Source organism: Mesobacillus subterraneus (assembly GCF_023715485.1).
GTDB classification, from domain to species: Bacteria; Bacillota; Bacilli; order Bacillales; family Cytobacillaceae; genus Mesobacillus; species Mesobacillus subterraneus_B.
Genome location: NZ_JAMBOF010000018.1, coordinates 1 through 57671, shown reverse-complemented (window position 1 = coordinate 57671; position 57671 = coordinate 1). Strand labels below are relative to the sequence as shown.

General features: G+C 42.6%; 63 protein-coding genes and 2 riboswitches (1 of these 65 running past the window's edge). Of the genes, 19 read left to right on the top strand and 44 right to left on the bottom strand.

Going from position 1 to position 57671, the window contains the following annotated elements; all coding sequences use genetic code 11:
• On the bottom strand, positions 1–273 hold the 5' portion of the coding sequence (locus tag M3204_RS20035; RefSeq protein ID WP_251486841.1) for an SRPBCC family protein. It extends 162 nt beyond the left edge of the window; only the first 273 of its 435 coding nucleotides appear in the window; the start codon lies at positions 271–273; its stop codon lies off the left edge, out of view.
• 158 nt (positions 274–431) lie between these two features.
• Between M3204_RS20035 and rluF the strand changes: the two genes are divergently transcribed.
• The 4 genes from rluF (at position 432) to M3204_RS20015 (ending at position 3830) form a co-directional block, all read left to right on the top strand.
• Entirely contained in the window at positions 432–1139 is a 708-nt protein-coding gene (gene rluF / locus M3204_RS20030) for a 23S rRNA pseudouridine(2604) synthase RluF (RefSeq protein ID WP_251486871.1), read from the top strand.
• A gap of 129 nt (positions 1140–1268) precedes the next feature.
• Positions 1269–2036, top strand: a complete 768-nt coding sequence (locus M3204_RS20025) for an RQC-minor-1 family DNA-binding protein (protein ID WP_251486840.1) — start codon at positions 1269–1271, stop codon at positions 2034–2036.
• Positions 2037–2162: 126 nt separating this feature from the next.
• Complete coding sequence (locus tag M3204_RS20020) at positions 2163–2609, top strand: MarR family winged helix-turn-helix transcriptional regulator (RefSeq protein WP_251486839.1); 447 nt, start codon at positions 2163–2165, stop codon at positions 2607–2609.
• 15 nt (positions 2610–2624) lie between these two features.
• A complete protein-coding gene (locus M3204_RS20015; protein ID WP_251486838.1) occupies positions 2625–3830 on the top strand; it encodes an MFS transporter in 1206 nt (401 codons plus the stop codon).
• A 42-nt stretch (positions 3831–3872) separates the two neighbouring features.
• Here M3204_RS20015 and M3204_RS23800 read toward each other — a convergent pair whose 3' ends face one another.
• The 5 genes from M3204_RS23800 to pxpB form a co-directional block, all read right to left on the bottom strand.
• A complete protein-coding gene (locus M3204_RS23800; RefSeq protein ID WP_285857075.1) occupies positions 3873–5051 on the bottom strand; it encodes a YecA family protein in 1179 nt (392 codons plus the stop codon).
• Positions 5052–5275: 224 nt separating this feature from the next.
• On the bottom strand, positions 5276–5791 hold the full coding sequence (locus M3204_RS20005) for a CBO0543 family protein (RefSeq protein WP_251486837.1): 516 nt from the start codon (positions 5789–5791) through the stop codon (positions 5276–5278).
• 123 nt (positions 5792–5914) lie between these two features.
• Positions 5915–6859: a biotin-dependent carboxyltransferase family protein gene (locus M3204_RS20000; RefSeq protein ID WP_251486836.1), complete on the bottom strand. Its 945-nt coding sequence runs from the start codon at positions 6857–6859 to the stop codon at positions 5915–5917.
• Positions 6856–7623, bottom strand: a complete 768-nt coding sequence (locus M3204_RS19995; RefSeq protein WP_251486835.1) for a LamB/YcsF family protein — start codon at positions 7621–7623, stop codon at positions 6856–6858. The genes M3204_RS20000 and M3204_RS19995 overlap by 4 nt, the downstream gene beginning before the upstream one ends.
• Before the next feature lie 5 nt (positions 7624–7628).
• Complete coding sequence (gene pxpB / locus M3204_RS19990; protein WP_251486832.1) at positions 7629–8345, bottom strand: 5-oxoprolinase subunit PxpB; 717 nt, start codon at positions 8343–8345, stop codon at positions 7629–7631.
• 67 nt (positions 8346–8412) lie between these two features.
• On the opposite strand from pxpB, the gene M3204_RS19985 reads away from it, so the two are divergent.
• Positions 8413–8709 carry a hypothetical protein gene (locus tag M3204_RS19985; RefSeq protein WP_251486831.1) on the top strand — a complete coding sequence of 99 codons (297 nt, stop codon included), beginning with the start codon at positions 8413–8415 and terminating at the stop codon, positions 8707–8709.
• On the opposite strand, the gene M3204_RS19980 is transcribed toward M3204_RS19985, so the two are convergent.
• Positions 8678–9304 carry a pyroglutamyl-peptidase I gene (locus tag M3204_RS19980; protein ID WP_251486829.1) on the bottom strand — a complete coding sequence of 209 codons (627 nt, stop codon included), beginning with the start codon at positions 9302–9304 and terminating at the stop codon, positions 8678–8680. The genes M3204_RS19985 and M3204_RS19980 overlap by 32 nt on opposite strands.
• A 150-nt stretch (positions 9305–9454) precedes the next feature.
• Between M3204_RS19980 and M3204_RS19975 the strand changes: the two genes are divergently transcribed.
• From M3204_RS19975 to M3204_RS19955, 5 genes are all read left to right on the top strand, one after another.
• Positions 9455–9901, top strand: coding sequence for a GNAT family N-acetyltransferase (locus tag M3204_RS19975; RefSeq protein WP_251486827.1), 447 nt, complete (start codon positions 9455–9457; stop codon positions 9899–9901).
• Between the two features lie 160 nt (positions 9902–10061).
• The gene (locus M3204_RS19970; protein ID WP_251486825.1) at positions 10062–10889 is read left to right on the top strand and encodes a glycerophosphodiester phosphodiesterase; all 828 of its coding nucleotides are present in this window, start codon (positions 10062–10064) and stop codon (positions 10887–10889) included.
• Positions 10890–11803: 914 nt separating this feature from the next.
• The gene (locus M3204_RS19965; RefSeq protein WP_251486821.1) at positions 11804–12169 is read left to right on the top strand and encodes a DUF2089 domain-containing protein; all 366 of its coding nucleotides are present in this window, start codon (positions 11804–11806) and stop codon (positions 12167–12169) included.
• 12 nt (positions 12170–12181) lie between these two features.
• A complete protein-coding gene (locus M3204_RS19960) occupies positions 12182–12565 on the top strand; it encodes an SHOCT-like domain-containing protein (protein WP_251486818.1) in 384 nt (127 codons plus the stop codon).
• Positions 12566–12571: 6 nt separating this feature from the next.
• Positions 12572–12862, top strand: a complete 291-nt coding sequence (locus M3204_RS19955) for a hypothetical protein (RefSeq protein ID WP_251486815.1) — start codon at positions 12572–12574, stop codon at positions 12860–12862.
• Positions 12863–12910: 48 nt separating this feature from the next.
• On the opposite strand, the gene M3204_RS19950 is transcribed toward M3204_RS19955, so the two are convergent.
• The 3 genes from M3204_RS19950 to M3204_RS19945 all read right to left on the bottom strand — a co-directional run bounded on the left by M3204_RS19950 (position 12911) and on the right by M3204_RS19945 (position 14312).
• Positions 12911–13429: a GNAT family N-acetyltransferase gene (locus M3204_RS19950; protein ID WP_251486813.1), complete on the bottom strand. Its 519-nt coding sequence runs from the start codon at positions 13427–13429 to the stop codon at positions 12911–12913.
• Between the two features lie 21 nt (positions 13430–13450).
• Positions 13451–13579 (bottom strand): hypothetical protein, encoded by a 129-nt coding sequence (locus tag M3204_RS23795; protein ID WP_285857074.1) that lies wholly within the window; start codon positions 13577–13579, stop codon positions 13451–13453.
• A gap of 109 nt (positions 13580–13688) precedes the next feature.
• Positions 13689–14312: a cell wall hydrolase gene (locus tag M3204_RS19945; RefSeq protein ID WP_251486810.1), complete on the bottom strand. Its 624-nt coding sequence runs from the start codon at positions 14310–14312 to the stop codon at positions 13689–13691.
• A gap of 299 nt (positions 14313–14611) precedes the next feature.
• Here M3204_RS19945 and M3204_RS19940 point away from each other — a divergent pair, with 299 nt between their 5' ends.
• A complete protein-coding gene (locus tag M3204_RS19940) occupies positions 14612–15817 on the top strand; it encodes an MFS transporter (protein ID WP_251486788.1) in 1206 nt (401 codons plus the stop codon).
• A gap of 110 nt (positions 15818–15927) precedes the next feature.
• Here M3204_RS19940 and nadR read toward each other — a convergent pair whose 3' ends face one another.
• Positions 15928–16959 (bottom strand): multifunctional transcriptional regulator/nicotinamide-nucleotide adenylyltransferase/ribosylnicotinamide kinase NadR, encoded by a 1032-nt coding sequence (nadR, locus tag M3204_RS19935; protein ID WP_251486784.1) that lies wholly within the window; start codon positions 16957–16959, stop codon positions 15928–15930.
• Positions 16956–17660, bottom strand: a complete 705-nt coding sequence (gene pnuC / locus M3204_RS19930) for a nicotinamide riboside transporter PnuC (RefSeq protein WP_251486780.1) — start codon at positions 17658–17660, stop codon at positions 16956–16958. The genes nadR and pnuC overlap by 4 nt, the downstream gene beginning before the upstream one ends.
• A 155-nt stretch (positions 17661–17815) precedes the next feature.
• On the opposite strand from pnuC, the gene M3204_RS19925 reads away from it, so the two are divergent.
• A complete protein-coding gene (locus tag M3204_RS19925) occupies positions 17816–18538 on the top strand; it encodes a DUF3784 domain-containing protein (RefSeq protein WP_251486777.1) in 723 nt (240 codons plus the stop codon).
• A gap of 32 nt (positions 18539–18570) precedes the next feature.
• On the opposite strand, the gene M3204_RS19920 is transcribed toward M3204_RS19925, so the two are convergent.
• Positions 18571–19131, bottom strand: a complete 561-nt coding sequence (locus M3204_RS19920) for a sugar O-acetyltransferase (RefSeq protein ID WP_251486774.1) — start codon at positions 19129–19131, stop codon at positions 18571–18573.
• Between the two features lie 24 nt (positions 19132–19155).
• Positions 19156–19506: a hypothetical protein gene (locus M3204_RS19915; protein ID WP_251486771.1), complete on the bottom strand. Its 351-nt coding sequence runs from the start codon at positions 19504–19506 to the stop codon at positions 19156–19158.
• 183 nt (positions 19507–19689) lie between these two features.
• Here M3204_RS19915 and M3204_RS19910 point away from each other — a divergent pair, with 183 nt between their 5' ends.
• A complete protein-coding gene (locus M3204_RS19910) occupies positions 19690–20316 on the top strand; it encodes a nitroreductase family protein (RefSeq protein WP_251486767.1) in 627 nt (208 codons plus the stop codon).
• Positions 20317–20500: 184 nt separating this feature from the next.
• On the opposite strand, the gene M3204_RS19905 is transcribed toward M3204_RS19910, so the two are convergent.
• The 11 genes from M3204_RS19905 to ggt all read right to left on the bottom strand — a co-directional run bounded on the left by M3204_RS19905 (position 20501) and on the right by ggt (position 30489).
• A complete protein-coding gene (locus M3204_RS19905; protein WP_251486765.1) occupies positions 20501–20953 on the bottom strand; it encodes a GNAT family N-acetyltransferase in 453 nt (150 codons plus the stop codon).
• Positions 20954–20955: 2 nt separating this feature from the next.
• Complete coding sequence (locus M3204_RS19900) at positions 20956–21462, bottom strand: DNA topology modulation protein FlaR (protein ID WP_435367739.1); 507 nt, start codon at positions 21460–21462, stop codon at positions 20956–20958.
• Between the two features lie 106 nt (positions 21463–21568).
• Positions 21569–22417 (bottom strand): STAS domain-containing protein, encoded by an 849-nt coding sequence (locus M3204_RS19895; RefSeq protein WP_251486759.1) that lies wholly within the window; start codon positions 22415–22417, stop codon positions 21569–21571.
• A 161-nt stretch (positions 22418–22578) separates the two neighbouring features.
• Entirely contained in the window at positions 22579–23412 is an 834-nt protein-coding gene (locus M3204_RS19890; RefSeq protein WP_251486756.1) for an SPL family radical SAM protein, read from the bottom strand.
• Between the two features lie 165 nt (positions 23413–23577).
• Positions 23578–24222, bottom strand: coding sequence for a protein kinase family protein (locus M3204_RS19885; RefSeq protein WP_251486719.1), 645 nt, complete (start codon positions 24220–24222; stop codon positions 23578–23580).
• Positions 24219–24614, bottom strand: coding sequence for a sporulation protein (locus M3204_RS19880; RefSeq protein WP_251486716.1), 396 nt, complete (start codon positions 24612–24614; stop codon positions 24219–24221). The genes M3204_RS19885 and M3204_RS19880 overlap by 4 nt, the downstream gene beginning before the upstream one ends.
• Before the next feature lie 23 nt (positions 24615–24637).
• Positions 24638–24766 carry an FbpB family small basic protein gene (locus M3204_RS19875; protein ID WP_251486713.1) on the bottom strand — a complete coding sequence of 43 codons (129 nt, stop codon included), beginning with the start codon at positions 24764–24766 and terminating at the stop codon, positions 24638–24640.
• A 347-nt stretch (positions 24767–25113) separates the two neighbouring features.
• Positions 25114–26271: a DUF5667 domain-containing protein gene (locus M3204_RS19870; protein WP_251486710.1), complete on the bottom strand. Its 1158-nt coding sequence runs from the start codon at positions 26269–26271 to the stop codon at positions 25114–25116.
• Between the two features lie 94 nt (positions 26272–26365).
• A riboswitch (cyclic di-GMP riboswitch) is annotated at positions 26366–26451 on the bottom strand.
• Positions 26452–26542: 91 nt separating this feature from the next.
• Positions 26543–27388 (bottom strand): pirin family protein, encoded by an 846-nt coding sequence (locus M3204_RS19865; protein ID WP_251486708.1) that lies wholly within the window; start codon positions 27386–27388, stop codon positions 26543–26545.
• Positions 27389–27584: 196 nt separating this feature from the next.
• Entirely contained in the window at positions 27585–28733 is a 1149-nt protein-coding gene (locus M3204_RS19860) for a M20 family metallopeptidase (RefSeq protein WP_285857073.1), read from the bottom strand.
• An 82-nt stretch (positions 28734–28815) separates the two neighbouring features.
• Positions 28816–30489: a gamma-glutamyltransferase gene (ggt, locus tag M3204_RS19855; protein WP_251486705.1), complete on the bottom strand. Its 1674-nt coding sequence runs from the start codon at positions 30487–30489 to the stop codon at positions 28816–28818.
• A gap of 352 nt (positions 30490–30841) precedes the next feature.
• Between ggt and M3204_RS19850 the strand changes: the two genes are divergently transcribed.
• Positions 30842–30994 carry a hypothetical protein gene (locus M3204_RS19850; RefSeq protein ID WP_251486702.1) on the top strand — a complete coding sequence of 51 codons (153 nt, stop codon included), beginning with the start codon at positions 30842–30844 and terminating at the stop codon, positions 30992–30994.
• A gap of 80 nt (positions 30995–31074) precedes the next feature.
• Here the strand turns inward: M3204_RS19850 and M3204_RS19845 are convergent, their stop codons facing one another.
• The gene (locus M3204_RS19845; protein ID WP_251486700.1) at positions 31075–31884 is read right to left on the bottom strand and encodes a class I SAM-dependent methyltransferase; all 810 of its coding nucleotides are present in this window, start codon (positions 31882–31884) and stop codon (positions 31075–31077) included.
• Positions 31885–31952: 68 nt separating this feature from the next.
• Positions 31953–32417 (bottom strand): GNAT family N-acetyltransferase, encoded by a 465-nt coding sequence (locus M3204_RS19840; RefSeq protein ID WP_251486697.1) that lies wholly within the window; start codon positions 32415–32417, stop codon positions 31953–31955.
• Positions 32418–32504: 87 nt separating this feature from the next.
• Positions 32505–32549: riboswitch (PreQ1 riboswitch) on the top strand.
• Positions 32550–32556: 7 nt separating this feature from the next.
• Between M3204_RS19840 and M3204_RS19835 the strand changes: the two genes are divergently transcribed.
• On the top strand, positions 32557–33042 hold the full coding sequence (locus tag M3204_RS19835; RefSeq protein ID WP_251486694.1) for a QueT transporter family protein: 486 nt from the start codon (positions 32557–32559) through the stop codon (positions 33040–33042).
• Positions 33043–33088: 46 nt separating this feature from the next.
• On the opposite strand, the gene M3204_RS19830 is transcribed toward M3204_RS19835, so the two are convergent.
• Genes M3204_RS19830 through M3204_RS19815 form a run of 4 tightly spaced genes read right to left on the bottom strand, consistent with a single transcriptional unit; the run spans position 33089 to position 35006 of the window.
• On the bottom strand, positions 33089–33499 hold the full coding sequence (locus M3204_RS19830; protein WP_251486691.1) for an NUDIX hydrolase: 411 nt from the start codon (positions 33497–33499) through the stop codon (positions 33089–33091).
• 22 nt (positions 33500–33521) lie between these two features.
• The gene (locus M3204_RS19825) at positions 33522–34118 is read right to left on the bottom strand and encodes a LysE family translocator (RefSeq protein WP_251486688.1); all 597 of its coding nucleotides are present in this window, start codon (positions 34116–34118) and stop codon (positions 33522–33524) included.
• Positions 34119–34136: 18 nt separating this feature from the next.
• A complete protein-coding gene (locus M3204_RS19820; protein WP_251486685.1) occupies positions 34137–34610 on the bottom strand; it encodes a DinB family protein in 474 nt (157 codons plus the stop codon).
• A gap of 12 nt (positions 34611–34622) precedes the next feature.
• Complete coding sequence (locus M3204_RS19815) at positions 34623–35006, bottom strand: MarR family transcriptional regulator (protein WP_251486682.1); 384 nt, start codon at positions 35004–35006, stop codon at positions 34623–34625.
• Between the two features lie 184 nt (positions 35007–35190).
• On the opposite strand from M3204_RS19815, the gene M3204_RS19810 reads away from it, so the two are divergent.
• Entirely contained in the window at positions 35191–36609 is a 1419-nt protein-coding gene (locus tag M3204_RS19810) for a LysM peptidoglycan-binding domain-containing protein (protein ID WP_251486679.1), read from the top strand.
• A gap of 127 nt (positions 36610–36736) precedes the next feature.
• Here M3204_RS19810 and M3204_RS19805 read toward each other — a convergent pair whose 3' ends face one another.
• From M3204_RS19805 to M3204_RS19795, 3 genes are all read right to left on the bottom strand, one after another.
• Positions 36737–37444: a GNAT family N-acetyltransferase gene (locus tag M3204_RS19805; protein ID WP_251486677.1), complete on the bottom strand. Its 708-nt coding sequence runs from the start codon at positions 37442–37444 to the stop codon at positions 36737–36739.
• A gap of 124 nt (positions 37445–37568) precedes the next feature.
• Complete coding sequence (locus M3204_RS19800) at positions 37569–38669, bottom strand: amidohydrolase (RefSeq protein ID WP_251486673.1); 1101 nt, start codon at positions 38667–38669, stop codon at positions 37569–37571.
• Between the two features lie 52 nt (positions 38670–38721).
• Positions 38722–39486, bottom strand: coding sequence for a 2-phosphosulfolactate phosphatase (locus tag M3204_RS19795; protein WP_251486656.1), 765 nt, complete (start codon positions 39484–39486; stop codon positions 38722–38724).
• Between the two features lie 332 nt (positions 39487–39818).
• Here M3204_RS19795 and M3204_RS19790 point away from each other — a divergent pair, with 332 nt between their 5' ends.
• Positions 39819–42878 (top strand): efflux RND transporter permease subunit, encoded by a 3060-nt coding sequence (locus M3204_RS19790; protein WP_251486653.1) that lies wholly within the window; start codon positions 39819–39821, stop codon positions 42876–42878.
• Between the two features lie 242 nt (positions 42879–43120).
• Here the strand turns inward: M3204_RS19790 and M3204_RS19785 are convergent, their stop codons facing one another.
• Together M3204_RS19785 and M3204_RS19780 are read right to left on the bottom strand one after the other, a co-directional pair.
• Complete coding sequence (locus M3204_RS19785) at positions 43121–45133, bottom strand: phospholipase D-like domain-containing protein (RefSeq protein WP_251486866.1); 2013 nt, start codon at positions 45131–45133, stop codon at positions 43121–43123.
• A 409-nt stretch (positions 45134–45542) separates the two neighbouring features.
• Positions 45543–46739: an MFS transporter gene (locus M3204_RS19780; protein WP_251486650.1), complete on the bottom strand. Its 1197-nt coding sequence runs from the start codon at positions 46737–46739 to the stop codon at positions 45543–45545.
• Positions 46740–47092: 353 nt separating this feature from the next.
• Between M3204_RS19780 and M3204_RS19775 the strand changes: the two genes are divergently transcribed.
• On the top strand, positions 47093–47449 hold the full coding sequence (locus tag M3204_RS19775; protein ID WP_102261477.1) for a winged helix-turn-helix transcriptional regulator: 357 nt from the start codon (positions 47093–47095) through the stop codon (positions 47447–47449).
• A gap of 57 nt (positions 47450–47506) precedes the next feature.
• Here M3204_RS19775 and M3204_RS19770 read toward each other — a convergent pair whose 3' ends face one another.
• The gene (locus M3204_RS19770) at positions 47507–48421 is read right to left on the bottom strand and encodes an MBL fold metallo-hydrolase (RefSeq protein ID WP_251486863.1); all 915 of its coding nucleotides are present in this window, start codon (positions 48419–48421) and stop codon (positions 47507–47509) included.
• 216 nt (positions 48422–48637) lie between these two features.
• Positions 48638–49300 (bottom strand): oxidoreductase, encoded by a 663-nt coding sequence (locus M3204_RS19765; protein WP_251486647.1) that lies wholly within the window; start codon positions 49298–49300, stop codon positions 48638–48640.
• Between the two features lie 126 nt (positions 49301–49426).
• Between M3204_RS19765 and M3204_RS19760 the strand changes: the two genes are divergently transcribed.
• On the top strand, positions 49427–49789 hold the full coding sequence (locus M3204_RS19760) for a VOC family protein (protein WP_251486644.1): 363 nt from the start codon (positions 49427–49429) through the stop codon (positions 49787–49789).
• A 78-nt stretch (positions 49790–49867) separates the two neighbouring features.
• Here the strand turns inward: M3204_RS19760 and M3204_RS19755 are convergent, their stop codons facing one another.
• From M3204_RS19755 to M3204_RS19730, 6 genes are all read right to left on the bottom strand, one after another.
• On the bottom strand, positions 49868–51475 hold the full coding sequence (locus M3204_RS19755; protein WP_251486641.1) for an FMN-binding glutamate synthase family protein: 1608 nt from the start codon (positions 51473–51475) through the stop codon (positions 49868–49870).
• 15 nt (positions 51476–51490) lie between these two features.
• The gene (locus M3204_RS19750) at positions 51491–52120 is read right to left on the bottom strand and encodes an NAD(P)H-binding protein (RefSeq protein WP_251486638.1); all 630 of its coding nucleotides are present in this window, start codon (positions 52118–52120) and stop codon (positions 51491–51493) included.
• Between the two features lie 78 nt (positions 52121–52198).
• On the bottom strand, positions 52199–54298 hold the full coding sequence (locus M3204_RS19745) for a catalase (RefSeq protein WP_251486859.1): 2100 nt from the start codon (positions 54296–54298) through the stop codon (positions 52199–52201).
• A 240-nt stretch (positions 54299–54538) separates the two neighbouring features.
• Complete coding sequence (locus tag M3204_RS19740; RefSeq protein ID WP_251486635.1) at positions 54539–55042, bottom strand: ferritin; 504 nt, start codon at positions 55040–55042, stop codon at positions 54539–54541.
• Between the two features lie 18 nt (positions 55043–55060).
• Positions 55061–56500: a 23S rRNA (uracil(1939)-C(5))-methyltransferase RlmD gene (gene rlmD, locus M3204_RS19735; RefSeq protein WP_251486632.1), complete on the bottom strand. Its 1440-nt coding sequence runs from the start codon at positions 56498–56500 to the stop codon at positions 55061–55063.
• A 15-nt stretch (positions 56501–56515) separates the two neighbouring features.
• Positions 56516–57376, bottom strand: a complete 861-nt coding sequence (locus M3204_RS19730; RefSeq protein ID WP_251486629.1) for a DNA-3-methyladenine glycosylase family protein — start codon at positions 57374–57376, stop codon at positions 56516–56518.
• Positions 57377–57671: the final 295 nt, after the last annotated feature.

The window sequence follows — 57671 nt, the reverse complement described above, 5'->3', positions numbered from 1 at the left end:
GGTAGTCTCCATCGGAAAAGGACCTTCAGAGGTTCTCATAACAAGCTTCTTTCCTGGGATATATTCAACAATCTCATATATATATGCAAGTTCCCTCCCCAGGAATTTTGCATTAAAAGCAATCCTGGAGCCGATTCTTAACGGCTTATCCGTTTTCCATTCAGCTGAATCGATATTCACATACCATTCAGGAGCATTGTCAGGATTCGCTGCATATTTAGATACCCTATCGATAGGGCAATTAATCTTAATCTCTGTAAAGACGTCAACCAAAATAATTCCCCCAAAAATAACTGTTTCGTTCATTATAATGTAAAAATAGTAAAACTCCATCTATTTTCAAAGAAGTAATTACTTGGGCAAAACCTTGAAAATAACCACCGAGTGGAATATCCTTAAGGATATAATTCAGATTTAAGGATGGGATTAATCTGCGTATCAATAAATTCATTAGCGAAACAGGAAAAACATCGAGGCGCGGCGCTGACAGACTGATTGAGGAAGGGCGCGTGACAATCAATGGAAGGGTTGCGAAAATCGGCAGCCAGGTTGAGCCCGGGGATGATGTAAGGCTAAACGGCGAGCAAATCAGGATGGCGCAAAACTATGTTTACATTGCCTTAAATAAACCAGTTGGCATTACCAGCACGACGGAAAAACACGTTAAAGGCAATATTGTTGACCTGGTCAATCATCCTTTGCGCATCTTCAATATCGGACGGCTTGATAAGGATTCAGAAGGACTGATTCTGCTTACGAATGACGGCGATATCGTTAACGAAATCCTCCGTGCCGAAAACCGTCATGAAAAGGAATATATCGTCTCAGTAGACAAGCCAATTACCCCGGAATTCGTCAAGGCCATGTCTGAAGGTGTGCGTATTCTCGGGACAAAGACACTGCCTGCTAAAGTAGTCCAGCTATCAAAGTATGAGTTCAACATTACCCTCACCCAGGGATTGAACAGGCAAATCCGCCGCATGTGTGAAGCGCTCGGATATGAAGTCTATCGGCTTCAGCGTATTCGCATCATGAATATTCACCTTGGAAATCTTCCAATCGGGCAATGGCGCGACCTGACTAAGAAGGAGAAAAAGCAGTTATTCAGTGAATTGAACTACGAGCCTAAGGAATGGTAGGATGAGCAACTTTTCAAGCTCATCCTCTTTTTTATTGGCGGAAGTTGTTTTTGAAATCATTGGCTTGGAGATCGAATTATGTTGTAATGATAGTAATAAGCTTCTCGATTAGAGATAGGAGTTTTTAATATGACTAATAACAATACGATAACCCCCTTATCAGAGGATGAAATTATAACAATCTTAATTGCTGCTAATGAGATCATCATGTACGGTGGAAAAGGCCTGCTTGGCAAGATTATTGCAGGTTCAAAGGATAAACGTATTTTCACTGCCAATCTTCATCATTCGCCGGCGTATGGCGCATTTGAGGGCATGAAACAAAAGGAAATCATGGAAAAGGTAGAATGGGTTCTTTCAAACGGCTATCTATCAACCGATGAGAAGCTCTCCCTGCTTGTTTTTACAGAAAAAGGCTGGGATACAGTCAAGGATGCACTTGCTGAAGATTTTTACACAGAGTTAGTCCTTGCCGCAGAATTTGAAAGGTATGAATATTTAGAAGTCATCAGAAGTCAAAGTCCTGACCTCCGTATGCTTATTCTCGATGTTATTGAAGAGCAGGGAGATACAGATTTAATTGAAATGCTGATGGCCTGGCTGGACATTGAGATTGACAAACCGTTACCTGAAAGGATTCATGAAGTCATTCAGAAGCTGGACAAACCGTATGCCCGATCAGGTGCGATAGATGATTCAGGTTCTATTGAGGCTAATAAAAAATGGCTTGCCCTTCCTGCTGATATACGCCAGATGTTCATTCGGAATGTATTTTGCGGCAAATGCCTGGATGCAGTCCAAATTGAAAAATATATTATTAAGAATCATCGCGACACGATTGTCCTTGAAGGCAGATGCAAGACTTGCGGCCATAAAGTGGCGAGAGTGATTGATTAAAAGGAAAATGCCTGGTTTTTAGAACCAGGTATTTTTTTATCTCTAAATACTTTGTATACAAATTATATTTACACATAATAAATTCAGCGTTATAATTTAATGAAAGGCACTAAGGGGGATTCATTCATGGATATTACTATGGACAAAGCAATCGGCTCGGCCTCGGTCCGGTTAAGCAAGAAGCTTACACGCATTATCAACATTTACTTAAAGCCTTATAACATTACTACAGAACAATGGAGTGTTCTTCGTACTTTGAGCGATTCCGATGAAATCTCCCAAAAAGAACTTTCCCAAAGATCGGATAAGGATCAGGCAACCTTGACAAAAATCCTTGATCTCCTAGTAAAGCATGAATTAGTAGAAAGACTGCCTAACCCAGCGGACCGGCGCTCCTTTTTGATAAAAATTACCGCCAAGGGCGGAAAAATAGTGCACGAAGTGACTCCCTACCTCGAGAAAATCTTTCTAAAAATCACTCGTGAAATTAGTGAAGAAAAACTATTGATGTACAGAGAGGTCCTGCTCTCTTTAGAAGCCAATATTGACGGACTTTTGGAGCAAAACAATTAGAAAGAAGGCTTTATCATGAAACAACCATCCAAGATTTGGACAGCACAGTTTACGGCCATTGTATTAATGGCTTTTTTATTTTTCCTTTGCCTTCAGATGCTTACGGCTGGCTTTCCCGCTTTTATTACAGACATTGAAAATGATCCTGCTCAGGGCGGCTTGATGACTACTATTTTCATGGTTGCAGCAATTGCAACTCGTCCATTTGTCCCGTCCCTTATGCAGAAAATGGATAATAAGAAATTAAGCCTGATTTCACTGGGGTTAGTCGCGATTTCTGTCAGCTTGAGTTTCGGCCAGGACTCCGTAGCACTATTATTGCTGTTGAGAGTTTTTCATGGCATTGGCTTTGGCATCATCACGACTGTTTTTTCGACGATGGCAACAAACATCATTCCAACACAACGTCTTGGTGAAGGGATTGGCTATTACGGTCTTGCAACTAGTGTAGGCACCAGCCTCGATCCGATGCTTGCTTTAGCATTGCTGCAAGTCTTTGCTTTCAATATTTTAATAGCCTTGTCTGTCGGATTAACTTTTTTAACTATGATCTTAAATATGTTCGTAAAAAGTACGCCTAAGGCTGGTTCACAAAAGGTGATTGTGCAGCAATCCAGCTTTAAAGAACAAGCATTTGACCGAAACGCCTTTACACCGGCAATCCTTACAGCGTTTTTCTTAATCACCCTGGGAGGTGTCGTCAGCTTCCTTCGAGAGTTAGGAAAAGAAGCGAATCTCGGCGGTTCGATATCGCTTTTCTTCCTTGTCCTGACGATCATCATGATTATCGTCCGGCCCGTATCAGGAAGAATGTATGATAAATATGGCCACAAAGTAATCATCTATCCTGCCACTATTTCCGGTATCATCGGACTGTCCCTTTTGGCGGTTACAGGGAACACAATAACACTTCTGGTGGCCGCTGGATTTTACGGAATTGCTTATGGAACTGTCACTCCCACTCTTCAAGCGCTGGCGGTCAGTGCAGTAACTAAGGAAAAACAAGGAACCGCTAATGCGATGTACTTCTCGTCCATGGATCTAGGAATGGCCGTCGGGTCTGCCGGCCTTGGAATTTTGGCTTCCCATACTAGCTACCATTTCATTTACGGATTTTCAATTGTATTCCTCGCCGGATTGCTGCTTGCTTACACTTTTATTTTTATTTTGAAAAAGCCAAAAGCAAATTATTCGGAAACACCAAATGAAGTTGGGATATAAAAAACACGGTGAAGCAGCTTCACCGTGTTTTTCACTTTTTATTTATTTACCACAGCACTTTTTATACTTTTTACCGCTTCCGCAAGGACATGGATCATTGCGTCCGACCTTTGGCTCTTTCTTAATGGTCTGTGTCTGAACCATTGGGAATTCTTGAGATTCCAATTCCATTTTCCGTTTAAAATAGTCTTCATCCCGCTGTATTGCAAGCCTTTTCCACTCATCCAGTTTCGGGTGGTCAATTCCCATTACTTTATAGTAACCATACAGGATCCGCTCACTTTCCAGGATCGAAGAGTAATATCCTGCGTTTATGGCATCTTCCACAATCGGCAGTGCTTTATCGGAAAGCTGATGACAAAGAGCTTCAACTATTAGTACTTTATTTTCTTCGTCATCTATTATTGGGTATAAACTCTTGAGCTTTTCTATTGAACTCTCTGTTTTTGTATTCCCCAGGACGGAAATAGGATAGATTGACATAGAAGAGTTATTAATAAAAGGAGCAACGTGCTCCACTACCTCATCTGATTGAAACGATGCCAAAGTATCAGAGACCTCTTCCAGCAACAAATCATCTTCTCTGCCAAAAAGACTTGCCAGCTGCGGAATATATTTCCGTTCATTCATCAGTCCTGCCATGTATACAGCTAATATCCCATTAAACTGAAAGAATTTTTTATCTTCCTGCTCCCTTAATGCATATTTAATTTCATAATCTGGTATCAAACCACGATTCACCATAATACGGGCGATTTCTTTTGATTTAAAATACAGCTCGTCATTAAATGATTCCTCTATTGAAAGATCAGCAAGAACTGAACCATACTCCTCCCAAACTGGTTCTTCTTCACCAGTAATCAGGAATTGATAGTAGTCAAAATCCTTCTTAGGCAAATATTCCTTAAGCTCAGTACGGTGCTCCATCTTTAGTTCCGGATTCAGATTGCGAATTAATCTTGCATACAAAAATGCACGATCAGGATCAGCTTCTCTTGTCGCCTGCAGCAGTACCTTTACTGCTTCACTATTAAATGGCAGCCTGTCTATATTCGCTAAAATTATCGTTTCCTTTTCTTTTTTAGCCATTGCTTCCTTCAACAGCTTAACAGTCCAGTCTTCCGGAACCTTTGGATATTCCATCAATGCATGCATGACAAATTCCTGGACGAGTATATCATCAGACAATAAGTGAGGTTCAATTTTTTCGAGAAAACTCATTTTGCACCCTCCTCTTTTTCATATTTTCTATTAAATCATTCTAACAGAAAAGGAAAAGCAGGCACATTTTCGGCCTGCTTCTCTCGTTTTATTCATTGTGACGGTTGCTCTTTACATCCTGCCTGCTGATATAAATCCACATTGCTATGTAGGTCAATAACAGCAGCACCAAAAACACCGGTGCCGAGAGTACATTTTGGATTAACATGAATGTGCCACCTCTTTTACTTTAGGCTGTCCAGCGGAAAAGGAAATATGAAATAAAAAATGATTGCAAGCGGGATAGAGATGACCCAGGCCCTTGCTGGATTTTTATAATGGATCCACAGGACAACAAATAAAATCAAGTTCAACCATATGTTATGCCAGCTGTTCCAGCCATTATCGTACACATACATTCCTCTGTGCGCGAATAAAGCCTCGATAATCGTATAGAATGCTACCCATATACCGACATAAATCAGCTGGTTCCTTCTTGATGAAGGGAAACGCTGCAGGTAAATGATTAAACCGACAGGACAAATGAAGAAGGTGAAAGCGATGTTGATAATCGAGTGGTTAAGCCAATCGGCCGTAATCCCTCGAAATGCCCATAAAGTATGATTATAGTAAAGTGTATTGTAAAGCAGGTTAATGACCATAAAAAACAAAATCGTCGAGTACTGTTTTTTCCATTGAGACCAATCAACAAATTTGTAGGCAAATAATATCCAGACTAGCATTACCAATAATAAATACATATACCGAACTCCCCCGTAAAAAACTGATTTTATCAGTTATTTCCAGACGGAAAGTTTTTATACCGCAGTGCGTTTTATAAAATACGACCTGAATCCGCAACAATTCAGCTCTTTTGTCCATATTTACAATCCGGTTCCAAGTGATAAGCATTTGAAAAGTCTTTTCCACTCAATATATAAATCCTGTGCTTCCTTTATTGAAACGTTCTTGAAGCGAATGACACTTCCGGGCTGAGCCTGAGCAAGTGCGGGAATATCAACAGAAATGACTGTAGTAATGCGTGCATATCCACCGGTCGTCTGCCGCTCTGCCATCAGAATGATCGGCTGGCCGTTGGCTGGCACCTGTATGCCTCCAAGCGGGATAGCATCGGAAATAATATCCGCTCCCCCTATATGGCTTAACTTCGGGCCATCCAAGCGATAGCCCATCCTGTTCGATTGAGCTGAAATTATATATTCACTTGATAGAAATTGCTCGATGGTGTCTTTAGTGAATTTCTCTATGTGTGGCCCGAGGATCACTCTTACTGCAAGCTGCTTTTTATATTCGGGTATTAAATCAGGGTGTAAAAACTTATTTTTCATAACCGCGGGATGTCCATACAGGATATCCCCTGCTTCCAAAGCCCGGCCGTTAAAACCGCCCAACTTGCCGTTTATGAAGGTGGACTTGCTGCCTAACACTGGAGGAACATCAATGCCGCCAGCAAAGCTGATATATGCTCTTGCCCCACTCTTCAGCTTACCGAAGGACAAAACCTCTCCTTTTTTTAAAATAGAGCTTTTCCACATCGGCATTTCCTGCCCATTCACCATAGGCTGTAAGTCGCCGCCGCAAATGGCGATGGAAACATCGTTTAACGCTTCGAGACTTGGGCCTGGCATAGCAGCTTCGAGAACTGCTTCACCAAGCGGATTTCCTGTCAGAAGATTTGCAAGCTGCATCGAATAGGAGTCCATTGCTCCTGAGGGACTGATACCATATTGCTGGTAGCCGAGTCTTCCTGAATCCTGAACGGTGGTCTGCAATCCCGGCTTCAAAACCTTAAAAAGGGGCATTGTCATTTTGCAACCCAGCTTTTACCGACTGCAATCCCCTCATATTCAAGGGCTTGCTTCAATTTCTTTACAAAATTTAAGGCGTGTGGTTCATCACCGTGAATACAGATCGTATCTGCCTTGATTTCAAGGTCTGTACCGTCCACTGCTTGAATTTTTCCTTCCCGGACCATTCGCAATAACCTTTCAGTGGCAATCTCTTCATCATGCACCATCGCATTGGCCGATGACCTTGGTGTCAACGTCCCATCCGGCTGATAATTCCTGTCGGCAAAAACTTCATGCGCCACCTTCAAGCCTTTTTCCTCTCCAGCCTTAACCAGCCAGCTTCCCGTGAGTCCGAATAAAACTAATTCGGAATCCATATCCATTACTGCCTCGGCAATGGCATCGGCGATCAACTTATCCTTGGCTGCCATATTATATAGAGCACCATGCGGCTTCACATGGACAAGCTTTGTGCCGCAAGCCTTCGCTACGGCTGATAAAGCGCCAATTTGATATACAGTAAGATTATAAATTTCCCTAGGACTCATATTTATTTCCCGCCTGCCGAATCCATGCAGATCCGGAAAGCCAGGATGCGCTCCGATTTTCACGCCATGTGACTTTGCCATTTTTACCGTTTCCATCATGACATTATGGTCACCAGCATGATAACCACAGGCAATGTTGGCGGATGAAATGTGCTTCAGCACTTCCTCATCATTGCCAATCTTATAGAGTCCATAGCTCTCACCCAAATCACAATTCAGATCAACTGATAACACGCTCATCACTCCCTTGCGTAAGTCTTCACCTGATAGGACTCACCCAGTTTCTTTATTTTTAAAAATTGCTCCTTGTCGATAGGCACGAATTTTATGTAATTCCCGGCACTTAACAGGAACGGTTCTTCTTTTATCGGCTCAAATAAACTGACGGGCGTTACACCAATTATTCTCCAGCCTGATGGAACGTCTGCAGGGTAAATGCCAGTCTGGTTCCCGCCAATCCCAACGGATCCGGGCAATACACTTTTTCTTGGATTCTCCAATCTAGGCACCGCTACTTTTTCGGGCAAGCCTCCGAGATATGGAAACCCCGGCATAAAACCCATCATATAGATTAGGTACTCACGATTAGCATGAAGCTTAATAATTTCCTGCTCACTCAATCCATGATACTCAGCTACATACGCTAAATCAGGGCCCATTTCTCCCCCATAACAGACGGGAATCTCAAAGACAACCGGCTTGTCTTGGTGAAATTGCACTGAGGAATGATGGATCTTTTCAAGTTCCTTACATAAAGCTGCATAACTGATGCGGTCTGGTTCATAATAAATTGCCAACGATGTATAGGCGGGTACCCATTCAATTACGCCACTTATTTTTGCCTTTTCAAGCTTGTTTATTAACTTGCGGATACAGCCATTCGTCCCTTCATCAATTTTATCTCCCAATGAAATGCGAACAGCCGAATCACCTAGCGGCACGATAACCAAATTCATAGCACGCTCCTTATAAGAAAAGCGCAAGCGCCTTGGTCAGCCCCGATACGCGCTCGAGGGGCTGCCAGTGAAGTCGTTCTTTGACTTCATTGGCAGGACCGAAATCGAAATGTGTAGCCGACTGCCCAGAAACGCAGAAACTGGAGACTCCGACAAAGAAGCGCTTTTTGCTTCTGCCGGCGGAGTTGAGGTTTCGGAGTTTCTAGGAGGCACAACTAGACAAGCGTCTCAAGGGGCTAGGCGCTGGAGCTGGACAATTCTTAAAGTAAATTTTATACGCTTATTTTATCAAAAAATGCCAGACTCTTTTAATCTGGCAACATCTTTTCATTTTAAAACTCTTTCCTGGCACAAGTTTGAATAATTACCTTTAATGCACTTGTCATCACTTCCTGCGGCAAGGACGGTAAGGCAGGATTGCGAGACGACATTTCTGTCGATGCAGGAAAATGGATAAAACCAGCTTTAATCGGCAGATTATTTTTCTGGATATAATTCAGTACAACATACAGCGTATTATTGCAGATGAACGTTCCAGCACTATTAGAAATTGCAGCTGGAATATGCTGAGCCTTTAGATTCTCTTCAATCAGTCTGTTTGGCAGTGTCGAGAATAAACCATCAGGACCATCCTTGTCGATCAATTCATCCGTGGGAATAATGCCCCTATTATCAGGATATGGATCTCCTGACCCAGTATCCTTAATATTGATGCCAATCCGCTCAGGAGTGATCGCCGTCCTGCCCGCCGCCAGCCCGCATGAAATCACTACATCAGGATTGACCTCCTCAATCTTCGCAATCAATTCCTCCGCGCACTCATCATAATTAACTGGCAGCAAAACCGTTGAAATCTCAACGTTCTCTATATCAAAACTTACCGCTTCCTTTAATAATTCCTCGGTAGGGTTGATACTCATCTTCCCAAACGGCTCAAAGCCGGAGATTAGGATTTTCATTTTGTTAGCCTCTTTTCTTAAGTAAAAATCAGAGTATTAAAAAAAAGTCTTTGTATAAAAATTGTACTATAGTTAAGGATAGATATATAGATTCTTAACTTTTAATGTTATATTTTTTTTTACTATTCTTATAAATGAGCAGGTGATTCTGTGGAAGTAGAATACGGCAAAGCAACGGAACATGAACTGGCTGAAATCTTCAGTCTTGCTGGCATCAACAGGGCTGAGGCGACTGGGATTAATGATGATAACAATAAGGAGAATATGATTGCGTCATATAAGGACTCTTTAGATCATGGAGCTTATTTTCTTGTTGCGCGCACTAATGATTCTTTGATTGGCTGGGTATTGGTGGATCGGAGCGTGGATTGGTTTACGCATAAGGAAATCGGCTGGATCAGTGATGTGTATGTAAAGCAGGAGTTCAGGAAGAATGGTGTTGCGAAGGCGTTGCTCGAGCAAAGCCTGGTGGAATTCAAACACATCGGATATGACGATGTCCGCCTGAATGTCTTTTCTTTTAACGAGAAAGCAATGCGCCTATATGAAAAACTGGGATTCAAGGATGTCAGCAAGTTTATGCGGATTGAGATTTAAATGCGGGATTTAAACCTCAATTATTGTAAAGAAAAGTAAGCAAAAATGACCAGTATTTTTTAATAATCTATAACTCTGGCTCAACATAAGTGAAATACGCGCTAAACATTTCTTCGTTAATCTAGCAGTGTTACATAAAACATGCAGAGGAGATGGAGAAATGAAAAAAACTTTAATCGGAACAGGACTTGCTTTAACTTTTTTGCTAAACCCTTTTCAACAAGCGTTTGCTGCGGAGCCTACTACTGGTGAATTAAGGCAGTTCGACACTGTTGCTCATCGCGGAGCAGCAGGGTATGCACCGGAAAACACCATTGCTGCATTTGACAAAGGACTTGAAATGAAAGCTGATTACATTGAAATTGACGTCCAGAGAAGCAAGGATGGCCAATTGGTCGTCATCCATGATACTACAGTCGATCGAACAACGGATGGCACAGGGAAGGTTGGTGACCTGACCTTAGAGCAGCTAAGAAGTCTTGATGCTGGAAGCTTCAAAGGTGAGCAGTTTGCTGGTGAAAAAATCCCTACTTTTGACGAAGTGCTCGACCGCTACCACGGAAAAATCGGTATTTTAATAGAATTAAAAGCTCCTGAGCTTTATCCAGGAATTGAGGAAGCTGTGGCAGAAGAACTGAAGGAACGGAATCTCGATAAGCCGCAAAATAATAAGATTATCCTTCAATCTTTTAACTTTGGATCGATGAAAAAGATGGACAGTCTTCTGCCTGAGGTTCCGATTGGCGTCCTGACTTCTTCTAAGCTTCATGTGACCGGTGCAGCATTGCAGGAATTCGCTGCGTATGCTGACTATTTCAATCCAAGCTACGGCCTTGTTTCCAAGGAATTAGTTGATAAAGTCCATAATCTAGGCATGGAAATTCAATCCTGGACTGTCCGCAGCCCTGAAGCAGCACAATTCCTGATCGACATGAAGGTAGACGGCATTATTACAGACTATCCGGATTACGTCGATCCACGTAACTAAAAACAACCCTTATTAAAGGGTTCCGTTTTGAGGTGCGTTTCTTAAATTACGTGCCAAAATGACAGTCGTATTGTCATCGTTATTGGTATATAAAAAAGTCAAACTCGCCATAGTAATTGGCGAGTTTCTTCATTAGGAGTACAAAAACCTTATTTATATTAAACCTCATTTCCTTGTGATACGGTTCACCGAAATGCAGAAAAATGAGGTTCTCTTGGATCTTTGAATATGAATTGAGTAACCAGTAAAAGAAAAAATTAGCGGAGATTTTCCGGTTAAATGCAGAAAGGAGCTCGTTTCAGGGGAAAATAAGGGGAGTTTTTCCGATTATGCAAAGCAAAATCGCCCATTTATGATTTTTTTAAAACAATAGGCGGAATATCTCCGTCTATTTAAGTCTTTTTTAAAAGTAATTACTATTTAAGCGGAATTTTTCCGTTTATTTATCAGATCGGGTGCTTAACCTAATTCCCAAACCGATAATCGCGGCCCTCTTGATCCTAGATGAGTGTATCAGCAGCTTTTTATCGACCAGCTTATAAAGATCAATAAACTAGTACTCAAAACGGGACCCTTTTTTTAAATTGTACAATGCTTATTGTCCTTTATAATAAGGATGTCAGTTGCTATGTCAGAGTTAATGAAATTCTGTAAGAACCTTAATAAAGAAAAAGACGTATGCCAATTCATACGTCCATCCCTTTGTGTTTTAATAAGAAAACATCCGAAAACAAAACCCTTTAAATCGATATATGACGAAGGACAGGTTTTTTTATCCCAAATACAAAGAAGTTAATATCAAAATTAAAAAAGTTAATACATAAGTTAATTTATTTAATATATTTTAAAATAAATATTTACTTTTTGATTCAATGCCCATAAAATGAATTTAAATAACACGAAAGGAGGCAGTTATGGCTTATCCTGTTATCACAAATTGTCCGGTATGCACTCGAACCTTGAAAATCACCAAACTAAAATGTAATCATTGTGAAACGACTATTGAAAATGAATTTGAGCTCTCAAAGCTCGCTTCATTAACGAAGGAACAGCTTCAGTTCGTAGAAATCTTCCTGGTATCCCGTGGAAATATTAAAGAAGTTGAAAAAGAGCTCGGAGTCTCCTATCCAACTGTTCGCGGAAAGCTGAACGATATTATCACTTCCCTTGGTTATGATACCCAAAAGAAAAATGAGCTAGATGAAAAGAGAATCGTTACCATGCTGGAAAAAGGAGAAATTTCTCCTGAAGACGCAATCAAACTTTTAAAAGGTGAATAAGGAGGAGTCAGAATGAAGGAAGAAATCACAAAAGTTTTAACGATGATCCAGGAAGGAAAAATCGATTCTGAAAAAGGAGCAGAGTTGCTTTCTGTTCTAAAAGAAAAGGGAGCTGACTTGGAGCCTAAAAAACTGAATAAATACTTAGATAAGACATTGAAAATCCGTGTAGTATCCAAGGAAAATGACAATGTAAACGTAAATGTGCCGATCAAGCTTGTGAAAGCAATCCTGAAAACTGGGCATAGCATCGCAGCAAGTATTCCTCAATCACAGCAATATGTTAAGGATCTTGATATTAATCTGCTGATTGATGCCATTGAAAATGAACTGGATGGCAATATTGTTGATATACAATCCGCAAACGGCGATACCGTTAAAGTTACAATCGAATAAATTGCCATGATAAAAGTAAAAGTTAAAACCTCAAAGAATATATCTTTTTACCTCCCTGTTCCTTACACAATCTTAAAAGCTGCTAGTTTAATTCTTACATCAAATAAATTCCACAGCCAGCTGCACAAATGGGCTAACCAGGACCTTAAGCATAAAACTGTTCCCGCAGAGCTTTTTAAGGTCGTTTTAAACAAGCAGCTAATGCACGAAATTATCCGTGATCTAGGCAATTACAAAGGAATGGTCCTTGTAGATGCTAAATTACATGATGGAACCGAAGTCATTGTAAAACTATAAACAAAGAAACCCTGGCTTCCAGATTAGATGACAGGGTTTCCGTTCAAATCAAAATAACTTCTCAAAACAAACGTATTTTTCATGTCCTACTGGCTTTCCTGACAACATCACTTCTCCTGTATTCTGATAATCTCTTTTCTCGTAAAATCTGACTGCTCCCTCATTTCCTGAGTATGTATCTAGGCGCAGGGCTGCATATCCATTATCCTTTGCAAAATCCTCGGCAAACTGGAGCATCTTGCTCCCATAGCCGCCTCCCTGAGCAGAGGGATCGACACAAAACGAATGGAGGATCAGCGGCTTTCCGTCAATCTCAGTCCAATTTGCACCTTCCCATTCTGGAGTCTGCCACTCATCGAGGACCATTGCTCCAAGAGTATCGACACCTTTTTTTAAGATAAACAATTCCTCACCCTTCATTGCATTTACAAAATATTCATGGTTAGGATATTTCTCGTCCCATTGTAAAATCCCTCGAGTTTCAAGATATTCCTTACACTCTCCAAACATCTCACCGATAACAGGCAAATCATTTTCTGTTGCCTGCACAATCTGTTCTTCAGCCATCTTCCTGCTCCTTTCCCACCGCTACTCACTATCCGGTGTTGTATTAAAAAAGTTAGCGCTTTTATCCTTTTTCTTCCCTTCATCTTTCTTTTCATCCATTTTCCCGTCAGACTCATAGCTTAGCTTGAAGTCCTTTTCATTCTTTTTCATGCCGCTCACCCCTTCTATTTCTCCCTCAATAATGTGGTTAGTTTGTCCTTATATTTCCTTTTAAATGTAAAAAGCACCGATCCCTTTAAGAATCGATGCCATACAAGGTTTAATATGCAAAATGATGATTGCCGATCTGTTTCGTGACTGTCCGTGTAAAAATCCACTGGTCAGTTGCAAGCTTAGGATTATAATAATAGACCGAGCCATAAGTAGGATCCCAGCCGAGCAAAGCGTCCTTTACGGCGTGAAAGGCGTTATAATCCGGTTTAAGATTATATTGGCCATCATTCACGGCTGTAAAAGCATTTCGCTGAAAGATAACATCATAAACTGTATCGGGAAAATCATTTGATTCAACCCGATTTAAAATTACAGCTGCGACGGCAACTTGTCCATGGTAAACTTCACCCCTGGATTCACCGTACACAACATGGGCCATCATCTCAATATCGTTTATCAATCTAGACGTCTTTGGCCCGATCTCTCCGGTCATTTCGAGCCCAAAATCCTGTTGAAACTGCTTAACTGTGTTACTTGTTACAGGTCCATAGTAACCAGTTGTTTCAGCAGGGAAATACCCTAGCTTCTTTAAAACCGATTGAATATATGTAACGTCTGAGCCAGTTGACCCCATTCTTACCATTTGTGCTGCCTGTGCTTCAGGCTGGGAAATACTCAGTGCAAGAAGCAGCATTGCTGCAGCTGCCAGGCTTTTTATGTACTTCTTCAAAAATCTTCACTCCTATTTTTTTATGAACGCTTGCTGGCATTTAATTTACTTCACCTCACTTTCAGCCATATCCACTTATAAATTCCCTGAAATCCAAAGTGAAAACTCGGCCAAAAGAATGGAAAATGTTATTTTAAGTGGTATAAATTTCATAAGCCGTATCTCTTTTCGTGAAAAAACAGTTATTAAATAAGAGGGTTATCCAGAAATATTTAGCTTTACGAAGTTTTATTATTATCCGATAATTGTAGTATGTAAGTTACACACACAAATTTATGAAACCGAGAGGCTTATATCGTATGTGGAGAAATAAGAATGTTTGGATTTTATTGACTGGGGAGTTTATTGCCGGTCTCGGGCTATGGTTGGGGATAATCGGCAACCTAGAATTTATGCAGGAAAAAATCCCGTCTGACTTTTTAAAATCGCTGCTGCTTGCAGCAGGATTGCTCGCCGGTATTGTGGTAGGGCCAATCGCAGGAAGGCTCACGGACCAGTATAGCAAAAAGGCGGTCATGCTTATTTCCGGTTTCGTCCGGGCAGTGAGCGTTATTTTCATGCTCATCGCCATACATACTGGATCGGTATGGTGGATGCTCGTCTTCCTCGTCCTCTTGCAGATATCTGCCGCTTTTTACTTCCCGGCGCTTCAGGCCGCGATTCCGCTTGTGGTCGAAGAGAATGATTTGCTTCAGCTTAATGGCGTCCATATGAATGTTTCTACACTTTCCCGGGTCATCGGCACCGCTGTAGCCGGGATTCTGCTAGTTGCTATCCCTTTAAACATGGTTTATGTATTATCACTTGCTGCCTATCTCATTTTGTTTGGCTTAACATGGTTTTTACAGTTTGACGAACAAAAGAAAGTTAAGCCAGCAAAAGCCGGTGTGCAAAAACAAGGGTTCAAGGACTTATTCCCTGTTATTATCAAGTTGCCTATCGTGATGATGACCTTAATCCTTGTATTAATTCCGCTCCTGTTTATAGGTGGATTTAATTTGGTGGTCATCAACATCAGTGAACTTCAGGATAGTTCCGCAATCAAGGGCTGGATTTACACAGCAGAGGGCATCGCGTTTATGAGCGGCGCATTTCTAATCAAACGCATCAGCTATAAATTTTCGCCTTATAAGATTTTGTTTTCTAGCTCGCTCCTGATTGGTTTGTCACAGCTCTTGCTATATTTTGCAAATGTACCAGCGTTAACGATTATTGCCTTCCTTGTCTTTGGATTTTCAGTTGGTTGCTTTTTTCCTACAGCGGCAACGATTTTCCAGACTAGAGTTCCCAAAGACTATCATGGACGGTTCTTTTCTTTCCGGAATATGATGGACAGGGTCTTCTTCCAGGTTGTCCTGCTCATGACCGGATTCTTGCTGGACGCAGTCGGCCTTCAGAATATGAGCGTCATGTTCGGAGCCTTATCAATCATGATGACTGCCATCTTCTTCATCAAGTCACGTAATTTACGCGCAATGGCTGATACTGAGCAAAATGCCAGCTAATAACACGAGAAGTAAGCTGCCTGCAAGAAACAGGCAGTTTTTTTAATTTTTCAAAATGAAATTGTCAGTTTTCAAAATCAGTAAGATTAGTATAGTAAATTAACATGTTCCTATGTTAACAGCTTATCCACAAGCACAATGGCCCTGCTCAACCGTTCTTCATAATCCCCTTTGATAATCTCATAAGCTATTCCTTGTTCCAGCAACAATCTTTTCAGAGCTGCATTGTTCGCTTCTCGTACAGATTGCTCTCCAAAGCTTCTGGTACCATCATCTACCCATTCGACATCTGGTTCGAGAAACAGCCATAAATCATAATCCTGTATCGAAGCGAGCTGGTCCAATACAGACTGGTGTTCATTTACATAAAGCATCGAGAAATATTGGGTGACCGTTGCCTCCGTATCAACAAACAACACTTTATTCGCCTTCTCTAACTGCTGCTTTTCACGGTATTTGTGTTCGATCGCGATTTCCGGAAAATCTGTTGGCAAAGTGATAGTTTCGCAGTCTCCCAGTCTTTCATAATAGATCCGCCCGATCTCTTCTACGTATGTCGTGTTGTAAAGGGCAGCAAGATTCTGGACAAGCGTGGATTTTCCACAGCTTTCTGTTCCGACAATGACGACTTTTTTTACAAAGAAGGGTTGGACAACCTTGGGCAGCATTTCCCAATGTTTGATGGCTCCTTCTGTCCTGATCGCTGTCGCTGAAATAGGATACTTCTCCCGGTCAGCGTCAATCACCACATGCTTTGCATTTGGATATAGCACGTTAAAATAATCACTGTATCGATTTTCAGAACTGAAGACTACATCAATTTCTTTGCTGATCGCTTTCTTAATAGCCTCAGCCCCCTTTTCCCAGTCAGAAAAGTGCCCAGTCTGTATTTCTTCTATCACATGAACATGTACATGTGGCAAATCCTTAGTCAACTGGGACCACCATCGAACGCGCATTTTGTATGGAATGTTAGGGACTTTCGAGTTTTTGAAAATTTCGTTTTTCTCATGCTCGGTATCATACGAAACGATTACGTGAAGCTCTTCGACCATGGTACTTGCTTTAATCATTGCGTACACATGACCCAAATGGACAGGGACGAATTTGCCCCCATACATTCCTACCTTTCCGATCGTCATGCAGCTGCCTCCAAATCTTGGCGTTTGGACATTCTGGTCCAGTTGATATAGCCGTAGATTGAATTCACCAGGAACGCGGACCACATGACTAGCATCGAGATGTCGTTTCCGCCCGTTGATACCAATGCGCCGATCCATAGAATAATTGACAGGACATTGACTGATATCCATAATGCCCATTGTTCAGCAAATCGTTTCAACATTAAAATTTGAGCTGAAATCGACAGCACATTCGTCGCCGAGTCAATCCAGACACTCTTGCCCCCCAGGAATTTCAAGAAGAAGCTGTATGCGACAATCGAGATTGCTACTATGACAAGCATTTTGACCCACCCCTCTTTGGTGAGGCGCTGAACAGGAATGTCTTCACCTTTGACACTTTCACTGCCCTTGATTTGATTCTTTCTCCACATGTAAATCCCGATGAACTGGACAGGAAAATAAAACAGTCCGTTCAGCATCGCCTCGCCATACAGACCATATGTGTAAGCAATATAGGCATATGTAGACGTTTGAATAATTCCAAAGTAGTAGTTTGATATTTTCCCTTTTGCAACGAGAACAACACAAAGCATCCCTGTAATTGAAGAAATTAGTCCTAAAAGAGAATCCTGCCAGGCAAAAAACAAATAGATATTGACCGCTGTGAAAAGAAGCAGCCAGCTCTTTTCAAATGCAGTCCAATCCCTTAAAAATTTCAATGAATCCACTCCTCGTTGTCATTTACTTTGTTTTCCATTTAAACATTCCACAGCCTTGGCTTTTTTTCCTTCCTAAGTGATTTTATGAAAAGTGAATCCTGTTTAGCAGATAATCCGTAGTAATTATAAGAGGGTTTATTTAAGGGAGTGATCTTATGGGATTCTTAATCGGGGTGCAATTATTTCTTATCTTCATGTTTCTTTTCTTCGGATGGGCCATAGTAAAAAAACAATGGTACTGGCTGATTTCCAATTTTAACGGCAGATCGAAGGAAGTACAGGAGAGATTGATCGAAAATGGATATCCGCAAAGAGTCGGAAAGCTGATGCTTGCGACTGCCGTGGGAATGGGGATCTTGCTGCCATTGAGCTTTACAGCTTTCGAATATTCCATCGATGTCCAGTTCGGGTTCATGATTGTCTTTTTGCTCGGCGGACTCATTTACTTGTCTAAATATGAGTTAAAGGAGAAAAGGAACCGAAGCTATATCATTAGCTCAATTATTGCAATTGGCACAGTCGGGTTTAGTGGCGTCCTGTTCTACCTTGGGTACCAGGACTTTGAATTAAAGGAACATCAGGACTCTTTTGAAATCACCGGTATGTATGGCGATGAATGGAATTATTCTGAGATTCAGACGGTTCAACTTTTGGAGGAAATGCCTGAGGTGGTTTTGAAACAAAACGGGTTCGGGCTTGCGACGATGTCGAAGGGCCAATTCAAGGTACAATCGTACGGAAGCAGCCTGCTGTTCATCCACAAAGGCTCGTCCCCTTATTTATATATAGAAGCGGACGGCAAAAAGATTTTTATCAACAGCAAGAACCCTGAGCAAACGAAGGAATGGTATGAGATTCTTGTAGAAAAAACTAAATAATAAGGGTGCCTCGATTCCCGGGCACCTTTCAGTTATAACTCTATTTCTTTTATGATTCTGGCTGGATTCCCGCCTACAACCACATTGTCACGCACATCCTTCGTAACGACCGCACCCGAAGCTACGACCACATTATTGCCGATCGTCACTCCTGGATTGATGACGGCCCTGCCGCCGATCCAGCAATTATCTCCTATTGTCACTGATTTTCCAAATTCCGGTCCTGCAATACGCTCCTGAGGATGGATTGGATGCGCAGCTGTGTAGATGTGGACGCCTGGCGCCATGAAGCAATTCTCCCCGATTCGCACCTCACATACATCCAAAATCACACAATCAAAATTAGCATAAAAGTTTTCGCCAATATGGATGTTGTAGCCGTAATCACACCTGAAGGCTGGCTCGATGAAAAACTGCTCACCTGTCGATCCAAAAAGCTCCTTTAAAATCCTTGTACGGTTTTCATATTCCGTTTCTGTTGTTTGATTGTATAGCCTCGTCAGCCTGCGGCCATTTTCCCGTTCCTTCACCAATTCCGGGTCAGCCGCATTATAAAGCTCTCCATCAAGCATTTTTTGTTTTTCCGACTTCATTCTTATTCCTCATTTCATGATGATTCATTCGTTCCACTTTTCCCATATCATCGAATTGTGTTTAATCCATTCATCTAACTGGACTCTATTAAAGAGTTTTTCCTCCTTAATTTCAATAAAGGGAATGAACCTATATGTATCAAAGCTTTCGAGCGGCTCCCTTTCTTTTTGCTGGACATTTATTAAGTCTACAAATTGCTGCTCATTAAGGCTTAAATATTTTGCTGTCTCTTCCATTGTCATAAGCCCTTTACCTGGTATCTCATTTTGTTCGGGAATTTTCTCTCCCACATGTTCTTTCCCCAACTGATACCCATTATACAAGAGTGCCAAGCTAAGGACGAAAATGGAAATGGCCAATAGGTTCTTGCTCATAATAACCCCCCTCAATCTTATTGTATATTTCATCTCCAAGGAATTTAAAGACATTACCCTCTCGTTTGGCCATATATTGGCACAGTCAGTGTAAGCCAACTTGGTTGACTTCCCCACTTACTAAGAGTAACCTATATAATGCTTACTAAAAGTAAGTTAACTATAGGTTTGGAGGAACAGAGAATGAATGCATCAGAGACAAGCTTATCTACGGTAATCCGTGAGCGCCGTTCTGTCAGAAAATATGATCCTGGCTTTACGATTTCACAGGAAGAAATTTTAGATATATTAAAAGAAGCCACTTTGGCCCCTTCTTCAAGCAACCTGCAGCCCTGGAAGTTCATCGTGATCCAGGATCCGGAAACGAAAAGGGAACTAAGGTCAATCGCAAACAATCAGGAGCAGGCAGAAACAGCATCCGCTGTAATTGCTGTGCTCGGCGACAAGGAAATGTATAAAAATGGGGAAAAGGTTTATCGCGGCTCATATGAAGCAGGCTACATGGACGAAGCAACCATGAAAATGATGATTGAGGGCACTAACAAACTTTATCCAGCTGCTCCAGTTGAAACGAGAGCCAATATCGCTTCCTTTGACGCCGGACTTGTCTCCATGCAGCTTATGCTGATTGCGAAAGCCAGAGGCTATGACACAGTCCCAATGGGCGGCTTCAACAAGCAGCAGTTCATTGAAAAATTCAATGTGGACGAGCGTTATATGCCAGTAGTACTGATTGCATTAGGCAAAGCAGCAGTTCCTGCTCATAAAACAACACGCCTTCCAATTGAGGATATAGTGAAGTTCATTTAATCAGCAAAGGACCAATAAACTTGGTCCTTTTTTGCTGTTAAATTCTTTTACATAGCATCTGTTGCAATTTTTTTACCTATAACTCACTTGGTCGAATCTAAATTCCAGAGAAACCGTATGTACTTCACATAAGCTTAATTATCAGTTTCCTATTCATATTTTCAAACTTAGAAAAAGATAAATGTTACTCGATTTCATACACAATCCACTCCGATTGCTTGCCGCCCATTTTATTATAGAGACCTTGAGCAACTAAATTATCGCGAGCCGTTTCCCATGTCATATAAGCAAAATCATTCTCTCTGATATATGAAAGGCATGTTTCAAACAACTGCTCGCCAACCTTATAACCTCTTGCCTCAGCAGCAACAAATAAGTCGTTCAAGATGGCTGCCTTTTTCACCTGCAGCGTGCTGAAAGTGAAATACAATGTGGCGAAGCCAACTAGCTCCCCTTCTTTTTCTGCCACAAATTGCAATCCTGTCTCGGTATGAGCAATCAGGTGCCGGATTAAATCTTTTAAATTCCCTTCATTAGGTTGTGGCTTTTGATAAAAGCCGACGATGTATTGGACCATCAGATCGTATAATTGAGGTATATCTGTTTCATTCGCTTTGCGTATTGATAGTTCAGCCATGACTATGCCCCCATTTTATAAATTTTTTCAATTTCAGTGTTATCGGTTATGATAATCACTTTATCACCAAACTCGCTAAGAAGAGTCATTATTTCCTGCCTGTTTTTATCCTCAAAGTCGCGGTTCCATACAAACATCTTCCGGAACATGGTGAATGTGGGTTTATAATTGGATTTTTCAATCCCAAGCTTTTGTAAAATGAACCTTTTAATGATCCTGAATGTCCTTATCCTATAGGGAGAATCCAAAAGAAGGATGACATCTGCATTTTCAAAGCTGGCTTGAACCCATTCATAATGGACACCCTCAATGATCCACGCATCAGAATTTATCAGACTCTGCAAAAATTGATCTCTTTCTTTTTCGCTTCGTCTGACATCACTAGTCTGACATCTCTTCCACACAACATTATCAAGCTCATAGTGAGGAAGCTTAAGATTGGCTGAAAGGTTCCTGGCTAATGTGGTCTTGCCGCTTCCTACCGACCCGATAATATGAATTTTTTTCATCATAGAAATCATCGCTTTGCTAATAGATTATTTATCAAATTCTCTTTCTGTGGTAAAACTCCTCTTTTAGAGCAAAAAAAATAGCTGCCGAAGCAGCTTTTGTGTTTTATGCATTTTGCAATGTCTGGATTTCTTTGAATGCTTGGTGCAGGTTTGATTTTACTGTAATACCTTCTAGATTCAGGCCAAGGGTAACCATTGTATGGGCAACCTCCGGACGGATTCCGGTCATTATTGTTTTAACGCCTACTAAAGATAGGGCGTTGATGACTTTGAAGAGCTGGTCTGCAACCATCGTATCGACGATCATTACACCTGATACATCAAAAATAAGGTGAGTAAGCTTTAGCCTTACAGATTGCTCAAGTGTTTCTTCCATCAGCAACTGGGCTCTTTCAGTGTCTACGTTGCCGACAAGCGGCAGTACACCGACGCCCGGCAGTAATGGAACAACCGGTACAGACAGTTCAAGTAAGGCTGTCTTTGCGTTTTCAAGACTCTTTTGATGAGAGTCTACAAATGTAAGACTGAAACTGTAGATTGCATGGTCCATTAACGGATCTATTACATTCAGAACTTCAAAGATAGTCGATGCTGACATATCCTTTGCTTCCTCTTTGATGGCATTCCAAATATGCTCACGATAAAAACTAGTATCTTTTAAGGCTTCATCCAAAGAAGCGCCTAGCTTATAAATGTATTCACCAGTTTCTTTTCCCCAATTTGTAATCTTTTCAAATGCCTTTTCTTGATCGTCATGCTCGATTAATGCCTCACCAAATAAACCAATAAAATTAGCGCGCACTTCTAGAATCTGCTGTTCTATTTTCTTTAATTCATGTTTTTGTGCTTCAGTTAAAATCGCTTCATCGTATCTGTCTTCATGGACAACTTTGGCAATTTGGTGTTTTCTTTTAACAATAGCTTCCCCTAAGGTTTGTAATGTATTGGTCATTTATATTCCTCCAAGCGTCCAATGACGACTTTCTTTTATCTATATTATTTGAAACGTATAATTCCAAAATTCACTGTTATAATCCATCATAACGCAGGAGAAGAAAACAGGACAAGTTTTTAATACTGTACAGGTAAAAATTCACTTAGCTGCTAGTAAATTCATGCACCTGGACCGAAACCTTTTTGAGACACCAGCACCTCAGTCTCGTCCCCAAATTCATCCTTCAGCATATTCAAAACTACCTTATGGGCTGTAGGGTTGTACCATTTTTCCATTCCTAGCTGATCAAAAATCCTGGAAATTCCTAATTTCTCAGTCCGTTTGCCGCCGCTTCCATCACCCATCCAAAAATCGTCAAGCGTAACTCTGCTCGCTAAGTTTTTAAGCTTTTTCGGAAATTCGCGTGAACATGGCAAAAGCGGGGAGATTGTCGCTTGGGTCAGAATGCCGGCTTCAGTTATTTCTCTCAGGGCGTTCATTCGTGCGGGAATAGGCGGGGAAGTTGGGGCAAAGGCTTTTCGAACCTCTTCCTTGTCAGTTTCGATTGTCATCGACACCCTTATTTTGTTCCCAAACTGTTGAAACAGCTCAAGATCACGGGTTACTAGCGGTGACCTTGTCTGCACGAACAGGAAGTCCGGCTGTTCCTCAAGCATCACCTCAAGGAGGCTTCTTGTAAGCATTGTTTTCGCCTCAATCGGCTGGTAAGGATCCGTAGCTGATGACATAAAAATTGTAACAGGACCTTTTCTCTTTGCTTTTATTAACTCTTTGCGCAGCAATTCAGCCGCGTTTGTCTTTATATCGACCCATGTTCCCCATTCTTCGTCCCGAAAAAGTGAAACCGGAAGCTGCCTGACATAGCAATAACTGCATCCAAAAACACATCCTGCATAGGGATTCAGCGAATGCGAGTATTCATTCAGCAAGCCCCTTCCAGGAGTCAGGATACTTTTCGAGAGGATATCATTAATGTTCAGCTTCACGTTCATCACTTTCTATCCTATATTCTCTAATCATTATACCGATAAATTTAAAAAGCAAATAAGACTGGAACCGAATTTACTATTGGTAATTTATGTATCAAAAAGCCTTGTCCATTTCGTAAGGCTGTTAAAAATAGTATGACTGCTTCCACCAAATGATTGTCTCCTTTCTCAATCAAATGATGGAAGCAGTCCTTTTTTATAAAAGAATGCAATTAAATTCATGACATGCACAGGCACTTTTTTAGGAAAGCGTTCGTGCCTGTAAAATTTCTCGAAAGCCATCTTAAGGTCCTCCCACTGGGAGCACTTCTTCGTCTGCCGGAAGCGAGCCACGTCAATCAGTCGTACTTTTCCTTCCGGAGTGATGATGATGTTCCTTAAATGGATATCGGACGGATTCAAGCCTTTTTCACGGGCAAGCTGCAGAGCGTCATCAACTTCCTTTATATGCCCTGCCGCGATTGGAATCCCTTTTACCAGGCAATTGAACAGCGTGGTGCCCTGGACATAATCTATGACAAGATAATTGCTGCCTGATTCATGCATAGACGGGAAAAAGGGATTGCCCTTTAGTTGTATATAGATTTCTGCTTCTTCAGCGGCTATCATTTCAAATTGTGGAAAGAAGACCTTCAATACTAAGTCGGTCCCGCGGATTCGGAATGCAAAGGCACTTCTGCCCTCTCCAATCAGCTGCAAATCGGCACCTTTCTCTGCCAATACCACTTTGGAACCTTTAGAAGTATAAACTACACTTTTGGCTAATTCGTCGTATTGATACAATGGGCTTCTCTCCTTTCTTTTAATCTTCAACCACTCACCACCTTGATCATGTCTTCGTCCCAGCTTTCTACACCTTTTTCAAAAGTAAGCTTCGTCTTAAAATGATAAGAGATTTTCTTGCTCGAAACTGGCACATCCACAGGCAGCTGGAAGGAAAAAGGAACTTTGTCGTCCCCTTCAGACTGAATCCTTGTTTGGATCGCGATTGTTACAGTATCTATAAACTTTTCCAAACCGGTCTTTTCATCAACCATCACAAGTGAGCATTCAATTTCCTGCAGTTGCTGGTCAATTGTGCCGCCCTTGATTAAAAATTGCCCATTCACTGATTCTCCCGGCTTTAATACGTCCTTCTCCAAAATGAGGTCAATCTGGGCCGATCCCACACCAAGCAATGACATATACTTCCTTAATAGCATCATGATCCTCCATTTATATTTAGTGATTACTTTTTTCGATTTGCGTATTTCTCGTCAATCCGTTTTTCGATCTTTTCGAGCAAACGCTGGTCCGTTAAAAGCTCTTCCCTGTTCTTTTTCACCAATTGATCAAAACTAAGTTGCTTTTTCTTCATTCCATTCACACTCCATTACTAAAATTTATGTTGCGCGAGTCAAAAATGCCTTATCCTGAATAAAAAAACCTTCACCAGCTGCGGTGAAGGTTTTGAAAACAAATAAAGACCTTCACCATGTATGGCAAAGGTCTTGCTAACAACGAATGTTGCCAACAAAGCCGGGAGAAATCTCCGTAATGACGACTCTGCTGTAAAAGCTACTCCCCTTTAGGAGAACTATTAAAATGTATACATTTATAATACATTAGAGCCTGAATTTAGTCAATTAAAAGGGTTCTGGTTTGGGTTTACAAACACCATTGAGGAGCCGTTCCCCCAATATAACAGGGTTAACTCACAAAATCTTACTTACCGTCTTTTTTGCCATTGCCTTCTTTTGAATCCTCTTCGCCGCCGTCCTCCTCATCATTATCGTCTTCTTGCTTTTCTTTATTTTGCTTTGCTTCTTCCTTTTTAGCTTCTTCTTTCTTCTCTTCAACCTTCTTAGCAGCTTCATGTTTTTGTTCTTCAGCTTTTTTAGCAGCCTCTGTTTGCTTTTCTTGAGCTTTTTTTATGGCTTCAGCTTTCTTTTCTTGCGCTTTCGTTACAGCCGGCTGAACGGTGGACTTTTTCTCTGCACTTTTAACTGTAGCGGTACCTGCTTGTTGTACAGTTGATTGTTCTGCTGAAGCCGATTCTGTCGTGTCATCTTCAGTATCAGTTTCTTCTGCTGGCACTGTATTAGTTTCACCATCATCCTCAGTACTTTCTGCTTCACCAGTATCTTCAACTGTCTCTGCTTCTTCTTCCTCTTCAGCAGCTTTCTTTTTGCCTGACGCAAGACCTTTCATTTGGGATGGGTGGACACCAAGTTGCTTAGCCGCCTGCCCAAATCCAACCTTTTCTTCAGTATATAATGCTGCGATTTCCTCAACCGTTTTTCCAGCTGCTTCAGCAAGCCAGAAAATCTGGGCAATCTGTCCGTAGCCTAGTTCCTGTTCACGAAGCTGGGAAACTATTTCGAGATCCAGGTCCTTTACTACATTGGCAACTATCTTCGCTTCTTCCGTTGCTTCTTCAACCTGTTCTTTTAACTCTTCATCCAGCTCCTCAGCAAGCTCCTCTTCAACTTCGGAAACTTTCTCAAGCTCCTCAGTTAATTCTTCCTCGCCATCTGAATCTGTATTTTCTTCAACAATAACTTCAGTGACTTTCTCCTGTGCTTCATCTAGAGCCTCTAAATAATCTTCAAAGGCTTTCTGTACGTACTCAGCTTTTTCATCAGCTGACATCGCGGTTGCTTCCGCAAGCCTCTCGCTTGCAAACTCAAGCAACAGCTGAGCTTCTTTCTCATCATCAAACGTTATTAAAAGCTTCAATTCCTCAAATAATTGATCAAAAGTAAATAAAAATTCGTCTGGCGTAGTACCTGGCTCTACAGTTTCTAGTACCTCATCTGCTGATGCTGCACTGCCAAAAGCAAGCACTCCCGTCAAAATTACTGAAGCTAACATTTTCTTCATTTCTATACCCCCGCTTTTTTTTTCGAATTAAAGTCGATAAAAGTAAAAAAAGTGCTGTCCGAAGAACAGCACACATGCATTCGCTATGTGAATCTTCGGCAACTGGCTGGCATTGTCAAAATGACTTTAGCCCCTTTAGCTTTGCGTCCCCAGGTTTCCCTGGGTTTGCCATTATCGGTTTTTAATTCTACTTTTATCTTACTTTTTCGACATGGAAAAAGAAATAGAAATTTTAAAAAAATAGTTAATCAGCAATGGAATTAGCAAACAATTACTTTGCTTCGTCTCCGAATTTCCCTTCCTGGTAATCTCGGTAGGCCTGGCGGATTTCTTCCATAGAATTCATCACGAACGGTCCGTAGGCGACCACTTCTTCTTTGATTGGTTTTCCGGAGTAAACCAGCACCCTTGAACGCTTATTAGCTTTCAGCGATAGTTCACTCGCACTAATTCCTGAATCATTATAGGTTAAGGTTGCCGCTGAGGATTTCTTCAGGCTTGTCTTGCTGCTGCCTGCCTCGAGTTCTCCTGAAAGTACATAGATGAATGCGTTATGGTCTTCCGGAAGTTCATATAAAAAAGCCGCTCCCTCTGACAGGCGAATTTCTGATAATGTAAAAGGCACTAATGGTTCTAATGGCCCTTTTGCTCCTGCCGTTTCACCGGAATATACCTTAAGGGATCCACCATCAAACTCGACAACCGGTGCTGTTTCCGAATAAACATTTTGATAAGACGTAGTCGTGCCCTTTAAATCTTTAGGCAGGTTCAGCCACAACTGCAGAGTATGTGCGATATCCTCATCGACAGCTTCTTCTGCATGCCTTGCTCCAGACCCGGCATTCATGTACTGGATGTCCCCTGCTTCAATGACACTATGGCCGCCATGATTATCGATATGTTCAAGCCGCCCATCTATGACATAAGTGATTGTCTGGAATCCGCGGTGAGGGTGATCAGAAAAAGTACCGCGCTTGAACCAGTCCTCTGCCATTAAAATAAAAGGATCCAATTCACTCCATTTTTGCGGGTTCAATACGAGCCCCACCTGGACATGTGGAAAATCCTTTTCTTCATATTGAACAGTCCAATGGTCTTTTATATCTCGTTGAAACATCTTTAACCCTCCTATTTTTCTGCCTGCCCCAATGTACCAATAAGGACAGGAAGCTCTTAAACTCTGTCACTTCACAAACAGATTACTTTTAGTAAGTATAACTCCTGAGTGTATGTATCCGCAAAAAAAGCGCACCTTTGCTATTCCGGGAAATTGCAAAGGTGCGCTTTAATAGAGTAATTGGACATCTATAACTTTAGATTCGACTTAGTCGTTCGATGGTTTTAGCCAGAAGAGCCGTACGCTTAGGAAACGTCTTTAAGTCTACATACTCATCTGTTTCACTATGAGAAAATTCACCTAATGGACCCATTCCGTCCACCGTAGGAACTCCTTCAATAGAGGTATAGGCAGCATCTGACCCCCCGCCAGTACTCACTTCTTGAATCGACATTCCAATTTCCTCTCCTGCAGCCCTGATCACATTCAATAATTTTTCTGTACCCTCGACTTTTTCCATAGGCGGCCTGCCAATCCGGCCGCTTAGTTCTGTTGTGGTACCCTTAACCTCTTCATCGTTTGCAATTTCTGTGATTTTACTTGTAATCTCATTCGCCTGATTCATGTTCTTGACCCTAACATCAACCTGGGCCTGTGCTTCAGGAGCTATCGTGTTAGAGGAAATACCTCCTTGAATCAGTCCTACATTCACAGATAAGCCTTGCTCGAGGTCATTTAGATTTTGGAGCTTTATGATCTTATGGGCAAGCTCTTCGATCGCGCTTTTCCCTCTTTCTGGTTCTACCCCTGCATGGGCACTCTTTCCTTTTACATCAAAAATAAATCTGCCAATACCCTTTCTTTCTGTAACAATCGCATCTCCGGGTCTGCCGGATTCAACAACAAGCGAAAACGCCTTACCCTCAGCAGCCTCTTTTATAATAGCTTTTGATGTGCGGGAACCGACTTCTTCATCACTGTTAAAAATCAGATGAACATTCTTCCATGCCTCCGACCCATTTTCCATTAAAGCCTTTATCGCATACAGTACAGACACATGGCTCGCTTTCTCATCGCTGACACCAGGTCCGTAGGCTTTATCCCCAATAATTTTATATGGTCTTTTTTCAGCCTCCCCGATAGGGAACACTGTATCCATATGTGCAATAATAATAATTTTCGGATCGCTTTCTTCCTGATATTTAATTTCAAGATGGTCCCCGAATTCCGTTTCACGATGGACCTTTACATACATGCCCATTTCTTCGAATTTTTCTCTGATAATCGTGCCAATCTTATCGACACCTTCTTTATAATAGGAACCGCTGTCGATATTAACGAGTTGTTCCAGCATGCTATTCATTTCAGGCATTTTCTTTTCGAGATAGCTTTCTATTGTATCCAAAGGAATCCCTCCAATCCTCTTCTATCTTCTCCTTTCCTCAACTTCAGGATGGTTAAACGTTTCTTGCCACACGACCAATTATTTACAGCCCAATAGCGGCTCCTGGTCTGCTTGAATCCGCAGCACCAAATAGTCTTCCTTGATCTTGATCTATGAGAATGGCCTGGACATTTCCTATTGGTTTCGCACGCTCAAGAAACTCAAAACCCATGTCTTCAAGTTTGATCTTCGCATCTTCTTTCATCCCTTCCTCCCACCAGATGAAAGGACCAGTACTGTTGTATATCCGGGGTTCTTCAATTGCATCTTTTAAGTCCATATGATAATCAATAATATTTATTAAAGTCTGTGCTACAGAGGCAATGATTGTCGGACCTCCTGGCGAGCCAAGCGTCATGAAAGGCTTTCCATCTCTATAAATAATCGTCGGGGTTTTTGTGCTGACCGGGAATTTATTCGCTTCGATGCTATTAATATGTCCCGGTTCAGGGTAAAAATCAGTCAAGTCATTATTCAGCAGGAATCCGCAGCCAGGGACCATGATCCCCGAGCCCATTACATGCTCGATAGAGGATGTACAAGCAGCTACATTCCCCCACTTGTCCACTGCTGTAAAGTGTGTTGTCTCTCCTCCTGTCTTGAAAGCCTTTACCTCTCCCTTACTTTTGGACTCACCCTGATATTCCCATGGATTGCCGCAGTCTATATCCGCGTTTCTGGAAATCCAATCGATCATCTTCTGCCTTTTCTTTATATACTCAGGGTCAAGCAGTCCTTTCTCGGGAATATCTTCGAAGGCAGGATCCGTCATGTAGGCAAGCTTATCAGAAAATGCCAGCCTCATCGTTTCAGCGAGCAAGTAATATTTTTCCCACGAAGAAATTTCATATTGTTCTAGTTTGAAGCCTTCGAGAATCTTAAGAATTTGAATCAAAGTAACACCACCAGCGCTTGGAGGTGGCGGAGCTGCTAGATCATAACCCTTATATGACCCTGTAACAGGGTTTTCGATTTTCACTTGATAATTACTCAAGTCTTCTTTTGTCATGATTCCACCCATTTTTTGCAGTGTATCCACAATGGCGTCGCCGATTTCCCCTTCATAAATTGCTCTTATGCCTTCCTTCTGCAGAATTCGGAGTGTTTTGGCAAGATCTTCATTTGTAACCCATTCGCCTTCAACCCTTGGTATGCCTTCAGGGATAAAAAAGGCTTTTGCTTCTTCACCCATACGGACTTTAAGGATTTCAATCGCTTGATCCCATTGCCAGTTAACACGGAATCCCTTCTCTGCTAGTTGGACAGCTGGTTCTATAAGCCTGTCCAGCGGCATTGTGCCAAACTCCTTCAATGCCGTATCCATCGCCTTCATAATACCGGGTACAGCAACTGCCGTTGGATGGGTTGACCTTTGAAAATAAGGCACCACACTGCCATCCTTTTGAATGAACATATCTTTTTTTACTGCGCTGGGTGCTTTGGAATGCCCGCTAATAATTTTCGTTTCTTTTTTGTTATTGTCATAATATATAATGAACCCATTCGCACCTATTCCTGTGTTAAAAATCTCAACTACACTTAATGCAAATTGGACAGCTACAAGTGCATCCATAGCGTTTCCGCCTTGTTTTAACACCTCTGCCCCCACTTCAGTTGCTTCACGGACAGCACTTGCCACCATGCCATTTTCTCCGAAGCCTCTTTGTTCTTCTTCATCATTTTTAGTGCTTTTTTGATTCTGGAAAATTCCCATCATTTCTTTCAGCTCCTTTATAAAAAATACTTTCTTTTTTATCTCTTGAAAAAATACACAATTAGTGTGCCTTGCTTATTCTCTATATATGAATATTGCCTTTGGTTCTCTGCGTTTTAACATTGCACTGGCAATTTTCTGCCTTGTTGCATCAAACCTTAGTGATTAATTATCTTTTGTTCTTGAATTTCAGCGGTCTTTTCATTTACCCGGTGAAATTCCAATAAAACAAGGAAGATTTCTTGCTTGCCAATGTAATCCAAAAATCATAAATATCTTTAAGTTTGTTTTAATAGATTCCTGGGTAGATATTCACTAAGCTACACAAATATCCTAACTAAGGGAGTTGACATTGATGGCAGATTGGAAGAAGAAACTAATGGCCGGCGGGATGGCTTTCAGTATGATTTTTGGTGGATTAACAGCATGCGGTGATGGTGTAGATCAAGATAACGGCCCTAGTGATGGGGAAGAGCAAGATGAATTAGATGAAGAAAATGAAGATTAATAAGTAAATAAATTAATATAAAGGAAGGAGCTAAAAATTTTAGCTCCTTCTTTTCGTTTAACCTCTTTGCTTTTATAAGGTTATCTTTTTCTGCCAATATAGAGCAGGTGTGAGGAGACTCCTAGAATAGATGGGTCAGCAGCTTTCTCCTTAATTAAATTCATGATTGCTTCAACCTCTTTTTCACCCTTTTCTCTCCAGTAAGTCCAGAGATCATTGCTCAAAATCGCGCCAACATTGGAACCTAATAACTCTATATTTTCAAAGCCATGCGCTTCCATTAATGGATTGATGTCTTCAATGTTAAAATAGTAAGCTCCCGTAAAACGTCCTTCATCTGCATGGTTAAAACAACCTGTTTTTGAAAATTGCAAAATAGCATCCATATTATCATTAGGCATCCAATTGCCAGGTGACATTAGCGATGCAAAAATATGTTTCATTCTTGGCATAAAGGCGACAAACACTATGCCGTCCGTTTTTGTCACTCTGTTTAATTCTTCAAGTGCCTTAGCACGGTCTTTCTCTTCCTGTAAATGATACATAGGGCCGAGCATTAATGCTCCATCAAAATGTCCATCTGGCAACATATTTAAATCTGTGGCATCAGCCGTATAAAACCCTTCAAATTGTTCTCCTAAATTAAGTTCAACCGCTTTTGCTTTGGCAATTTCCACTAACCTGGGTGTTAAATCCGTCAGGGTAACTTTGTATCCTTCTTTAGCAAGCTCCATTGAGTACTTTCCTGGCCCTGCACCATTATCGAGCAAGTGCCCTGTATTCGGAAGATATTTTTTTATATAATGCCAGTTGACTTGAAATTCTATCGGTTCTCTGTCCAGGCGGCCCCATTCATCGAACCTATTGTAGTAATTTATAACGCTTTGCACACACTCAACTCCAAACTATAAATTTACTAATAGTTCAACAAATAGGGATATAATTCCTTCTCAGCCTTTTACAATAACTCCTTCTTCATCCGAAAATTAATAAACTCACACTCTCTTACAATCTTGACTTGCTTTGCTTCCACTTGATATCCTATCGACTCAAAAAATGGCCGGGCTGTGATGCTGACTTCTGTCGTTAGCTCTGAGAATCCATCCGATTTCGCATCGGTTTCAAACTTTCTTAAAAGCGCAGAAGCAATGCCACGCCGCTGGAAGGTTTTATGAACATATAGAAGATCGATTTCCCCGAAGCCATTCACATTTCCAAAACCGACGATTTTTCCGTCAAACTCTGCAATATAGGTAAGGCTTTTATCAAGCCGCTCTTCTAAAGCTTCTATATCAGAAAAACTATTTGCCCAAACCTCGCACTGTTCCTTCGTATAGTCCCTCAGGTTGACTGAGAGAATCGTTTCCTTGAATAATTGTAATACTGCAGCGGAATCTCTAGCATCAAAGCGCCTGATGTCCATAGCGTCAATCTCCTTCAACTATTATTCTAAAAAAACACTATTGTGATAAGGTCTTTTATCCTATATAATTTAAAATTGACTTTTATACTTTACGTGGTTCGTAACCATCCCACGATAAAAAACTAGGAGAGATAAAAAAATGAATACAAGAACGATCGTCCGAAATGGAATTCTTGCAGCATTATATATTGCCGTTTCTGCCATCATCCAGCCGTTTGGCTTTACGAATGTGCAATTCCGGGTATCAGAAATGTTCAATCACCTGATTGTTTTCAACAAGAAATACTTTTATGGAATTGTATTAGGTGTCTTTCTGACTAACCTGCTGTTTTCACCAATGGTCGCTTATGACCTTGTCTTTGGAGTTGGCCAGTCTGTGATTTCTTTGTTAATCACTATTTTTACAGCAAAATACATCAAGAGCATTGTTGCTCGCATGATCGTGAATACTTTAGTCTTCACGTTCACGATGTTCCTGATCGCCATTGAACTGAACCTTGCATTCCAATTGCCGTTCTGGTTCACTTGGCTGACAACAGCAGCCGGTGAATTGACTGTAATGGCTGTGGGTATCCCGGTCATGCTCGCTATCCACAAGCGCGTGAACCTTGAAAAATTGGTGTAAGATAGAGTAAAACGCATGGATTACATTCCATGCGTTTTGTTATATTTCAAACCTGCAGGCTATTTGAAAAATTCAACAGAAACTCGATGTCCTCGCGGAAAGCAAAATCTAATTCGTCCATTTCACTCACTTTTCTCCAGGCGATTTCATGGATGAGCCCGTCAGGATCCTGAATCCGTAATTCTCCTCCTGTTACCTTCACTTCGTAGTACTGGACCTTCACATCAATTCCACAAGTAGTGCCATTTTTTATAAATAACGGCCGGACGATATCGACTTCGTAGCCTGTTTCCTCAAAAACTTCCCTGATGCAGCACTCTTCAAAGGTTTCATACAATTCTTTCCCGCCGGAAGGTACAGCCCATAGCTTTTCTTCATCTTCTTTCCCCTGCAGTACCATGAGGATTTCTCCAAGTTCATTTACACAAATACCTGCAGATCCTTCCCAAAGATTCATACTTGCCCCCTTAAGAACATATCTATTTTCCAAACGCCAAAATCCCAAGCAGGATGATAAGCAGTCCAGCGACTTTATTGACAACCCCTAAGTGCGGAGTGATTTTATCTTTTAATAAGCTCACAGTAAAACTAAGCAAAATCCACCATGCAGCAGCACCTATAAATACGCCTCCGATGAGCTTAATCGCTGTCATGCCTGTGTCAGCGTTCTGGTCAAATCCCAAACCGGCAAACATCGCGGTAAAATTCAGGATGGTCACTGGATTTGTAATCATCAAAAAGAAGGTTGATAGATACATGCCGAGCAGGCTTTCCGCCTGTAGATTCGCGGCTGAACTGGCTGGTTTTTTCAAATATGTTTTTATCCCCAAGTAAAATAAAAAAGCTGACCCGATTACCCTTAATACAAACTGCTGTTCAATCAAGAAAGCAGATACCAGCGAGAATCCGAATGCGGCAATGCTGGCATAAATCATATTTGCGGTCACAGCTCCAAAACCAGTCAGGATCCCTGCCGTCCGTCCTCTTGAAAGGACCCTTTGGATGCATAGCAGCCCGATCGGCCCAACAGGAGCCGATACTGAAAAACCTAAGACAATACTTTTAAGCAATAACATTTTCTACGACCCTTTCAATCAATCCCAAATATTAGCCCTGTCAGCCTCAATCATTCTCAAATATTGCAAAATTTGTCCAATATGTACCGACTCATGATAAGCCACTCTCAATAACATATCACCTAAAGTTCGGGTATAGCCAACATCAGAACGGTCGATCGAGATATCTGTCAGATCACTTTCACTAAATGAAGATACCATTTCTAAAAATCCGCTTCGGTACTTACTCGCAAAGTTTATCTCTTCTTCAATTGTCGTAAACTGCCTGTCTTCAAACGGAGATGGCGAGTACTCTTTCAAACTTCCTCGATTCACAATCATCAAATGATAGTAATACTCACTTTCCAGCACATGGCGGATCATTTCAAGGATGCTCATCGCACTCTCGTCAGGCTTCCAATCCATATGCTCAACAGGGATCGAGCTCCAAACCTTTATGCTCCTTCTCCGTACCTCTTCAAAATTCATTATTAATAGATCGATTGAATTCATAATAAAACTCCTTTAGAAAATTCTTGCCCTCGTCTCTTCTAATCTATCTTTAAACTCCATCAAAAATTTTTTCCGTTCTTCATAGCTTTCTTTATCGCCATCTTCCCAAAGTTCAAGGTCTGCTCCTTTTTCAATAAGCTCGATCGCCCTCTTTTTTATTCCAATGGTCAAGCCCTTATGCCTAAGCTGAAGGGCGGCCAGTGAAATATAAAGAATCGATTCATCAGGCTGGCGCTCGATGTCATCATCATATTCTTCAAATTCCTCAAGCCACGTATTTAAGATGATTTTCGTAGCTTTCCGCGGACTCATACCTCCATCAAGAAGATCATTCCACTCATCCTGGATATCACATGCAAGATCATCTTCCCAAAGTCCTGCTCCCCATGCACCCATCGTGTCCACTCCCTGGCAGTTAATTTTCCGAGCAATTTCTTTACTTCATTACGCCATTTGGATACTGTTTTCCTTTATCCGTGATTAAAATTGTATCCTATTTTAATATATAGCTCCCTCTCAACATATAATTTATTTTTTCCTCATACCTTATTGTAGGACTTTTTCCCAGGGGAGGTTCATTATGATTATTCATGTTGTCCAAAGAGGAGAGTCATTATGGCAGATCTCGAGCCGTTACCAAGTGACGATCTCGCAAGTTACCAATTTAAATGCATTGGAGAATCCGAATCAGCTCGTGGTGGGCCAGGCATTGCTGATTCCATCATATGATGCTTTCCATACAGTCAGATCAGGAGAAGCGCTTTGGTCGATCGCCCAGCGTTATGGCACATCAGCTGACGCGATTGTACGGGTTAACGGGATCACCAATCCAGCACTGATTTATCCTGGTACCGTACTCAAAATCCCAGCCATCCGGCATACTGTTCAACCCGGTGAAGCGCTTTGGCAGATAGCCCGGCGGTATAGTGTTACGGTCCAATCAATCATTAGAGCAAATCAGATTCAAAATCCAAATGTGTTATATCCAGGAACGATTTTAGTTATTCCTAGACCCAAACCAACAATCGAATCCAATGCGTTCACCTACCATTCAGATGAAAAAGCAGTTGAGCTCGTACGCGAAGTTGCCGAATTAATGACTTATATCGCGCCATTTGCTTATGTCATCCAACCGGATGGATCACTCGTCCTGTATATGAAGGATGACACCGATGCGATCCAGACTGGTTTGGCCAAAGGTGCTCTGCCGATGATGTCGATCACCAATTTTACCACGACTCAAACTGGCGAGAATATCGCTCATGAAGTTCTTGCCAGCGATGAACACCGCAGCAATCTGCTCAATAACATTCTTTCCGTCATGCGCGAAAAAGGGTATCGCGGTTTGAATATTGACTTTGAAAATGTACTTCCTGCCGACCGTGAGCTATATAACACTTTTCTGCAGGAATCAGTCAATACTCTCCATAAAGAAGGTTATTTCGTTTCAACCTCGCTGGCACCGAAGATCACCGCTGACCAGAAAGGCTTGTTGTACGAAGCCCATGATTACCCAGCACACGGCAGGATTGCCGACTTCGTCGTTCTGATGACATATGAATGGGGCTATCGCTTCGGACCTCCCCGTGCTGTATCACCATTGAATGAAATCCGCCGGGTTCTCGATTATGCCATCACCGCCATCCCAAGGAACAAAATCCTGATGGGCTTCCAGCTGTATGCGAGAGACTGGGTCATCCCCCATGTCCAGGGCCAGGAAGCTGAGACATACAGCCCTCAGGAAGCTGTCAATCGTGCCATAAAATATGGCGCCGCCATTCAATATGACACTGTAGCCGCATCACCGTTTTTCCGCTATACAGATGAACAGGGAAGGGAACACGAAGTCTGGTTCGAGGATGCCCGGAGTGCTCAGGCTAAATTCGATTTAATCAAGCAATACAATCTCCGAGGCGTCAGCTACTGGGTGCTTGGCTATCCTTTCCCACAGAACTGGGCGCTGCTTGAGGATAATTTTAATATTAAGAAGCTGACGTAGGAACAAAAAGCGCAAGCGCCTTGTTCAGCCCCGACAAGCGCTGGAGCTGGACATTTCTCGAAGTGGGATTTTGACTTTATTATCTCTAAAAAATAGTGCCCGGCAGCCATGCCAGGCACTATTTTCATTATCCTAATCCGTACTGCACCAACCAGGTTCCTGCTTCATTCACAATCCCTATGCCCCGATACCCCTCGGAGATTCTCTCCTGCTGGGCTGCCGTTTCATCCATCGGGACATGGATGACTTCTCTCCATGTACGATTTTCAGGCATAATTAAGTCTTTAACGAAAACATATCTCAGCATACCGCCGTATTTTTCTTTAAGCGCAGCAATTTCCATTCCCTGTGAAAACTTGTCCTTTAAACTCGGAATGTTGAAGGGAGCTACTGTACAGCAAACATATTGATACTTATGTTCCTGCTTATTCAACTCCTGCATCAGTAAAATGGCAAGTGTGCGCTGAAGTTTATTGCCGCGATACTCTGGCAGGACATTTGATATTTCCTGATAGATTACTTTTGGTAGATTTTCTTCCCTGAGGCCGATATCACGACCAAGATGGTCTTCATCGATGAGCGGCACCAAAAGTGCACGGAATGCAACCATGCGTTCACCCGCGAAAGCGCCGATCATCAGTCCATTTCCCCCTAGAATAAAGCTGTACTCGTCGGCGATTAACGGCTGTAAAAAGTTCCTGTCATCCAGTCTGGAAAAAACTTCGCTTTGTACATTGCAGATCTCATGCAAATCATTGATGGTTAATTTCCTGACTAAAAATGGCTCCTCGGTGCCAGCTTCATTTTTTAAAGTTCCTTGATGTAATATCTCCATAGAAGTTCCTCCTCATCGAACTGCATCTTGAAATACAGTTAGTACCCCTAACACCTTTTCGTTAATCTCAATATCCAGTCCCGGGTAAAAACCGGGTTCGAAATGCTATGATCACCGCTTTTTATTAGGCTCTCAGAACGGTTTCCGCCAGCACCTTCGCCCCAATTTTAAGGGCAGAATGGTCGAAGCTCATTTTCGGGTGATGAAGGCCTGGAGCAAGGTCCGCTCCTACTCCAATCATTGTCGCTCTCAATTCAGGTTTTTTAACACTATAAAAATGAAAATCATCGCTGCCTGAGGTGATGACAGGAGATGCTAGTGACGCCTCCCCTATAGTGTCGATGATTGCCTGAGCTGCGATTGCCTCTGCTTCAGAAGACACTTCTGCTCCAGGTGCTAAATCAAGCCATTCCCAGGTGATTTCCACTCCAAATAGGTTTTTCAGTCCCAGCAATTTTTCCTCGATGGATTCCTGAAGCTGCTGCAAAACATGGTTCTTCTGTGCCCTTAGGTCGATCGCGAATTCCGCACTGCCAGGAATAATATTTAGATTTTCACCGCCTGCAATGATTTTGGTGAGTTTGGCAGAATGTGGCTCGAACGGTGAAACATAGATCGTTTTCAATATTTGATGCAGGGCAGCGATCACGTCAATCGCATTTTTCCCCTGGTGTGGTCTTGCTCCGTGAGCATCGATCCCCAGAATTTTGCCTTCAAGGAACATCCCGGCGCCATGATGGATGGATGGGGCCACCTTGTCAAGAGGAAGTTCTTCCATAGGACGCAGATGGACACCGAATAAATGGGTAACATCCTCAATGGCTCCTCTTTCAATCATTGAAAGTGCTCCATTTCCCTTCTCCTCTGCAGGCTGGAAAATAAAGCGGATTCGCTTGGAAGGGTCTCGCCCCATTATGTACAGCAATGCTCCTAGCACCATTGACATATTAGCATCATGGCCGCAGGAATGGTTGGCTTTCCATTCACCATCCACCTGCTGCCACAAAGCATCTATATCTGCTCGGACAGCAATGACTTGCTCGCCTGATCCAATCTCAGCCACCAGTCCTGTTAAATCGTCGAATCTTTTATATGAGACCCCTAATTCATCAAGGATTATTGCTATTTTTTCTGTCGTTTTATATTCTTTCCAGCTTACTTCTGGATGAGTATGAAAATGTTCAAACCACTCTAATATACGAGATTCAATATTCTTTTGATCCAAGCTGCACACTCCTGTTTTAGTTTTAAAACAATTATAATTCTTTCTATGAAATTTATAAGCTCTTATTTACGGTCCATGCTTTGAAGTGTCCATCTCTTAAAATAGGAACTGCCGCTGTTGCATCGAGATGGCTGCAATGCAGGACGTCAGCTTCATACCCTCGTTCCCGGAGTTCGCGTCCGCTTCCGCAATCCCAAATCAGCTCGTTCAAGTATTCCTTCGTACCATTGAAGGCTGCGATACACACTTGAGCTTCTGGTGATTTTTCACCGTCCAATTTTGAAAGAATCGCTCCTGCTCCCAGGTAATCTTCGATTGAAGGGCGCAAACAATCTTCATTTTCACGTGTTTCATTCCACATTTCCCCGCTTGGGACAACCGTAATTGCAGCCCCAGTCTCATGCTGGATTCCGTTAGCCGCCGCTGCGACTGCAGACGCATTGAGCAGCGAACCGATAAGCAGAGCCGGAACCTTTGAGGCGATCCACGTACAATAAGCGCCATTGAGTGATGATAGTACATAACTCTTATTCTGATGGTTCTCGCTGAATGTTACGGGAGACAGGGTCGGCTGACCTGCCCTCGCTGCCTCTGCCCTTCCCATAATATATACCGCATTAACGCTTTTCGCATATTTTTCCCCATCCAGGTCCGGGGGATAAGGATAAATGACAGCACCTGCATTCAGAGCTGACACAACCGTTGATGAAAAACTAAGAACATCTACAATAATGACTATATCACCTCGTTCAGCGGATTCACGAGCTCCGCGCTTTCCCCATTCCACCTTGCAGCTATAAGGAGATTGGTCAAACATAAGATCACCTCTACTTTTAATACAGAACTAAAATATTCTCTTTTAAAAAGCTTAATCCTCCTCAGCCTTAAGTCTTATACGAAAATCTGTCTCTGGCTCATTATGAATCCCCAATTCAAGGGATAAAATGGAAACAGCTGAAAGGAACTTAAAAGATTCTTATTTTATACCAAAATACAAATTATCACATTAGGTATACCTATTAAAAAATAATTATTAATTTGAAAAAATATAGTTATTTTTCCCTATTAATATGTGTATAATCTGTTTTTGAATGAATAAAATAGAAATTTTTTACATTGTTATTTCAAGATAGAGTTGGGGAGGATTTTATGAATTTATTAAAATTTGTCGTTCACAGAAAAATTTTAGTCGGTTTAATGGTTGTGTTAGTTTTAGTGATTGGCAGCTTTTCGCTTTTGAGGCTGGATAAAGAGCTTTTGCCACCGATTCAGATGGATGGCGCCTATATTGAGATCAATGCTGGGGAGATGCCAGCGATTGAAGTGGAGAGAAATATCACCACCCCACTTGAAAAGAAAATTCTTGGTGTAGCAGGTGTCGAAGAAATCAAGTCAACAAGCAACATCGGCAGAAGCTCCCTGCAGTTGACGATTGAACGCGGACGCGGAGATGAAGTGTTCAAGGAAGTGGAATCCGTGGTTAATTCGACGACCTCTGACATTTCCGGTGTAAAAGAAGTGGTAGCCGCCCAATCCGGCACAAGCCAAGCTTACGATTTCTTCATGTATATTTCTGGATCAGATATGGTAGAAATGACTGCGTTCGCTAAAAACATTCTTGAACCAAGGCTTGAAGATTTACCTGAAGTCCGTGATGTATCGTTGTCAGGAAGTTTAGAAAAAGAAGTGACGGTTGAGCTAAAGCGAGACGAAATTACCAAAAGAGGCCTTGATGCCTCCCAAGTGATTGGAGCCATCCAGCAGGCAAACAATGAAGCGACATTGGGCCAGCTGAATGATGAAGGAAATTCCCCTTCTTTGAGATGGAATACGAAGCTTGAATCTGTTGAGAATGTCAAAAATCTGCACATCCCTTCACAGGAAGGCTTTATCAAGTTGTCTGATGTCGCGGACGTTTCGCTTCAGCCATTGGAGAGCTCATCTCTTGTCTGGAAAAATGGCACGAAGGATTTTATCTTTGTCCAGATAGGCAGAGTATCCGATGCGACACAAATCGAGATGGCAGAAGCAGTACGTGAGGAAATCAAAAAAATCCGCGATGAGGGGCTAATCAGTGGCATTGAATTGAATGAAATGGTTGCTCAGGCTGATTATGTCAAGGAATCTATTGATGGTGTAACAAGCAATATTTTGATCGGTGCTGCGATTGCGGTTGTCATTCTGATTCTGTTCTTGCGAAATATCAGGGCCACGCTGATTGTTGGCCTATCAATTCCTACATCCGTGCTGCTCACCTTCGCATCGATGTGGATGTTCGGTTACAGCTTCAATATCCTGACTTTAATAGGACTTGGACTGGGTATTGGAATGATGGTAGACTCATCCATCGTCATCCTTGAATCGATTTACCGTAAAAAAGAACTTGGACTGAATAATACGGATGCAGTACTTGAAGGAACGAAGGAAGTTGCTACAGCTGTGCTGGCTTCAATGCTGACGACTATCGTTGTATTCCTGCCAATTGGCCTTCTTGGCGGTGAAATGGGCTCGTTTATGATCATGCTATCAGTAGTTGTCGCTATTACCCTTATTAGCTCTGTCATTGTTTCTTTTACTCTGATTCCTTCTCTTGCAGAGAAATTCCTGAAATTGAAAAAGCAAGAAAAAGTCAAAAAGGACGGTCCTTTGCTGCGTGCATACAGCAGTATCGTTTCCTGGACGATCAGGAAAAAGCGTCACAGTTTTGCCGTCATCGGGCTGTTCTTTCTGATGCTTGCCGGTTCACTCATGCTGGTGACAAAAATTCCGATGACGATCATGCCGGATATGCTGAATCGTTATTCTGAAATCATGGTTACCGTGGAGCCAGGTTTAAGCCTGGAGGAGAAGCAGGAAGTCGTAACAGAAATAAATAAAGCCCTGGAAGACGTCACAGATGTTGAAACAAATTATGTAATGGATTCAGGTAACATGATGTATACCATCATCAACATGACAAAAGACGATGAAATTACTCGAGAACAAAAAGAAGTAAATGAAGAAATCCTTAAGGCATTAAGAGGACTAGAAGAAAAGGTCCCAGTTAAAGGTGCCCAGGCTGCAATGTCAGCTGGCGGCGGCTCCCCTGTCCAGATTAATATCTCTGGTGAAAGCTTTGATGAATTAAAATCGATTGCGGATGATTTCATTAAAGACCTTGAGAAAATTGAAGGAATTGTAGGAGTCGAGAACTCTATCGAAAGGACTTCAGTTGAACAAATTGTCCAGCTGAATGAAACTGAAATTGAAAAATCCGGGGTGTCCCAGCTTCAAGTCAAACAATTTATCGAGCAAGCCTTTTTACAGATGCCAGTAGGGGAACTGAAAATCGATGAGGAAAATGTACCTTTAAAAGTTGAATGGGCTGAAGAAACAACAACTAACTCAGCACTGTTGGATTTGAAAATGCGCACACCATCAGGCGAGAAAGAGCTATCAACATTCATTTCATTAAAGAGTGTGGAAAATCCCAACCAAATCACACATAAGGATGGAGAACGATTCATTTCCATCTCTGCTGATATTGAAGGAAAAGACCTGGGTGCCATTAACCGTGAAGTCCAGAAACTAATGGACCAATATGATGCACCAGCAGGCTATAATATCGCACCGGCTGGAGACTTGGAGAAACAGCAGGAATTGGTTCAGGACATGATTCTGATTCTGGCGATTTCAATATTCCTGGTATATTTGGTTATGGCCGTTCAATTCAATCACCTGGGGCACCCACTGATTGTTATGTCCGTCATTCCGATGACCATTGTCGGTGTCATTCTCGGATTGTTCCTTACTCAGCGTGAACTGAGTGTCATGTCAGGAATGGGCATCATCATGCTGATTGGAATCGTCTTGAATAACGCAATTTTATTGATCGACCGTACAAACCAGCTTCGTAACGAAGGCTTCACTGTTCAGGAAGCACTCGTGGAAGCAGGAAAGAACCGGATCCGGCCAATCCTAATGACAACCTTGACAACCGTCGGCGGCATGCTTCCATTGGCACTGGCTACAGGCGGATCGGGCAATTACCAGGCACCAATGGCAACTGCAATCATTGCCGGCCTGAGCTTCGCAACCTTGATCACACTGCTGCTGATTCCGGCGGTATACCGTATCTTCACACGCAGCACAGTAAAACGCAGCTGGCTCAGCAGAAAAGCTAAGAAAAACAAAGGTTCCATCACTCCTGTTCCAGAAGTGTTGAGCTAGGATTGTTAACAAGGCAAAGCGACTTAGGTTGCTTTGCCCTTTTCATTACTATATTCATACAAAAAAGTGCCTGGAATCCAGGCACTTTTTGTATGATAAGATGGCAGTTTATAAGATTTATTTCCATTTATTCTGGTTTAATACCAGTTGCAAAAGGCTTAATACCGGTTAGCGCAATTTTCATACGATGGTACAATAACAGTTAACTAAAATTTAATACCAGTTGGGGAAAATTATCTACTTTATTGCAATGTCCCGCCTGCTTGGACGTAGCGGGCGTTGAACTCCTGCACGAACTGGTTGGTGATAGCTGTGTCATGGATGATCAGCATATTTTCGTCATTAACGTTGTTGCCGTTGTTGCTCCAGTTAGTGGAACCGACGATGACAGTAGGGTCACTATCTGTATCGACGTCGATCAGCATCGTCTTGCTATGGAGCTTGCGAACCTCAGCATCAGCGTAAACAGGTGCCGGATTGTTCCAGCGTGTGTTTGGATTGTTTACGCTTGTCTGTGAAGCAGTCCGCCCAGTCATATCGACACTCGCAGACCACCATTGATTCCAGAAATCTGAATCGAACAAGCCTTTCATATCAAATCCAGTAAGGGTTCCCTCCATGTCATTGTAGGACCCTTCCCATTTATTTTTCAATTCATCCGCAAGTGCCTGATCGCTCCACGCAAAAATCGAGAAGTATGTATTGAAATGGGCTTCGTTGCGAATCAGATCAGCCATTTTCCCAATAGCATTATCCCCTGCAGAAAAATAGATTTCTACCTTTTTCCCGTTGATATCAATTACATGTGTTGTGTTATCAGTTTTACGGCTGCTGAAGTTCGAGAGCGCAGGATCCGGATTCAAAGCAGTGGTTCCCCACATTTCATTAAATTCCGTTTCATAGATTCCTGCCAGCTGTGGCCAGTTGATTTCTACGATTTGGTTCTGGTTGCCATCAAGGATGCCCTGTTGCATATTTTCATCTGAGCCATAAAGGCCTGTCACAGTAAAATTCCAGGTGCCAGTGAATACCCAGCGGTCATCTACGATTGCGAACTTATTGTGCATCTGGTTTCCCGGTCCGTAATAGCTGCCCGCTGCCTTTGCTTCACCATCGACAAACAACCGGCCTGTTTCAGCAGTGTTGCCCACTGTCACGTTCACTTGCGCGATATCATTCGCATTAACCGGAAGTCCCAGATTGGTTCTTTTCGCACTGTCTTCTACAGCAAACATTGGGGAGTCTGAAAAAATAACGATATCATCAGCTGTGCCAATTTTTGCATCCTGTCCGCGTACCATTTTTTCCAGGTAAAGTCGCATCGTTTCAAAACGTTCTGCATAGTGAGGGTCTGCCGCGTCTTTTGAATCAGCTATGACCCGAACGTCAACACCCTGAGCTGCTTTCTGGATCAATGTATCAACCACGCGCGGAAGATTGATTTCATATGTAGCAAAGTCAATGCTCTTTGTTGCTGAGTTAAGTCTCTTGATTAAGATATCTTCAAAATTCACATTATAGTTAGCTTCATTTCCTGCCGATGCATATTGAGGGAATGCACATTTATTAAAATAAACATTCATTGCTCCTTCAGCCTCGGAAACATTATTAATCCGCTGTGTTCTGTCTTCACATGCATTATTTGCTGGAGGAGGTGTCGTTGAACCGCCGCCAGGATCTCCAACCGAGCCGCTTCCATCAGTGCCTGTTGAATTGAATGCCTTTGGCGTGCCCAACCCATCCGCATAGCTTGCGTTGGCAGTCGCCCAGTTGGTTGAATCTAATCCCGAAACTCCTGGATCGATACGCTCCATCGTTGCTTTTTTTGTGTTGTCACCAGCGTACCAGGTGTCGACTTCGTCAATTACAGCACCTGCCGCATCAATTAGTTTGAGGTGTTCCGCGGTATTGCCGAGTGAGCCGCTATATATAAGGTCAGCTTGGATCTCGGTCACGGATTGGTCGTCTGTTTTTTCAAGCAAAAAGTAACTGTTTGCCGGAATCTTGCCGCTAAGCGCAATCGCCGGGGCACCGTCCGCCGCATTCAGCTGCCAGCCGTCCAGAACAACATCTGTACCTGAATTATTATAGAGTTCAATCCATTCATCGCTGTAGCTTTTGGATGTTCCCATCCAGGCAATTTCACTGATGACCACATTTGGTGCTTCAGCTGCATTCACGGTTGGAGCACTGGTCATGAATGACGGGTAAAGAGTTGAAAACAATAAGATAAGTGCTGGTAAAACAGAAATCATTTTCTTCAACTTTGACTACCTCCTCAAATACAAATCCAAAATAATCATAATGTAAAAATGTTGTCGAAATATGTTGAATTTGTAAATTTCACAAAAAATGAATCTATTTGAGGAGTTTATATTTGTGTGGACAATCACAATGGAATCTATATACCTAGCAGCCTGCCAGACATCTTCCAAACCACAAAAAAGATTCCAATTAACATGGAATCTTTCTGGATTATTCTTCTTGTATATTTGTCAATTTTAATTTTACAATCCCTGAAGCTCTACTCTCTCCTCGTTTCGGGCATATAGAATCTCCTTTGCGATCTTTATATCCCATATATAGGAAATAAATTTCTGTATCGGTCGGAAGTAAATCCGAAACTTGAAAAATAGACTGCCCCTTAAAGGACAGTCCTTAATCTCATTGCTTTTGTTTTTCAATAGCCATGCTCCACATGGTCAGAAATACCGCGCCTAAAACCATGACTCCGCCTATCCATGGAGTATGGATTAGCCCAATCGTATCGACGATTATTCCGCCAACAAATGCCCCGATAGCGATTCCAACGTTAAAGGCTGCTATATTCAATGCTGAAGCGACATTGACAGCAGCTGGAACATAACGTTCTGCCAATTTCACAACGAGAACCTGCAATCCAGGTACATTCATGAATGCAAATACTCCCAACAAGAAGATCGTGATTACTCCCACAATCTTGAACGGTGCTGTGAAAGTTAGAATAACCAGGATGATCGCTTGAATAATGAACATCCATGACAATGCCTTTAGTGGATTTTTATCGGCAGCCTTGCCGCCAATCGTATTTCCGATGGCTACTGCAATTCCATAGACTAATAGAATGATGCTAACTGCACTGGGTGAAAAGCCAGTAATGTCCTGAAGTATTGGCGTCAGGTAGGTAAATGCTACGAATGTTCCTCCATAACCAAGTGCGGTAATGGCGAATGCCAATAATAGCGGACCGTTTTTTAAAACTTTTAATTGGTCGCTGAACTTTGAAGGTGGTGCATCTTTAATATTTTTCGGAATCAGGATTGCACTTGCGATAATTCCAACTACACCTAGCAGAGCTACTCCCAAAAATGTAGCTCTCCAGCCAAACATCTGGCCAATGAATGTTCCTAGCGGTACGCCTGTGACAGTCGCGACAGTCAATCCTGTGAACATGAAGGCAATCGCACTAGCCCTTTTATGTTCCGGTACTAAATCAGCAGCAATCGTTGACCCTATCGAGAAGAAGACACCATGTGAAAATGCAGTGATGATGCGGGCGACTAATAATAGGCCAAAGCTAGTAGAAACAGCCGCAATAGAATTCCCGACAATAAAGATGACCATCAAAGCCATCAGCAGTGTTTTACGGCTCATCTTATTGGTTAAAGCTGTTAATATCGGTGCTCCAAACGCAACTCCCATCGCATAGCCGGAAATCAATAATCCAGCCATTGTAATAGATATATTTAAATCGTCTGCAATCGTTGATAATAATCCTACCGGGACGAATTCGGTCGTACCGATGCCAAATGCACTGATCGCCAATGCTAAAAGCGATAGTGTTCCACCCTTACTTTTGGTTTGTTGTATATGTGAACTCATAATAAGAAATCCTCCTAAGAATAGATTTACTTCCAAGTTGGCCAGTGAAGGCGCCTTTCACCGTGCCAGCATGAATGCAATTATGATGCATACCTGGAAAGTTGGGAAGTACGCACTTTCAAGTTCCATAGGCACCTGCAGGTGATATAGGTACTTAAAAGTGCCCTATACACCTTTGTGGATCGTAGTTGTATAATGGGCCTAACCAACTGAAGGGTTCCCAACAGAATGCTATTATGACTTCTTACTGCAACATTGGGAAGTACGCACTTTCAAGTACTATAGGCACTAAAAAGTAACCAATTTGATACCTTTGACATAGTTCAAATTAAAATAAAGGAGGCAGACGAGCCATGAAAAAATACAATATTCCAGTCGAAGCCGCACTGGAGGTCATCGGCGGCAAATGGAAGGTCGTCATCCTATGCCATTTGATCGAAGGAAAGAAACGCACGAGCGAGCTGAAGAAACTGATGCCTGGGATCACACAAAAAATGCTCACGCAGCAATTGCGTGAGCTTGAAGAGGATAATGTTATTTTGCGCGAAGTATACAACCAGGTCCCTCCAAAGGTCGAATATTCACTGACGGATTATGGCTGGTCATTAAAAGGAATATTAGATTCACTATGTTCTTGGGGCGAGCAGCATATTGAAAAGAATCATCCGAATAAAGAGGATGTATTGATTCAGCCTCAGTCGATTGAGTAATGGAAAGCCATGTGAATGATCACGTGGCTTTCATTTCATTTTAAAATCCTCCCCCAATCAGCTTTCAGCTAAACGCCACCAGACTGATGAAGGATAATCTGCGCCAACAGTAACTGACTCCCCGATCCGAGGAGTTGCAATCTCAACTCCGGATTCTTTTGCTGCTTTAACCGCCCTTTCAACAGGGTCATACCAATCATGCAGGGATAAGGTAAAAGCACCCCAATGAACCGGGATCAGCACCTTTCCTTTCACATCGATATGGGCCTGGACCGTTTCCTCAGGGATCATATGGATTGCAGCCCAGCGTTCATCGTATTGTCCGCATTCCATCAAGGTAATATCAAAAGGTCCGTACTTTTCTCCAATCTCTTTAAAATGCGGTCCGTACCCTCCATCACCGCTAAAATAAATTTTTGAATTTCCACCTGTGATTACCCAGGAACACCAGAGCGAAGAATTCCGATCTGTAAGGCTGCGTCCTGAAAAATGTCGTGCCGGAGTACAAACCATTTGCAATCCTTCAAAGGAGATTTCATTCCACCAGTCATGCTCACTTATTTTTTCAGGGGAGATTCCCCATCTCTCCAAATGTGTCCCAACCCCCAGCGGAGCAAAATACTGCTTGACCTTTCCCTTTAGCTTCATGATCGATCCGTAATCAAGGTGATCATAATGGTCATGCGACAGGACCACAGCATCAATCATTGGCAATTCTTCAATTTCGAAAGGAAGGCTCCCGCTGTAGCGCTGGCCCCTCACTGGAAAAGGAGTTGGCGCCTTGCCAAACATCGGATCAAACAAAATCGACTTACCCTCGATTTCCAACAGGAATGCTGAGTGTCCAAACCAGGTGAGCATCGTTTCTTTTCCAGCTTCATTTGGGAATGGCTTAAACGTGGCCATTGGGATGTGCGATTTGGGCTTCCGGTTCGGATTGCCTTTAACAAAATCCTTCAGCATTGAAGCCATCGAGTTAAAGCTTGTATCCCATGTAGTGGGCACCTGATTGACGAACTTCCCGTTTTGATATTGCGGCGACTGGCTGTAGATCGCTCTTTTCTCTTTGGTGTGCTTGCCCCCGAAAGCCGGATAAAGTTTTAAAACAGCAAAACCAACAACTAAAATTCCAATCAAAAGCAGCAGTATAGTTAACATCCACATAACCTCTTTATTCTGGCAGTGCCATCATCTGCCGATTTCGGCGATTTGTTCTGACGGATAGATCATTACTCCAGTTTTATTTTCTTGTGCGACCTTATACATCGCGTTCGCAACAGTCTTTCCTTCAATTGCTTTATATTTCTTCAATGGCCCTGCGAACAAGAATGGCACTACTGTAAAAATAGCGGCAGACACTCTTTCGCCAAGCCTGAATTCATCCCGGTTTCCTAGCAGCAAGGACGGACGGAAAATCGCCGTTGTTTCAAATGTGAACTGCTTAATTTCCTCCTCCAGCTTCCCTTTCATTTTCGAATAAAATATTGGAGAATCTGGATCAGCATTCATTGAGCTGACGAGCAAAAACTTCCGTACTCCCTGCGAACTTGCCAATCTTGCAATTGATACAGGATAGTCGACATCTATTTTCCACATCGCTTCCTTCGTTTTCGCCTTCTTGATCGTCGTTCCCAGGCAGACGAACACATCGTCCACGGAAAATACATCTATATAATCTTCCAATTTATCGAAATCAACCAATTTTTCTTCAAGCTTTGGATGCTTTTCCGAAAGCGGCCTTCTTACAATTGCAACGACTTTTTCATATTCATTTGCATTCAAAAGATAGTTAAGTAATTCATTTCCAATCAGCCCGGTTGCACCGGCAATTAAAGCTATTTTACCCGCCAAGCAAGAAACCCCCTATTAATAGCGTTATTGCCTAATTATTTCACAAAATGGATGATAAGAAAATTTTTAAAGGAGTTTTTTCCATTTAATAGAATAAATACTCTAAAAGAATAAGGAGATGAAACTTTGAGCCAAGCTTGCGTTATCAGTATCTATGTTCCTGACATGGAAGAAGCGGTTGATTTCTATACGAAAGTGCTGAAGTTTGAAGTTAACAAACAGTACGGACCTAAGATTGTTACACTCATTAATGGCGATCTTCCTCTGGTTTTAGAGCAATCTGAAAATGTTTCCTATAAATCCGATGAACACCCCTCTGGCGTCGTTCTAGCATTAAAAACAGGTGATATTGACCAAACACTTCAGCAATTAAAAGATAAGAATGTAAAATTCCTTGTCGGGGTTCCTACAGAATGCCCTCCGGGAAAATTCATCAGTTTTTATGATCCGTTTGGCAATGTGATTGAATATCTTCAGTTTGCTGACTAAAACGAAAAGTGCCTTGCCCCGATGGGGAAGGCACTATTTTCATTGAAAGCTTAGCAGATCGACTCTTCTTGCAGCAGATTATCCTTCTTTCTGCATTTGTGTCCTGCGAGCGGCATGAAGGATCTCCTCGACCGGAGAAATCCTGCCCAGTTCATCTTTATGGACGATGTGCTTTCGCTCAAATTGTGTCGGACTGTCGATACCCGCTGCAGCTGCCAGATTATACAGCCCTTCCCGCAGTGAAACGATGTAGTTGCAGACCCGGTAATACTTTTCATCAACGACGAGCCCATCCTGAAGCTTTTTATCCGTAGTGGCTACTCCTGCGGGGCAAGTATTCGTGTGGCATACCTGTGCCATGATACAGCCGACACTGATCATCAGACCGCGCGCGATATTCACAAGGTCAGCACCCATTGCAAGCGCAATCGCGATTTTATCCGGAGTGATCAATTTTCCTGAGGCAATCAGCTTCACTCTATCCCTCACTTCATAATGCTTCAGCATTTCATCGACTATTGGAAGTGCAGACTGGATGGGCAAACCAACGGAATCGGCAAGCTCCTGATAAGTTGCACCAGTACCGCCTTCTCCGCCGTCAACGGTAATGAAATCAGGGCCCTTTCCGCTTTCTTTCATATAGGAAACCATATTCTCAAGTGCATCCAAATCACCGACGACGATCTTGATGCCGACCGGCTTGCCTCCAACTGTACGCAATTGTTCGATAAAATCAAACATCGATGGAACGTCACCAAATTCATAGAAGCGGTTTGGACTGTTAATTGTCTTCCCAACCTCTACTAAGCGAATTTTCGCAATTTCCTCCGTAACCTTTGCACCTTCAACATGGCCTCCACGTGTCTTTGCACCCTGGGCGAGCTTGATTTCGAATGCTTTTATCTGCGGAAGCTCACTCTTCCGCTTGAACTCCTCCCAGGAAAATTCACCGCTCGGCTTGCGGACGCCGAATAAGTCAGGGCCGATTTGCATGATGATATCTGGGTTCCCTGCCAGATGATGATCAGACAGGCCGCCCTCGCCAGTGTTCATCCAGGTCCCACCTGCGAGTCCAAGTCCCTTTGATAATGCCTGAATTGCCCTTTCGCCGAGCGCACCATAGCTCATTGCCGACTGGCCAACCTGCCCTTTTACCCTGAAAGGCTGGCGGCATGTCTTCTCACCGAGCACGACAGCATCTTCATCACGCAAATAAAAGGGATCAATTAATTTTTCCTCGTTATGCTCCTTCCTGGTAAAAAGAGACTCCCCATCAATCTTGTAAACTCGTGTTTTGATTTTCTCAGCGTTGTCGACCTTCATCTCGTCTGTAAGTTTTGGGAACAGTGTGTTTCTTATATAAAAACCTTCTGCATCAAAATCGCGAAGTGATCCAAAACCTATCAATCTTTCCTTATACTTTCCCGCCTTGACGACATCCTGATATTCCTTTCTGGAGAATGGCTTTCCTTCATTGTCGGCATTGAATAGATATTGCCTCATTTCCGGTCCGATATGCTCGGTAAAATAACGGACCTTCCCGATTACGGGGAAATTCCTCAGGATGGAGTGCTGCTTCTGCCTGTCATCTTTTATATATAAGTAGATAAATAGCAGGACGGGAACAAGGATGATTATTGCAATGAAAACAAACAATCCAACCACTAAATAATCTGTTAACCCCATTGAAATCCTCCTTTCCTATAGTGAGGCTAGCGCTTCGGATACTGGTGTTTCTCCGTCTGCAACCTCAAACGTTTTGTTAAAAGTGCTCTCGGCATCAAGCGTGGCAACCAGCACCTCTGCCAGATTTTCGCGGGAAATCTCAAGCGTGGCAGAATCAAGGGTAACGGCCGCAGAAATTTTTCCATCACCCGGTTTGTCGTTCAAAGAACCAGGCTGCACAACAGTATATGTCAAATTCGACTGCCTTAGAAATTCATCAGGCATTTCCTTTGCGCCAATCTCACGGCTTTCATCGCCTGCCGCTTCATTGGCCGTGATGGCGCTCATCATGACAAATCTTTTCACGCCCTGCCTTTCCGCTTCCCTGACAGTTTCTATGACTGACTCGTGGTCTACCATCACAGTTTTCCCAGTCTGGGCTTTAGGACTGATGCCAGTCAGAAAAATCGCTGCATCAAATCCCTTGAATAACCTTTGGAGTATGCTGGTTTCATATACGACAACCTCGGTGGCTCCACGCTTTTCCAACAGTTCGATCTGGTTTTCCTTGCCAACCACTGCGCACGATGCGTGCTCGTTTATTCGGAGTTTACTTACGACAAATTCGCCGACGCTGCTATGCGCACCAAATACGATTACCTTCATAAAAATCTCCTCCTAAATAAAGGTTTTAAAAAAAGAGAAACAGATTTCATCCGTTTCTCTTTTTTCGATCATTAGTAATTACATCATTCGATTCCAGTGGCGGTGCTCGATAATCGCATCAATGAATTTCTGGCTTTCAGCTGTCACTTCATTGCTGTTTTCGAATACTACGACACCTGGAGAGCCTTCAAGGCTGATTCCGGCAGCAGCAAGCAGTGCAGAGCCTTCTTTACCAGCCCCGACTGCTTTAAAGTGACTGAATGCCTCGTCAACAAAATATACTGCTTCTTTCTTCTGCTTCAGGCTGTCAACGCTTTGCTGGCCGCCAGCGACAAATAAAGCGTCATAAAGGACAGAACTGCTTGTCAGGAGAGTATGATTCACTTCAAGTTCCTTACCGTCGTCACCTTGGATCATCCCTAGGTTCTTGCTGATGATTTCAGCCGTGATGCCGCTCTTTTTCAGCAATTCCATCAAATCAGTTACCTCTGCCGTATTAAAGCCATTGTCAGCTAGAATGGCTACCTTCCTTGTATTCGGAAGCTTCACTGTATTCAGTTGGCTCAGGGCTGGGGAAGTAAGGGTTACTTCCATTGTTTTGCTGTTTGCTGGCTTTTTAGCACCAACGCTTACAGCAACCTGAGCTGCGAGGAATGTGTCGATATTGCCAAGCATGTCAACAACTTGCTGCTGGACATCTTTGCTCTTGACCTTTCCAATCTCAAAACTGAACGCGTCGATGATATGCTGCTTTTCCACTTCCGTCATGCTGTTCCAGAAAAGGATTGCCTGGGAGTAATGGTCCTTGAAGCTGTCGCTGCGTTCGCGTACCTTCTTTCCCTCCATTTTTTCCTGATAATGCTCATAGCCGCCTTCACTTGCAGGGGCAGGCTTTGGATAGTTACTTTGCAGTGAGTTTTTATGATAAGATACCTGTCCGCGGTCAATTGTCATCCGGTGCATTCCGTCGCGCTGATTATTATGGAACGGGCACACAGGCCTGTTGATCGGCAGCTCGTGGAAATTAGGTCCCCCAAGGCGTGTAAGCTGCGTATCGGTATACGAGAACAATCGTCCTTGCAGGAGCGGGTCATTAGAAAAATCGATACCAGGCACAACATGGCCTGGATGGAACGCAACCTGCTCTGTCTCAGCAAATACGTTCGTTACATTCTGGTCCAGTGTCATCTTCCCAATGATTTTGACTGGAATCATTTCCTCAGGCCAGATTTTTGTCGGATCTAAAACATCAAAATCGAATTTAAACTCATCATCCTCATCAATCATCTGCACTCCAAGCTCATATTCCGGATAATCTCCCATTTCAATTGCTTCATACAAGTCTTTTCGATGGAAATCTGGATCCTTACCTGCTAATTTTTGTGCTTCATCCCAAACTAAAGAATGGACGCCAAGAACTGGTTTCCAATGGAATTTTACAAAACGTGCCTTGCCCTGCTCATTCACAAATCTGAACGTATGGACGCCAAAGCCTTCCATCATCCGGTAGCTGCGCGGAATTGCACGGTCAGACATTGCCCACATAACCATGTGCGCAGACTCGGTATTGTTCGCGATGAAATCCCAGAATGTATCATGCGCCGTCGACGCCTGTGGAATTTCATTATGTGGCTCTGGCTTGAATGAATGGACTAAATCCGGGAACTTGATAGCATCCTGAATGAAGAATACAGGTATGTTATTCCCGACAAGATCATAATTGCCTTCCTCTGTATAAAATTTCGTCGCAAAGCCGCGGACGTCCCGGACTGTATCGCCTGATCCGCGGGAACCTGCAACCGTTGAAAAACGCACAAAAACTGGCGTCTTTACACTTGGATCCTGAAGGAACTTCGCCTTCGTATATTCAGCCATCGGCTCGTACACCTGAAAATGTCCATGTGCTGCATAACCTCTTGCGTGGACTACACGCTCTGGAATGCGCTCATGGTCAAAATGGGTCATTTTTTCCCTGAAATGAAAATCCTCCATCAACGTCGGTCCGCGGACTCCCGCTTTCAAGGAATGCTCGTCTTCGGATACCCGCAGCCCCTGGTTAGTCGTCAGCGCTTCTCCGTCATGACCAGACCTGAATTGTTCAAGCTGTTGATCTTTTGAATTTTCGTTAACAGATTGATTCTTCTCGTCTTTCTTCACTGATTCATTCCTCCCGCTCATGATGTGGGAGCATGTTTTATTTAAAAATATGTATGTAATTGCAAACAGGATGCTCCTTCGTGCAGACGCCACAATAAACACACTTGCAACAATGCTCCTCATTGGACGTATACCACAAGGTTAGGCCCGCTAAACGGTTATGTAGCGGGCTGACATCTTATAATTTTTTTTTCGAAATTCCTTTTTCACACGAAAAAAAGCAGGATTCCCGCAAGGAATCCTGCTCAACTATTCGTATGGTCATTCCGGTGCAGTAAACGTGCGCTGTGCCAGCTCGCTTTCGAGCATGAAGAATGCATTGCTGTCCTGGTCGATCCTGCGCAGTTTCTGGATCAATCCGTCAAACATCGCTTCTTCCTCAACCTGCTCTTCGATGAACCATTTTAAAAACGTCATTGTTGCGTGCTCGCGCTCATCAAGTGCGATATCTGCAAGATTGTAAATGCGGCGTGTAACTTCCTTCTCGTGTCCAAGACCTTTTTCGAAAACATCAAGGACGGATGCGAACTCGTTAGACGGAGCGTGGAAGCCTTCTACTGTCACGCGCTCTCCCATGTCATTAATGAAATTGTAAAACTTCATTGCATGGAAACGTTCCTCTTCGGCCTGTACCAGAAAGAAGTTCGCGAAGCCATCCAAATTTTCAGCAGAACAATATGCTGCCATCGCCAGGTAGGCATGCGCAGAATAAAACTCGTAATTCATTTGCTCCGTTAAACCTTTAACCAACTTTTCACTAATCATTTGAAATTCCTCCTCTGTCTATTTCAAAACCAGCCTCGTCACACTCTCTATTTGTGAAGTGTGCGGGAACATGTCCACTGGCTGAATGTATTCTACTTTATAATGCGAGCCTAATGTTTGGATATCTTTTGCCAGCGTTGATGGGTTGCAGGAAACATAAACGAATGTTTTCGGCTTGATTTTCAACACCGTTTTCAAAAATTCCTGATCACAGCCAGTCCGAGGCGGATCGACGACAATCACATCCGGACGCCAGCCTTCCTTCAGCCATTTCGGCAGAAGCTCCTCTGCCTTGCCGACTGCAAACCTCGCATGCTTGACGCCGTGCTTCTCGGCATTTTTCTTCGCATCCTCAATCGATTCAGGAATGACATCCATTCCCCTGACCTCACCAGCCTGGTCAGCCATCCATAACCCGATGGTACCTACTCCGCAATAAGCATCGACAAGCTTTTCTTTGCCAGTCAGCTTAGCAGCCGTTTTTGCTTCATTGTACAGTTTCACCGTCTGCTCAGGATTCAGCTGGAAGAAGGTTCTCGCCGAAAGCTCGAACTGCAGGTCTCCGAGAGTTTCCTGGATAAAATCGCTGCCCTCCAGCGTGGCCGTATCTTTTCCGAAGATAACGGATGTTCGTTCACCATTGACGTTTTGAATAATTGAATTGACCTCAGGCAGGCGCTTTTTGATTTCCTGAATGATAATATCCTTTTTTGGCAGCTCTTTTTTCGTCGTGATCAGCACGATTTGCAGCTCTCCCGTCTGGACACCTGTCCTTGCCACGATTGTCCGCACGAGTCCCTGGCGCTTCTTCTCATTGTAAATTGGAACCTTCAAGTCCTGCAGAATTCCTTTTACGACTTCCGTTGCCTTAGTCGTCGCGGGATGCTGGACCGCGCATTCTTCGATGTTAATTAAGTTGTGAGAGTTCAATCCGTACAGGCCGGCAAGCACCTTACCGTCCTTTTCGCCAACCTGGAACTGGCTCTTGTTCCGATAGCCCCAGGGATTCTCCATTCCGATCGTCGGCCTTATTTCTAGCTGGTCAATCTTCAGCTTTGTATGCCTTTCCAGTGACTGGATGACAATATCCCGTTTTTCATTTAACTGCTGACGATAATCCAGATGCTGCAGCTGGCAGCCGCCGCACTGATCATATACCGGGCAAAGAGGCTTGATTCTGTGCTCGGATGGCTTACGGATTTTTTTGATTCTCGCCTCAGAAAACTTTGGGTGGACCTTTGTCACTTCAACGACTACTTCTTCGCCCGGCAGAGCTCCGGGGACAAATACGACCTGCCGCTTGAAATAACCAACTCCTTCACCATTGATCCCAAGCCGCTTGATCGTCAGTGGAAAGGTCTGCTTTAGCTGGATTTTGACAGAATCATCTTGTTTCGCAACACCTTTTTTGGCATGATCATTTTTTGTATATTCCTTTTTAGCAAAACCTTTTTTCATACAACTTCACTCCAATTACTCAATGCTTCTCCATAAATAGAGCGAAGCATAGCTCAAATAAGGATTCCATGGTTCTTTATATACTTCCATTTCCGCTGGTGTCGGTTTTTGCTCCAGGTTAAAAAACTTCTTCAGCGCATTTTGAATGCCTATATCCCCCATCGGGAACATATTCGGCCTGCCTAGTGCAAACATCAAGAAATTCTGCACTGTCCATGGGCCAACTCCACGAATCTTGATCAACTCCTGAGCGATTTCCGCATCAGATTGAGATTTCAATTTTTTAAAATCAAGCTTCCCTGATGCTGCTAACTCAGCAATTCCTATTACGTACTCAGCCTTCCGCCCGCTGAATTGCAGTTCACGAAGCCGCTCGACCGTTAGACTGGCCACTTTTTCAGGAGAAGGATAAAACCAGACGCCGTCCATTTCCTCGCCAAATGTTTTGACAAATCGATCTGTTAAAGTAAAAGCAAACTTCAGATTCAGCTGCTGGTGGATAATGCTTTTAATCAAGCTTGAAAACGGGTCGAACTCCAGCACCAGCGGCGTGCCGTAATGTTCAATGAACAAATCTTTCAACTGCGTAGTTTGAAAATGCTCGTGAATATGAATCAACTCGACATCCCATTGAAAAATTTCCGTCAAACGCTGGATGGTCTTTTCTTTTTCAAGATTGGCACGGATCAGGAATTCGGGATTTTCCAGCGTGCCAGTACCGATTACCTCGGCCACTACCTTCTTATCATCAAGTACAAGCGGCACCTTTACGGATCGCTTCTCAATATCAACAACGTGCAGAGGATCCAGCGCCAGCCTGCTCAAAGCAAGATCAAAATTATATGGCCCGGAAATAGCCACCTTAACTTCCCACATAAACAAACCGCCCTTATGTATTTTCCCCGTATTATAGCATTTTCACGTCATTTTTACGAAAAATTGGAGATTTCAGTGTAGAATCTCTGCTTGATTTTGTTGTTTCGGCGGAAATTTATATTTTATTGGCGTAGTTCACAATTTTATTGGCGAAAATTTAATTTTATTGGTTCCGTCAAGAATTATGTGTAAACATCCATACTCTATGAGTTATATGTGGAGGGGTAGTCAGGCAGCCGAGGCTGCCTGACTACCCCTTTTTGGCCTTTGTATATCGTTGTTCAAACATTTTTAA

Bases quoted from the DNA above. Each gene is read 5' to 3' on its own strand.
- M3204_RS19910 (WP_251486767.1), top strand. From the start codon at position 19,690: ATGAATGCATCAGAGACAAGCTTATCTACGGTAATCCGTGAGCGCCGT.
- M3204_RS19870 (WP_251486710.1), bottom strand. From the start codon at position 26,271: ATGAAGAAAATGTTAGCTTCAGTAATTTTGACGGGAGTGCTTGCTTTT.
- M3204_RS19810 (WP_251486679.1), top strand. From the start codon at position 35,191: ATGATTATTCATGTTGTCCAAAGAGGAGAGTCATTATGGCAGATCTCG.
- M3204_RS19755 (WP_251486641.1), bottom strand. From the start codon at position 51,475: ATGGGGTTAACAGATTATTTAGTGGTTGGATTGTTTGTTTTCATTGCA.
- M3204_RS19745 (WP_251486859.1), bottom strand. From the start codon at position 54,298: ATGAGCGGGAGGAATGAATCAGTGAAGAAAGACGAGAAGAATCAATCT.
- nadR (WP_251486784.1), bottom strand. From the start codon at position 16,959: ATGACGATCGGAAAGGTAGGAATGTATGGGGGCAAATTCGTCCCTGTC.
- M3204_RS19980 (WP_251486829.1), bottom strand. From the start codon at position 9,304: ATGAAAATCCTAATCTCCGGCTTTGAGCCGTTTGGGAAGATGAGTATC.
- M3204_RS19835 (WP_251486694.1), top strand. From the start codon at position 32,557: ATGAATACAAGAACGATCGTCCGAAATGGAATTCTTGCAGCATTATAT.
- M3204_RS19865 (WP_251486708.1), bottom strand. From the start codon at position 27,388: ATGTTTCAACGAGATATAAAAGACCATTGGACTGTTCAATATGAAGAA.
- M3204_RS19890 (WP_251486756.1), bottom strand. From the start codon at position 23,412: ATGAACGTGAAGCTGAACATTAATGATATCCTCTCGAAAAGTATCCTG.
- M3204_RS19965 (WP_251486821.1), top strand. From the start codon at position 11,804: ATGGCTTATCCTGTTATCACAAATTGTCCGGTATGCACTCGAACCTTG.
- M3204_RS19815 (WP_251486682.1), bottom strand. From the start codon at position 35,006: ATGGGTGCATGGGGAGCAGGACTTTGGGAAGATGATCTTGCATGTGAT.
- M3204_RS20000 (WP_251486836.1), bottom strand. From the start codon at position 6,859: ATGACAATGCCCCTTTTTAAGGTTTTGAAGCCGGGATTGCAGACCACC.
- M3204_RS19795 (WP_251486656.1), bottom strand. From the start codon at position 39,486: ATGTTTGACCAATCTCCTTATAGCTGCAAGGTGGAATGGGGAAAGCGC.
- M3204_RS19830 (WP_251486691.1), bottom strand. From the start codon at position 33,499: ATGAATCTTTGGGAAGGATCTGCAGGTATTTGTGTAAATGAACTTGGA.
- M3204_RS20015 (WP_251486838.1), top strand. From the start codon at position 2,625: ATGAAACAACCATCCAAGATTTGGACAGCACAGTTTACGGCCATTGTA.
- M3204_RS19820 (WP_251486685.1), bottom strand. From the start codon at position 34,610: ATGAATTCAATCGATCTATTAATAATGAATTTTGAAGAGGTACGGAGA.
- ggt (WP_251486705.1), bottom strand. From the start codon at position 30,489: ATGATGGGAATTTTCCAGAATCAAAAAAGCACTAAAAATGATGAAGAA.
- M3204_RS19785 (WP_251486866.1), bottom strand. From the start codon at position 45,133: ATGATTTCTGTTTTACCAGCACTTATCTTATTGTTTTCAACTCTTTAC.
- M3204_RS19880 (WP_251486716.1), bottom strand. From the start codon at position 24,614: ATGATGCTATTAAGGAAGTATATGTCATTGCTTGGTGTGGGATCGGCC.
- M3204_RS20025 (WP_251486840.1), top strand. From the start codon at position 1,269: ATGACTAATAACAATACGATAACCCCCTTATCAGAGGATGAAATTATA.
- M3204_RS20020 (WP_251486839.1), top strand. From the start codon at position 2,163: ATGGATATTACTATGGACAAAGCAATCGGCTCGGCCTCGGTCCGGTTA.
- M3204_RS19775 (WP_102261477.1), top strand. From the start codon at position 47,093: ATGAAAAAATACAATATTCCAGTCGAAGCCGCACTGGAGGTCATCGGC.
- M3204_RS19940 (WP_251486788.1), top strand. From the start codon at position 14,612: ATGTGGAGAAATAAGAATGTTTGGATTTTATTGACTGGGGAGTTTATT.
- M3204_RS19850 (WP_251486702.1), top strand. From the start codon at position 30,842: ATGGCAGATTGGAAGAAGAAACTAATGGCCGGCGGGATGGCTTTCAGT.
- M3204_RS19900 (WP_435367739.1), bottom strand. From the start codon at position 21,462: ATGAAAAAAATTCATATTATCGGGTCGGTAGGAAGCGGCAAGACCACA.
- M3204_RS19770 (WP_251486863.1), bottom strand. From the start codon at position 48,421: ATGGCTTCAATGCTGAAGGATTTTGTTAAAGGCAATCCGAACCGGAAG.
- M3204_RS19840 (WP_251486697.1), bottom strand. From the start codon at position 32,417: ATGGACATCAGGCGCTTTGATGCTAGAGATTCCGCTGCAGTATTACAA.
- rlmD (WP_251486632.1), bottom strand. From the start codon at position 56,500: ATGAAAAAAGGTTTTGCTAAAAAGGAATATACAAAAAATGATCATGCC.
- M3204_RS23795 (WP_285857074.1), bottom strand. From the start codon at position 13,579: ATGAAAAAGAATGAAAAGGACTTCAAGCTAAGCTATGAGTCTGACGGG.
- M3204_RS19915 (WP_251486771.1), bottom strand. From the start codon at position 19,506: ATGAGCAAGAACCTATTGGCCATTTCCATTTTCGTCCTTAGCTTGGCA.
- M3204_RS20005 (WP_251486837.1), bottom strand. From the start codon at position 5,791: ATGTATTTATTATTGGTAATGCTAGTCTGGATATTATTTGCCTACAAA.
- M3204_RS19875 (WP_251486713.1), bottom strand. From the start codon at position 24,766: ATGAAGAAAAAGCAACTTAGTTTTGATCAATTGGTGAAAAAGAACAGG.
- M3204_RS19955 (WP_251486815.1), top strand. From the start codon at position 12,572: ATGATAAAAGTAAAAGTTAAAACCTCAAAGAATATATCTTTTTACCTC.
- M3204_RS19950 (WP_251486813.1), bottom strand. From the start codon at position 13,429: ATGGCTGAAGAACAGATTGTGCAGGCAACAGAAAATGATTTGCCTGTT.
- M3204_RS19825 (WP_251486688.1), bottom strand. From the start codon at position 34,118: ATGTTATTGCTTAAAAGTATTGTCTTAGGTTTTTCAGTATCGGCTCCT.
- M3204_RS19790 (WP_251486653.1), top strand. From the start codon at position 39,819: ATGAATTTATTAAAATTTGTCGTTCACAGAAAAATTTTAGTCGGTTTA.
- M3204_RS19970 (WP_251486825.1), top strand. From the start codon at position 10,062: ATGAAAAAAACTTTAATCGGAACAGGACTTGCTTTAACTTTTTTGCTA.
- M3204_RS19895 (WP_251486759.1), bottom strand. From the start codon at position 22,417: ATGACCAATACATTACAAACCTTAGGGGAAGCTATTGTTAAAAGAAAA.
- M3204_RS19960 (WP_251486818.1), top strand. From the start codon at position 12,182: ATGAAGGAAGAAATCACAAAAGTTTTAACGATGATCCAGGAAGGAAAA.
- M3204_RS19920 (WP_251486774.1), bottom strand. From the start codon at position 19,131: ATGAAGTCGGAAAAACAAAAAATGCTTGATGGAGAGCTTTATAATGCG.
- M3204_RS19730 (WP_251486629.1), bottom strand. From the start codon at position 57,376: ATGTGGGAAGTTAAGGTGGCTATTTCCGGGCCATATAATTTTGATCTT.
- M3204_RS19805 (WP_251486677.1), bottom strand. From the start codon at position 37,444: ATGGAGATATTACATCAAGGAACTTTAAAAAATGAAGCTGGCACCGAG.
- M3204_RS19750 (WP_251486638.1), bottom strand. From the start codon at position 52,120: ATGAAGGTAATCGTATTTGGTGCGCATAGCAGCGTCGGCGAATTTGTC.
- M3204_RS19905 (WP_251486765.1), bottom strand. From the start codon at position 20,953: ATGGCTGAACTATCAATACGCAAAGCGAATGAAACAGATATACCTCAA.
- M3204_RS23800 (WP_285857075.1), bottom strand. From the start codon at position 5,051: ATGAGTTTTCTCGAAAAAATTGAACCTCACTTATTGTCTGATGATATA.
- M3204_RS19925 (WP_251486777.1), top strand. From the start codon at position 17,816: ATGGGATTCTTAATCGGGGTGCAATTATTTCTTATCTTCATGTTTCTT.
- M3204_RS19740 (WP_251486635.1), bottom strand. From the start codon at position 55,042: ATGATTAGTGAAAAGTTGGTTAAAGGTTTAACGGAGCAAATGAATTAC.
- M3204_RS19780 (WP_251486650.1), bottom strand. From the start codon at position 46,739: ATGAGTTCACATATACAACAAACCAAAAGTAAGGGTGGAACACTATCG.
- pxpB (WP_251486832.1), bottom strand. From the start codon at position 8,345: ATGAATTTGGTTATCGTGCCGCTAGGTGATTCGGCTGTTCGCATTTCA.